This is a genomic window from Pseudomonas sp. 18-147 (assembly GCF_051048045.1).
GTDB lineage: Bacteria > Pseudomonadota > Gammaproteobacteria > Pseudomonadales > Pseudomonadaceae > Pseudomonas > Pseudomonas aeruginosa.
Map to the genome: position 1 here is coordinate 4,136,757 of NZ_CP182296.1, position 55,020 is coordinate 4,191,776.

56 protein-coding genes (2 of these 56 running past the window's edge) are annotated in these 55,020 nt (G+C 67.0%); 11 read left to right on the forward strand and 45 right to left on the reverse strand.

The window, feature by feature from the left end; translation table 11 throughout:
• From ccmH to ccmA, 8 genes are all read right to left on the reverse strand, one after another.
• On the reverse strand, positions 1 to 409 hold the 5' portion of the coding sequence (gene ccmH / locus ACM0M4_RS19555; RefSeq protein WP_003083144.1) for a cytochrome c maturation protein CcmH. It extends 59 nt beyond the left edge of the window; 409 of the gene's 468 nt are visible here — the first part of the coding sequence; its start codon is at positions 407 to 409; its stop codon lies beyond the left edge, outside the window.
• Positions 406 to 948: a thiol:disulfide interchange protein DsbE gene (gene dsbE, locus ACM0M4_RS19560; protein WP_003083138.1), complete on the reverse strand. Its 543-nt coding sequence runs from the start codon at positions 946 to 948 to the stop codon at positions 406 to 408. Before dsbE ends, ccmH begins: the two co-directional genes overlap by 4 nt.
• 3 nt (positions 949 to 951) lie before the next feature.
• Complete coding sequence (locus tag ACM0M4_RS19565; RefSeq protein ID WP_003107324.1) at positions 952 to 2,925, reverse strand: heme lyase CcmF/NrfE family subunit; 1,974 nt, start codon at positions 2,923 to 2,925, stop codon at positions 952 to 954.
• Positions 2,926 to 3,414: a cytochrome c maturation protein CcmE gene (gene ccmE / locus ACM0M4_RS19570; RefSeq protein ID WP_003083137.1), complete on the reverse strand. Its 489-nt coding sequence runs from the start codon at positions 3,412 to 3,414 to the stop codon at positions 2,926 to 2,928.
• Positions 3,411 to 3,587 (reverse strand): heme exporter protein CcmD, encoded by a 177-nt coding sequence (ccmD, locus tag ACM0M4_RS19575; protein WP_003083136.1) that lies wholly within the window; start codon positions 3,585 to 3,587, stop codon positions 3,411 to 3,413. Before ccmD ends, ccmE begins: the two co-directional genes overlap by 4 nt.
• Positions 3,584 to 4,342, reverse strand: a complete 759-nt coding sequence (locus ACM0M4_RS19580; protein WP_003083135.1) for a heme ABC transporter permease — start codon at positions 4,340 to 4,342, stop codon at positions 3,584 to 3,586. The genes ccmD and ACM0M4_RS19580 overlap by 4 nt, the downstream gene beginning before the upstream one ends.
• 122 nt (positions 4,343 to 4,464) lie before the next feature.
• Positions 4,465 to 5,136, reverse strand: a complete 672-nt coding sequence (ccmB, locus tag ACM0M4_RS19585; RefSeq protein WP_003083130.1) for a heme exporter protein CcmB — start codon at positions 5,134 to 5,136, stop codon at positions 4,465 to 4,467.
• Complete coding sequence (gene ccmA / locus ACM0M4_RS19590) at positions 5,133 to 5,834, reverse strand: cytochrome c biogenesis heme-transporting ATPase CcmA (RefSeq protein ID WP_003083126.1); 702 nt, start codon at positions 5,832 to 5,834, stop codon at positions 5,133 to 5,135. The genes ccmB and ccmA overlap by 4 nt, the downstream gene beginning before the upstream one ends.
• A 285-nt stretch (positions 5,835 to 6,119) precedes the next feature.
• Between ccmA and ACM0M4_RS19595 the strand changes: the two genes are divergently transcribed.
• The 4 genes from ACM0M4_RS19595 (at position 6,120) to ACM0M4_RS19610 (ending at position 9,058) form a co-directional block, all read left to right on the forward strand.
• Positions 6,120 to 7,598: a flagellar hook-length control protein FliK gene (locus ACM0M4_RS19595; RefSeq protein WP_078452261.1), complete on the forward strand. Its 1,479-nt coding sequence runs from the start codon at positions 6,120 to 6,122 to the stop codon at positions 7,596 to 7,598.
• On the forward strand, positions 7,595 to 7,930 hold the full coding sequence (locus ACM0M4_RS19600; RefSeq protein ID WP_003083121.1) for an EscU/YscU/HrcU family type III secretion system export apparatus switch protein: 336 nt from the start codon (positions 7,595 to 7,597) through the stop codon (positions 7,928 to 7,930). The genes ACM0M4_RS19595 and ACM0M4_RS19600 overlap by 4 nt, the downstream gene beginning before the upstream one ends.
• A gap of 100 nt (positions 7,931 to 8,030) precedes the next feature.
• Positions 8,031 to 8,585, forward strand: coding sequence for a GNAT family N-acetyltransferase (locus ACM0M4_RS19605; protein WP_003083119.1), 555 nt, complete (start codon positions 8,031 to 8,033; stop codon positions 8,583 to 8,585).
• 107 nt (positions 8,586 to 8,692) lie between these two features.
• Complete coding sequence (locus ACM0M4_RS19610; RefSeq protein ID WP_016561723.1) at positions 8,693 to 9,058, forward strand: hypothetical protein; 366 nt, start codon at positions 8,693 to 8,695, stop codon at positions 9,056 to 9,058.
• A gap of 65 nt (positions 9,059 to 9,123) precedes the next feature.
• Here ACM0M4_RS19610 and ACM0M4_RS19615 read toward each other — a convergent pair whose 3' ends face one another.
• The 4 genes from ACM0M4_RS19615 to ACM0M4_RS19630 all read right to left on the reverse strand — a co-directional run bounded on the left by ACM0M4_RS19615 (position 9,124) and on the right by ACM0M4_RS19630 (position 12,253).
• Entirely contained in the window at positions 9,124 to 9,861 is a 738-nt protein-coding gene (locus ACM0M4_RS19615) for an SDR family oxidoreductase (protein ID WP_003083112.1), read from the reverse strand.
• 133 nt (positions 9,862 to 9,994) lie between these two features.
• The gene (locus ACM0M4_RS19620) at positions 9,995 to 10,717 is read right to left on the reverse strand and encodes a polyphenol oxidase family protein (protein WP_003083110.1); all 723 of its coding nucleotides are present in this window, start codon (positions 10,715 to 10,717) and stop codon (positions 9,995 to 9,997) included.
• A gap of 57 nt (positions 10,718 to 10,774) precedes the next feature.
• Complete coding sequence (locus tag ACM0M4_RS19625; RefSeq protein WP_003083108.1) at positions 10,775 to 11,191, reverse strand: hypothetical protein; 417 nt, start codon at positions 11,189 to 11,191, stop codon at positions 10,775 to 10,777.
• Positions 11,192 to 11,281: 90 nt separating this feature from the next.
• Entirely contained in the window at positions 11,282 to 12,253 is a 972-nt protein-coding gene (locus ACM0M4_RS19630) for a helix-turn-helix transcriptional regulator (RefSeq protein WP_221345415.1), read from the reverse strand.
• A gap of 108 nt (positions 12,254 to 12,361) precedes the next feature.
• On the opposite strand from ACM0M4_RS19630, the gene ACM0M4_RS19635 reads away from it, so the two are divergent.
• On the forward strand, positions 12,362 to 13,048 hold the full coding sequence (locus ACM0M4_RS19635) for a glutathione S-transferase family protein (RefSeq protein ID WP_003083103.1): 687 nt from the start codon (positions 12,362 to 12,364) through the stop codon (positions 13,046 to 13,048).
• Positions 13,049 to 13,081: 33 nt separating this feature from the next.
• On the opposite strand, the gene ACM0M4_RS19640 is transcribed toward ACM0M4_RS19635, so the two are convergent.
• From ACM0M4_RS19640 to ACM0M4_RS19760, 25 genes are all read right to left on the reverse strand, one after another.
• Entirely contained in the window at positions 13,082 to 13,489 is a 408-nt protein-coding gene (locus ACM0M4_RS19640; protein WP_003083101.1) for a DUF2802 domain-containing protein, read from the reverse strand.
• 30 nt (positions 13,490 to 13,519) lie between these two features.
• Complete coding sequence (locus tag ACM0M4_RS19645; protein WP_003083098.1) at positions 13,520 to 13,999, reverse strand: chemotaxis protein CheW; 480 nt, start codon at positions 13,997 to 13,999, stop codon at positions 13,520 to 13,522.
• Positions 14,000 to 14,044: 45 nt separating this feature from the next.
• Positions 14,045 to 14,935, reverse strand: a complete 891-nt coding sequence (locus ACM0M4_RS19650) for a CheW domain-containing protein (RefSeq protein ID WP_010793989.1) — start codon at positions 14,933 to 14,935, stop codon at positions 14,045 to 14,047.
• A gap of 91 nt (positions 14,936 to 15,026) precedes the next feature.
• A complete protein-coding gene (locus ACM0M4_RS19655) occupies positions 15,027 to 15,815 on the reverse strand; it encodes a ParA family protein (protein WP_003083092.1) in 789 nt (262 codons plus the stop codon).
• Between the two features lie 94 nt (positions 15,816 to 15,909).
• Positions 15,910 to 16,800: a flagellar motor protein MotD gene (motD, locus tag ACM0M4_RS19660; protein ID WP_023088993.1), complete on the reverse strand. Its 891-nt coding sequence runs from the start codon at positions 16,798 to 16,800 to the stop codon at positions 15,910 to 15,912.
• A gap of 12 nt (positions 16,801 to 16,812) precedes the next feature.
• Positions 16,813 to 17,553, reverse strand: a complete 741-nt coding sequence (locus ACM0M4_RS19665; protein WP_003083089.1) for a flagellar motor protein — start codon at positions 17,551 to 17,553, stop codon at positions 16,813 to 16,815.
• Positions 17,554 to 17,641: 88 nt separating this feature from the next.
• A complete protein-coding gene (locus ACM0M4_RS19670; protein ID WP_023110191.1) occupies positions 17,642 to 18,748 on the reverse strand; it encodes a protein-glutamate methylesterase/protein-glutamine glutaminase in 1,107 nt (368 codons plus the stop codon).
• Between the two features lie 53 nt (positions 18,749 to 18,801).
• Positions 18,802 to 21,063, reverse strand: a complete 2,262-nt coding sequence (locus tag ACM0M4_RS19675; protein ID WP_283903171.1) for a chemotaxis protein CheA — start codon at positions 21,061 to 21,063, stop codon at positions 18,802 to 18,804.
• A gap of 200 nt (positions 21,064 to 21,263) precedes the next feature.
• A complete protein-coding gene (locus tag ACM0M4_RS19680; protein WP_003083075.1) occupies positions 21,264 to 22,052 on the reverse strand; it encodes a protein phosphatase CheZ in 789 nt (262 codons plus the stop codon).
• 19 nt (positions 22,053 to 22,071) lie between these two features.
• Positions 22,072 to 22,446, reverse strand: coding sequence for a chemotaxis response regulator CheY (locus tag ACM0M4_RS19685; protein ID WP_003083073.1), 375 nt, complete (start codon positions 22,444 to 22,446; stop codon positions 22,072 to 22,074).
• Positions 22,447 to 22,547: 101 nt separating this feature from the next.
• Positions 22,548 to 23,291, reverse strand: coding sequence for an RNA polymerase sigma factor FliA (gene fliA / locus ACM0M4_RS19690; RefSeq protein WP_003083070.1), 744 nt, complete (start codon positions 23,289 to 23,291; stop codon positions 22,548 to 22,550).
• Positions 23,288 to 24,130 carry a flagellar synthesis regulator FleN gene (gene fleN / locus ACM0M4_RS19695; protein WP_003083064.1) on the reverse strand — a complete coding sequence of 281 codons (843 nt, stop codon included), beginning with the start codon at positions 24,128 to 24,130 and terminating at the stop codon, positions 23,288 to 23,290. The genes fliA and fleN overlap by 4 nt, the downstream gene beginning before the upstream one ends.
• A 138-nt stretch (positions 24,131 to 24,268) precedes the next feature.
• Complete coding sequence (flhF, locus tag ACM0M4_RS19700; RefSeq protein ID WP_003083061.1) at positions 24,269 to 25,558, reverse strand: flagellar biosynthesis protein FlhF; 1,290 nt, start codon at positions 25,556 to 25,558, stop codon at positions 24,269 to 24,271.
• An 83-nt stretch (positions 25,559 to 25,641) separates the two neighbouring features.
• On the reverse strand, positions 25,642 to 27,765 hold the full coding sequence (flhA, locus tag ACM0M4_RS19705; RefSeq protein WP_003083059.1) for a flagellar biosynthesis protein FlhA: 2,124 nt from the start codon (positions 27,763 to 27,765) through the stop codon (positions 25,642 to 25,644).
• A gap of 138 nt (positions 27,766 to 27,903) precedes the next feature.
• The gene (locus ACM0M4_RS19710) at positions 27,904 to 29,217 is read right to left on the reverse strand and encodes a TPM domain-containing protein (RefSeq protein ID WP_023129013.1); all 1,314 of its coding nucleotides are present in this window, start codon (positions 29,215 to 29,217) and stop codon (positions 27,904 to 27,906) included.
• A 32-nt stretch (positions 29,218 to 29,249) separates the two neighbouring features.
• Positions 29,250 to 30,509, reverse strand: coding sequence for a TPM domain-containing protein (locus ACM0M4_RS19715; protein WP_003083057.1), 1,260 nt, complete (start codon positions 30,507 to 30,509; stop codon positions 29,250 to 29,252).
• Between the two features lie 72 nt (positions 30,510 to 30,581).
• Positions 30,582 to 31,718, reverse strand: coding sequence for a flagellar biosynthesis protein FlhB (flhB, locus tag ACM0M4_RS19720; RefSeq protein WP_003083056.1), 1,137 nt, complete (start codon positions 31,716 to 31,718; stop codon positions 30,582 to 30,584).
• Between the two features lie 2 nt (positions 31,719 to 31,720).
• Complete coding sequence (fliR, locus tag ACM0M4_RS19725; RefSeq protein WP_003083054.1) at positions 31,721 to 32,497, reverse strand: flagellar biosynthetic protein FliR; 777 nt, start codon at positions 32,495 to 32,497, stop codon at positions 31,721 to 31,723.
• Positions 32,497 to 32,766: a flagellar biosynthesis protein FliQ gene (gene fliQ / locus ACM0M4_RS19730; protein WP_003083053.1), complete on the reverse strand. Its 270-nt coding sequence runs from the start codon at positions 32,764 to 32,766 to the stop codon at positions 32,497 to 32,499. The genes fliR and fliQ overlap by 1 nt, the downstream gene beginning before the upstream one ends.
• 44 nt (positions 32,767 to 32,810) lie before the next feature.
• On the reverse strand, positions 32,811 to 33,578 hold the full coding sequence (gene fliP / locus ACM0M4_RS19735) for a flagellar type III secretion system pore protein FliP (RefSeq protein WP_003083052.1): 768 nt from the start codon (positions 33,576 to 33,578) through the stop codon (positions 32,811 to 32,813).
• Positions 33,575 to 34,027: a flagellar biosynthetic protein FliO gene (gene fliO / locus ACM0M4_RS19740; RefSeq protein ID WP_003083051.1), complete on the reverse strand. Its 453-nt coding sequence runs from the start codon at positions 34,025 to 34,027 to the stop codon at positions 33,575 to 33,577. Before fliO ends, fliP begins: the two co-directional genes overlap by 4 nt.
• A gap of 1 nt (position 34,028) precedes the next feature.
• Positions 34,029 to 34,502 carry a flagellar motor switch protein FliN gene (fliN, locus tag ACM0M4_RS19745; protein ID WP_003118680.1) on the reverse strand — a complete coding sequence of 158 codons (474 nt, stop codon included), beginning with the start codon at positions 34,500 to 34,502 and terminating at the stop codon, positions 34,029 to 34,031.
• A gap of 27 nt (positions 34,503 to 34,529) precedes the next feature.
• Positions 34,530 to 35,501, reverse strand: a complete 972-nt coding sequence (gene fliM / locus ACM0M4_RS19750; protein WP_003083045.1) for a flagellar motor switch protein FliM — start codon at positions 35,499 to 35,501, stop codon at positions 34,530 to 34,532.
• 7 nt (positions 35,502 to 35,508) lie between these two features.
• Positions 35,509 to 36,030 carry a flagellar basal body-associated protein FliL gene (gene fliL, locus ACM0M4_RS19755; protein ID WP_003083042.1) on the reverse strand — a complete coding sequence of 174 codons (522 nt, stop codon included), beginning with the start codon at positions 36,028 to 36,030 and terminating at the stop codon, positions 35,509 to 35,511.
• A gap of 243 nt (positions 36,031 to 36,273) precedes the next feature.
• Positions 36,274 to 37,557 carry a flagellar hook-length control protein FliK gene (locus ACM0M4_RS19760; protein WP_010793986.1) on the reverse strand — a complete coding sequence of 428 codons (1,284 nt, stop codon included), beginning with the start codon at positions 37,555 to 37,557 and terminating at the stop codon, positions 36,274 to 36,276.
• Positions 37,558 to 37,744: 187 nt separating this feature from the next.
• Here ACM0M4_RS19760 and ACM0M4_RS19765 point away from each other — a divergent pair, with 187 nt between their 5' ends.
• Entirely contained in the window at positions 37,745 to 38,332 is a 588-nt protein-coding gene (locus ACM0M4_RS19765) for a YecA family protein (RefSeq protein ID WP_003083037.1), read from the forward strand.
• A gap of 11 nt (positions 38,333 to 38,343) precedes the next feature.
• Entirely contained in the window at positions 38,344 to 38,751 is a 408-nt protein-coding gene (locus ACM0M4_RS19770; RefSeq protein ID WP_003087079.1) for a YbaN family protein, read from the forward strand.
• An 8-nt stretch (positions 38,752 to 38,759) separates the two neighbouring features.
• On the opposite strand, the gene ACM0M4_RS19775 is transcribed toward ACM0M4_RS19770, so the two are convergent.
• From ACM0M4_RS19775 to mexM, 4 genes are all read right to left on the reverse strand, one after another.
• Positions 38,760 to 40,205 carry a sensor histidine kinase gene (locus ACM0M4_RS19775; RefSeq protein ID WP_003122945.1) on the reverse strand — a complete coding sequence of 482 codons (1,446 nt, stop codon included), beginning with the start codon at positions 40,203 to 40,205 and terminating at the stop codon, positions 38,760 to 38,762.
• A complete protein-coding gene (locus tag ACM0M4_RS19780) occupies positions 40,183 to 40,872 on the reverse strand; it encodes a heavy metal response regulator transcription factor (RefSeq protein ID WP_003083028.1) in 690 nt (229 codons plus the stop codon). Before ACM0M4_RS19780 ends, ACM0M4_RS19775 begins: the two co-directional genes overlap by 23 nt.
• Positions 40,873 to 40,975: 103 nt before the next feature.
• Positions 40,976 to 44,086 carry a multidrug efflux RND transporter permease subunit MexN gene (gene mexN / locus ACM0M4_RS19785; protein ID WP_003124936.1) on the reverse strand — a complete coding sequence of 1,037 codons (3,111 nt, stop codon included), beginning with the start codon at positions 44,084 to 44,086 and terminating at the stop codon, positions 40,976 to 40,978.
• Positions 44,083 to 45,240, reverse strand: coding sequence for a multidrug efflux RND transporter periplasmic adaptor subunit MexM (gene mexM / locus ACM0M4_RS19790; protein ID WP_003083025.1), 1,158 nt, complete (start codon positions 45,238 to 45,240; stop codon positions 44,083 to 44,085). Before mexM ends, mexN begins: the two co-directional genes overlap by 4 nt.
• A 180-nt stretch (positions 45,241 to 45,420) precedes the next feature.
• Between mexM and lapG the strand changes: the two genes are divergently transcribed.
• Both lapG and lapD read left to right on the forward strand, forming a co-directional pair.
• Positions 45,421 to 46,134, forward strand: a complete 714-nt coding sequence (gene lapG / locus ACM0M4_RS19795; protein WP_003083022.1) for a cysteine protease LapG — start codon at positions 45,421 to 45,423, stop codon at positions 46,132 to 46,134.
• Positions 46,135 to 48,087 (forward strand): cyclic di-GMP receptor LapD, encoded by a 1,953-nt coding sequence (gene lapD / locus ACM0M4_RS19800; protein WP_003118676.1) that lies wholly within the window; start codon positions 46,135 to 46,137, stop codon positions 48,085 to 48,087. It abuts the gene before it with no gap.
• Between the two features lie 106 nt (positions 48,088 to 48,193).
• Here the strand turns inward: lapD and lasI are convergent, their stop codons facing one another.
• On the reverse strand, positions 48,194 to 48,799 hold the full coding sequence (lasI, locus tag ACM0M4_RS19805) for an acyl-homoserine-lactone synthase LasI (RefSeq protein WP_003083017.1): 606 nt from the start codon (positions 48,797 to 48,799) through the stop codon (positions 48,194 to 48,196).
• Positions 48,800 to 48,930: 131 nt separating this feature from the next.
• On the opposite strand from lasI, the gene rsaL reads away from it, so the two are divergent.
• Positions 48,931 to 49,173: a quorum-sensing transcriptional regulator RsaL gene (gene rsaL, locus ACM0M4_RS19810; protein ID WP_003083010.1), complete on the forward strand. Its 243-nt coding sequence runs from the start codon at positions 48,931 to 48,933 to the stop codon at positions 49,171 to 49,173.
• On the opposite strand, the gene lasR is transcribed toward rsaL, so the two are convergent.
• From lasR to ACM0M4_RS19825, 3 genes are all read right to left on the reverse strand, one after another.
• Positions 49,163 to 49,882, reverse strand: coding sequence for a transcriptional regulator LasR (gene lasR, locus ACM0M4_RS19815; RefSeq protein WP_221345416.1), 720 nt, complete (start codon positions 49,880 to 49,882; stop codon positions 49,163 to 49,165). The genes rsaL and lasR overlap by 11 nt on opposite strands.
• A gap of 450 nt (positions 49,883 to 50,332) precedes the next feature.
• Positions 50,333 to 53,041: a cation-transporting P-type ATPase gene (locus ACM0M4_RS19820; protein WP_003116553.1), complete on the reverse strand. Its 2,709-nt coding sequence runs from the start codon at positions 53,039 to 53,041 to the stop codon at positions 50,333 to 50,335.
• Positions 53,042 to 53,206: 165 nt separating this feature from the next.
• Positions 53,207 to 53,638, reverse strand: a complete 432-nt coding sequence (locus ACM0M4_RS19825) for an acetyltransferase (protein ID WP_003082981.1) — start codon at positions 53,636 to 53,638, stop codon at positions 53,207 to 53,209.
• A 259-nt stretch (positions 53,639 to 53,897) separates the two neighbouring features.
• Here ACM0M4_RS19825 and ACM0M4_RS19830 point away from each other — a divergent pair, with 259 nt between their 5' ends.
• Positions 53,898 to 55,020, forward strand: the 5' portion of a protein-coding gene (locus ACM0M4_RS19830; RefSeq protein WP_023104229.1) for a hypothetical protein. 467 nt of this gene lie beyond the right edge of the window; 1,123 of the gene's 1,590 nt are visible here — the first part of the coding sequence; the start codon lies at positions 53,898 to 53,900; the stop codon falls past the right edge of the window.

The following is a 55,020-nucleotide window of genomic DNA, read 5'->3' on the forward strand; positions in this document are numbered from 1 at the left end:
TTTGCACCTTGGCAGCGGTGCGCCGGCGGCGCAGGACGATCACGCCGATCACCAGCACGCCGAACAGCAGCAAGGCGCCCGGACCGAACCAGAGCAGCCAGGTACGCTCGTTGACCGGCGGCTTGTAGCGAACGAAATCACCGTAGCGGGCAACCATGTAGTCGACGATCTCGCCGTCGCTCTTGCCCTGCTGCAACTGGCCGTAGATCTGCTTGCGCAGGTCGGCGGCGATCGGTGCGTTGGAGTCGGCGATGTCCTGGTTCTGGCACTTCGGGCAGCGCAGTTCCTGGGTCAGGTTGCGGAAGCGTTCGCGCTCGGCGTCGCTGGCGAACTCGTAGGTGTCGATGGCGGCCCGGGCCACGCCGCAGAGGGCGAGACCGAGCATCGCGGTGGCGAGGAAACGCTTCATCGGGCCTCCGGCTCGTCCAGCAGTTGCTGGTACAGCGGCGCCAGTTGCTCGCGCCAGACTTTCTGGTCGACCACCCCGACGATCTTGTGGCGGATGATGCCCTGTTTGTCGATCAGGTAGGTTTCCGGCGCACCGTACACGCCCAGGTCCAGGCCCAGGGTGCCGTCGGCGTCGCTGATGCTCAGCAGGTAGGGATTGTGCAGCTCGTTCAGCCACTTGATGGCGGCGGCGTTGTCGTCCTTGTAGTTGATCCCGTAGATCACCACGCCCTGCTCGGCCAGTCGGGTCAGTTCCGGGTGCTCGACCCGGCACGACGGGCACCAGGTGCCCCAGACGTTGACCAGCGCCGGCTTGCCCTTGAGGTCGGCCTCGGTCAGGCGCCGGGCCGGGTCCTGCACGCTGGGCAGGTCGAAGGCCGGGAACGGCTTGCCGATCAGCGCCGAGGGCAGCTCGCTGGGGTCCAGCCAGAGGCCGCGGAAGAGGAACACCGCGACGATCAGGAAGATCCCCAGCGGCAGCAGCAGAATCGCTCGTTTCAAGACTCAGGCTCCCTGACCGGCGAGGCCCAGGGCCTCGCGCACACGTGTTTTCACCTTCACCCGGTAGCGCCGGTCGAGCGCCGCCAGGGCGCCGCCGAGGCCCATCAGCAGGCCACCGAACCAGATCCAGCGGACGAACGGCTTGACGTGCACGCGCACCGCCCAGGCACCGTTCTCCAGCGGCTCGCCGAGCGCCACGTAGAGGTCGCGGGTAAAGCCGGCATCGATCCCTGCCTCGGTCATCATCGAACTCTGCACGGTGTACAGGCGCTTCTCCGGATGCAGGGTGGCGATCTCCTTGCCGTCGCGGCTGACGTGGATGCTGCCCTTGTCCGAGGTGTAGTTCGGCCCTTCGTGGTGCTTCGCGCCGTCGAAGAGGAAGTGGTAGCCGCCCAGTTCGACGGTGTCGCCGGGCGACATGCGCAGGTCACGCTGGGCGCTGTACTGGCTGCTGAGGACGATGCCGATGGCGCACACGGCGATGCCCAGGTGCGCCAGTTGCATGCCCCAGTAGCTGCGGGTCAGGCTGCGGGCGCCGGCCAGCACGCCCTTGTGCCGGGTCTTGTCGAGGAAGTCGCGGAAACCGGCCAGGACCACCCAGGCGGACAGCAGGAACACCGCCAGCACCGCCCAGTTGAAATCGCCGAAGTACATCGAACCGGCCGCCGCCAGGACCGCGCTGGCCACCAGCACCGGGGTCAGCATGCCGAGCAGCCAGCGGCTCGGGGTGTCCTTCCAGCGCACCAGCACGCCGACCGCCAGGGCCGCCATCAGCGCCGCCATCAGCGGCAGGAACATGGCGTTGAAGTACGGCGGGCCGACCGACAGCTTGGCGCCGCTGAGGGCATCGAGCAGCAGCGGGTAGAGGGTCCCGAGGAGGATCATCGAGGCCGCCACCACCAGCACCAGGTTGTTCAGCAGCAGCAGGGTCTCGCGCGACCACAGGGCGAAGCCGACCTGGCTCTTGACCACCGGCGCGCGCAGGGCGAACAGGGTCAGCGAGCCGCCGACCACCAGCAGCAGGAAGGCGAGGATGAACACCCCGCGCTCCGGGTCGGAGGCGAAGGCGTGCACCGAGGTGAGCACGCCGGAGCGGACCAGGAAGGTGCCCAGCAGGCTCAGGGAGAAAGCGGCGATCGCCAGCAGCACGGTCCAGCTCTTGAACACGCCGCGCTTCTCGGTCACCGCCAGCGAGTGGATCAGTGCAGTGCCGACCAGCCAGGGCATGAAGGAGGCGTTTTCCACCGGATCCCAGAACCACCAGCCCCCCCAGCCCAGCTCGTAGTAGGCCCACCAGGAGCCGAGCACGATGCCGATACCGAGGAAGGCCCAGGCTACCAGGGTCCAGGGCCGCGACCAGCGCGCCCAGGCGGCGTCCAGGCGGCCGCCGAGCAGTGCGGCGATGGCGAAGGCGAAGGCCACCGAGAATCCGACGTAACCCATGTAGAGCATCGGCGGGTGGACGATCAGGCCGACGTCCTGCAACAGAGGGTTGAGGTCGTTGCCGTCCATCGGGGTCTGCGGCAGCAGGCGGCTGAACGGGTTGGAGGTGATGATCAGGAACAGCAGGAAGCCGGTGCTGATCATGCCCATCACCGCCAGCACGCGGGCCAGCATGACCTCCGGCAGTTGCCGGGAGAAGATCGACACGGCGAAGGTCCAGCCACCGAGGATCAGCGCCCAGAGCAGCAGCGAACCTTCGTGGGCGCCCCAAACGGCGCTGAACTTGTAGTACCAGGGCAGCGCGCTGTTGGAGTTGCCGGCCACGTAGGCCACCGAGAAGTCGTCGCGCAGGAAGGCCCAGGTCAGGCAACCGAAGGCGAAGGCGAGGAAGGCGAACTGCCCCCAGGCCGCCGGGCGCGCCAGGCTCATCCACTGGCGGTCGCCGCGCCAGGCGCCGACCAGCGGCAAGCTCGACTGCACCAGGGCCAGGCAGAGGGCGAGGATCAGGGCCAGGTGGCCGAGTTCGGGGATCATCTACTTGCCCTCCTGGTTGTACGAGGTCTCGCCGGCGGCCTTGCCGTTCTCGTAGTGCTTCAGTTGGCCGCTGTCCTTGAGCGCCTTGGTGACTTCCGGCGGCATGTAGTTCTCGTCGTGCTTGGCCAGCACTTCATCGGCCACCAGCACGCCGTCGCCGCCCAGCTTGCCGAGGGCGACGATGCCCTGCCCCTCGCGGAACAGGTCGGGAAGGATGCCATGGTAGGCGATGGTCACTTCCTTGGCGCCGTCGGTGACCACGAAACGCACGTTCAGCGAATCCTCGCTGCGTTGCAGAGAACCCTTTTCCACCAGGCCGCCGGCGCGTATGCGGGTGTCGGTCGGCGCTTCGCCGTTGGCGATCTGGGTCGGGGTGTAGAACAGGTTGATGTTCTGTTGCAGGGCCGACAGCGCCAGGCCCACCGCGGCGCCGACGCCCACCACGATGGCGAGGACGATGATCAGACGTTTCTTGCGGACCGGATTCACTGCTGGGCCTCCCGGCGCAGACGACGCGCCTCTTCTTGCAGGTAGCGGCGCCGGGCCAGCAGCGGCTCGGCGACATTGATCGCCAGCACCAGCAGGCTGATGCCGTAGGCCGACCAGACGTAGGGACCGTGATGGCCCATGGCGAGGAAGTCGCCGAACGATTCGAAGCTCATCGTGCCTTCTCCACCAGGGCCTTCACCTCGGCTTTCGCCCAGGCGGTGCGGGACTCGCGCTTGAGCACTTCCAGGCGCATGCGCACCAGCAGCATGGCCGCGAAGAAGCAATAGAAGCCGAGGACCATGATCAGCAACGGCAACCACATCTCCACCGGCATCGCCGGTTTCTCGGTGATGGTGAAGGTGGCCGGCTGGTGCAGGGTGTTCCACCACTCCACCGAGTACTTGATGATCGGGATGTTCACCACGCCGACGATGGCCAGTACGGCACAGGCCTTGGCCGCGCTGTCGCGGTTACTGATCGCCTGGCCGAGGGCGATGATGCCGAAATAGAGGAAAAGCAGGATCAGCATCGCCGTCAGGCGCGCGTCCCAGACCCACCAGGCGCCCCAGGTCGGCTTGCCCCAGACGGCCCCGGTAAGCAGCGCGACGAAGGTCATCCAGGCGCCGATGGGAGCGGCGCACTGCACCGCCACGTCGGCGATCTTCATCTTCCAGATCAGCCCGACGGCACCGGCCACGGCCAGCATGACGTAGCAGGACTGGGCGAGGAAGGCCGCCGGCACATGGATATAGATGATGCGGAAGCTATTGCCCTGCTGGTAGTCCGGCGGCGCGAAGGCCAGCCCCCAGACGCAGCCGGTGACGATCAGCAGCGCCGCCGCCACGGCGAACCAGGGCAGCCAGCGGCCGCTGATCTCGTAGAACCACTTGGGCGACCCAAGCTTGTGAAACCATGTCCAATTCATCATCAGGCTCTGTTTACAGGGCTCTTTGGAAATACCGGGCAGACCTTCCGCTGCCAGCCCGGGTCAAGCGTGGGCGGCACAGCCGCCCGGTACCGCACGCCCGCCGATGCCTTCGGCGGGCGGACTCACTCGCCTACGCTGATCTTCAGGCCGGCAGCGATGGCGAATGGCGTGAGTGTCAATGCTAGCGCCGTCAGGCTCGCCAGCCACAATAAATGTCCGCTGCTGGGCAGTCCCTGCAGCGAAGCCTGCAGCGCCCCGCTACCGAGAATCAGCACCGGGATGTACAGCGGCAGGATCAGCAGCGCCAGCAACAGGCCGCCGCGCTTGAGGCCCACGGTCAAGGCCGCGCCGACGGCGCCGAGCAGGCTCAGCACCGGCGTACCGAGCAACAAGGAAAGCAGCAGCACCGGTATGCAACGGGCCGGCAGGCCCAGCATCAGCGCGAACAGCGGCGACATCAGGACCAGGGCCAGCCCGGAAAACAGCCAGTGTGCCAGCACCTTGGCCAGCACCAGAAGAGCCAGGGGGTGCGGCGAAAGGACCCACTGCTCCAGAGAACCGTCCTCGAAATCGCTGCGGAACAGCCCTTCCAGCGAGAGCAGCACGGCCAATAGCGCCGCCACCCAGACCAGGCCGGGCGACAAGGTTTGTAGCAATTGGCTCTCCGGCCCGACCGCCAGGGGGAACAGGGCGATGACGATGGCGAAGAACACCAGCGGATTGGCCAGCTCCGCCGGTCGGCGGAACAGCAGGCGCGCCTCGCGCGCCAGGAGCAGGCTGAAGACGTTGCTCATGCCGGGTCGCCCAGCGCCGGCTCGACCGTCGCGCCGCTGGCCGCCTTGAGCGCACCGAGGTCCAGCTCGCGGTAGCCGGCGGGCATCTGCTGCAGGCTGTGGTGGGTGGTCAGCACCACCATCCCGCCGCGCTGGCAATGCCCGGCCAGGTGCGTTTCCAGTTGCGCCACCCCCTGTTTGTCGAGGGCGGTGAAGGGTTCATCGAGGATCCACAAGGGCGGTGCGTCCAGGTACAGGCGGGCCAGCGCCACGCGGCGTTGCTGGCCGGCGGAAAGGGTGTGGCAGGGAACGTCCTCGAAGCCACGCAGGCCGACGTCGGCCAGGGCCTGCCAGATCGCCTCGCGGCTGGCCGGCTGGTGCAGCGCGCAGAGCCAGGTGAGGTTCTCCTCGGCGCTGAGCAGGCCCTTGATTCCCGCGGCGTGGCCGATCCACAGCAGGCTGCGGGCCAGTTCGCCGCGCTGTTCGGCGAGCGGCCGGCCGTTCAGGCGGACTTCCCCGGCGGTCGGCTGCATCAGTCCGGACAGCAGGCGCAGCAGGCTGGTCTTGCCGCTGCCGTTGGGACCCACCACCTGCAACATCTCACCGGCGGCCAGGCGCAGGTCGAGGCGCTCGAACAGCATGCGCCAGTCGCGCTCGCAGGCGAGCCCGACGGTTTCCAGCAAGGGGCTGGCTGTGGGGACTTCAGCAGGATCGGACATCGAACAACATCGCCAAGCGTCTCTCCTCGTCGCGGCGCCGGAGGCCTTCACGGAACAGACCCTAAAGTCGGGATAAACACGGCCGCTATACTGGTGACGACGCGGCCAGCCTGTTTGACAGGCGCGGCATTATACACGCCCTTCCCCAGCCTCCGCAGGGTCGTTTAAGACAGGTTGTTACCCATGCCAGCCGAGATAGGCGCTTCCCCGCCACTACCCCCGGTCTCCGCCCCACGCCCGCTGCCGCCGGCGCAATCGCAGGGCAACGCCCAGGCCGACGCCGAGATGACCCTGAAGCTGGTGCAGACCCTGGCCGGCCTGCTGGGCGAAGGCGAGTCGGGCAAGGCCGAGGTGCTGGCGGTCAAGGAAGGCCTGGCGAACAATTTCCAGGTCCTGCTCAAGCTGACCCTGGCGAACAGCGGGCAGAGCCTGGTGGAAGTGCAGAGCAATCGGCCGCTGGTGCCGGGCAACCTGCTCAACGTCAGCGCCACCAGCAACACCAGCGTGGTTGCAACCCTGCTCGACAGCATGGCCGGCGCTGGCCCGCTGAGCAGCCTCGACCTGGAGCAACTGCCGCCCGGCACCCTGCTCCAGGGCAAGGTCCTGTCCAGCACCGCGCTGCCGGCGGACAAGGCCCAGCAGGTGGTCTACCGGGTCCTGCTGAACCTGCTCAACACGCCGCTCGCCGGCAGCAAGCTGAGCCTCGACTCGCCCCAGGCGCTGCCGGTCGGCAGCCTGCTCACGGCGCTGGTGAAAAACAGCCAGCAGATCGACTTCCTGCCGCTCAGCGGACGCCTCGACCAGCTTGCGCTGGGCCAGCAACTGGCCGGGCAGAGCGCCCGCCAGGCTTCCCTGGAAGGCCTGTTCGCCGCCCTGCAGAGGCTGAACGGCCGCAACGACCTGCCGGACAGCCTGCGCCAGGCCGTGGAGCGCCTCTTCGCCGGCCTGCCGGAGGCGCAGAAGATGGGCGATTCCAAGCTGCTCGGCCAGGCCCTGCAGCAGAGCGGCCTGTTCCTCGAGGCGCGCCTGATGCAGGGCGCCACCGATCATCTCGGCCAGGACCTGAAGGCCAACCTGTTGCGCCTGTTCGCCCAGCTGTCGCCGCTGCCGCCGACCGGCGCCCAGGCGCCGGGCATGTTCGCCGGCAACACGGCGAACCTGGCCCAGGCGCTGCCGGCCTTTGTCCGCAACGCCCTGGGCAACCTGGGACAGAGCGCCAACAAGACCCAGGCACTGAACTTTCCCCTGCCGAGCAAGGTTCTCCAACTGTTCGACGAGGACATGGAACTGGAGTCGCTGCTGCGCCTTGCCGCCGCGGCGATCTCCCGCCTGCAGACCCATCAGTTGTCGAGCCTGGCGCAGACCAGCACCCTGCCGGATGGCACCCAACTGGCGACCTGGCAGATGGAGGTGCCCATGCGCCATCAGCACTCGGTGGTACCGTTGCAGGTGAAGTTCCAGGAAGAACAGCGCAAGACCGGCGAAGAGGCCCGCGAAAGCCTCTGGCGCGTCGAACTGGCCTTCGACCTGGAGCCGCTGGGACCGCTGCACGCCCAGGCGACCCTGCTACGCGGCAGCCTGTCCAGCCAGCTTTGGGCCGAGCGAGACGCGACCGCACGGCTGGTCGAGCATGAACTCGGCCACCTGCGCCAACGCCTGCGCGACGCCGGCCTGACCGTTGGCGAGATCACCTGCCAACGCGGCCGCCCGCCCCAGGGCCCGCGAGCGACCATCGAACAACGCTGGGTAGACGAAACCGCATGAACAGAAAGCAGTCACCCGCCCCGCGCCAGGCCATCGCCCTGAGCTACGACGGCCAGGCCGCGCCGACCCTTTCCGCCAAGGGCGACGCCGAACTGGCCGAGGCGATCCTGGCCATCGCCCGCGACTACGAGGTACCGATCTACGAGAACGCCGAGCTGGTCCGCCTGCTCGCCCGCCTGGAACTCGGCGACGCCATTCCGGAAGCGCTGTATCGCACCATCGCCGAGATCATCGCCTTCGCCTGGCACCTGAAAGGCAAGTGTCCCGAGGGATTCGCGCCGGACGCCGCGGATGGCAACCAGATGCTGCTACTCGGCGGTCCCGGCGACTGAGCCAGCCCGCACGGCGAAACATCCGCACGCACATCAGCTCCAGGACCTCGCCGCTGCGCGCTAAGCTGCGCAGCCTCCGACCTCGGCAAAGGAGCGCCCGATGAACTTCGTCTTTCCCCACCCGTTGGACACCCCGCGCCTGCGGCTACGCACTTTCCGAGAGGAAGACGCCGCGCCGCTGTTCGCCATGATGTCCGACCCGGAAGTCATGCGTTACTGGAACACACCGCCGTGGACGACCCCTGCGCAGGCCCGCGAGGCGATCCTGCGGGACAGCCAGGCGCTCGTCGACGGCGAATACCTGAACCTGGCCATCGAGCGTCGAGAAGACGGCCAATTGCTCGGCAGTTGTATCCTCTTCCATTTCGAGAAAGGCTCGCGCCGCGCCGAACTCGGCTACTGCCTGGCACGTGCAGCCCAGGGCCGGGGTTACATGGGCGAGGCGCTGCGCAGGCTGCTGGCGTTCGCTTTCGATGAAATCGACCTGAACCGCCTGGAGGCGGAGATCGATCCGCGCAACCGGCCTTCGGCCGCCAGCCTGGAGCGCCTGGGCTTCCGCCAGGAGGGCCTGCTCGCACAACGCTGGATCGTTTCCGGAGAAGTCTCCGACTCGGCGCTCTACGGATTGCTCGCCGAGCACTGGCGCAACCGCTGAAGGAGGAACCACCGGCAGGGCCCGCCATCCGTCGCTTTCCACAGAACCTGTCGTTCGCGCAACGGTCTTTAGACGGCACACCACATGCCTGCGGAGGCATCCCTCAAATGAAAAAACATACCCTGTTCGCCGTAGCTGCTCTCGGCCTGCTGTTCGCGGGCAGCACCCTGCTGCCTGGCGAGCTTTCTCCTGTCGGCTCCGCCTATGCCAAGGGCGGAAATGGCGGCGGCAACGGTGGCGGTCATGGCGGCGGTCATGGCGGCGGTCATGGCGGCGGCAAGGGCGGCAGCCATGGCGGCAACCTCGGCGGCCACTCCAGCAAAGGCCATGGTTCAGCCACCTCCGGCATCGCCAGCTCCCGCGACAGCCGCGGGCTGTCGCAGGCCAGCGCGATCTCCGCCACCACCCCCGGCGATCACAACAGCAAGGGCTTGAGCAACGCCATCGGCTCCTCGACCAAGAACGACCGCTGACCGCCAGTGGCGACCACGAAAAAGCCGGCCTTCGCGCCGGCTTTTTCGTGCCCCGCCCACACGGCTCAGGCGAAACCGCCGTTGACCCGCAGCACCTGGGAATTGACCCAGGCCCCGTCCGGCCCGGCGAGGAAGGACACCGCCGCGGCGATCTCGTCCGGCTCGCCGAGACGCTCCAGCGGCGCCAGCCTGGCGATCTGGTCGATCTGTTCGGCGCTCTTGCCGTTGAAGAACAGCTCGGTGGCCACCGGGCCGGGCGCCACCGCGTTGACCCTGATGTCCTGGCCGCGCAACTCGTTGGCCAGCACGTGCACCAGCCCCTCGACCCCGGACTTGGACGCGATGTACGGACCGTAGCTGGGCAGCGCCCGGGCGATCACGCTGGTGGACAGGGCGATGATCCGTCCGCCGCGCTCGACATGCCGGGCAGCCAGGCCGAGCACGATGAAGGCGCCGCGCAGGTTGGTGCGGATCACCCGGTCGAAGCCCTCCAGGTCGCCGTCGGCGATCTTCAGGTAGGGCATCGTGCCGGCGCTGTTGACCACCACGTCGATGCGGCCGAAGGCGCCCCTGGTGGCTTCGAACAGCTTGTCCATGTCCTCCGGGCTGGCCACGTCGCCCTGTACGGCGATGGCCGTGCCGCCGGCGGCGACGATTTCGGCCACGACCTCGTCGGCCATGGTCTGGTTGCCGGCATAGTTGACCGCGACCGCGAAACCGTCGGCGGCCAACCGCCGGGCAATGGCGCGACCGATGCCGCGGGAGGCGCCGGTGACGATGGCGGCTTGGGTGATGTCAGGCATGCTGGGACTCTCCTGGAATGAGCGTGGCGACAGCCACGCATCGACAGGGAAAGTCTAGAAGCCGGGTATTGGCGGATAAACAGCAGACAACCGTCATGACTATCCAGGATTTCCGGACAATACCGATACGCGGTCACGGCTTGCGCGCGATCCAGGCGTACTGCTGACGCTTCTCCTCGCCCAGGCGCTGGCGTCGGCGATGACTGGCGAACGCATCGCCGGAACAGTAGGTGCAGACGGCGCTGGCTTCGATCTGCGCCGGCCCGACGCCGGCGGCCTGGAACAACTGGCGACAGAAGGCTACCAGGTCCAGCCAGGCGCCCTGCTCCGCCTGCCTTGGCTCGGGCGGAGCGAACCGGGGTGGCCGCTCGGGGAGCGGACGACGCTGGCTCCAGGGCGGCACCGCGCCCTCCCAGAGGCGGCCGTGGCCGACCTGCAACGCCTCGATGAACCCGGCACTCACCTCGTAGCAGCAGGCTTTGATCCCGGGACCGATGGCGACCCGGATGTCCGCGCTGGCGACGCCGCGCGCATTGAAGCGCGCCACCGCCGCGCCGACGATACCGGCGACGAGCCCCTGCCAGCCGCCGTGCAGGGCGGCCACCACCCGACCGTCGCGACTGCTCATGAGAATCGGCAGGCAGTCCGCGGTGACCACCGCGACCGCCAGCGGCCCTTCGCTGAAAACACCGTCGGCGGCATGCCGTCCCGATTCCGACAACGAGCGCGCGTCGACGATCTCGGCGCCATGCACCTGCCGGCAATGGAATATCCGTTCGGAGAGTGCCTGGCCGGCTTGCTGGAAGCCATGCTCGATGCCTTCGATCGCCTTGAGGATGTCGGCCTGGACGGTCATGCTGTCTCGCCATGGAAGGTTGGAAAACGACCTTACCTCATCTTCCCGGAAGCCGCCTCAGGCGATGCCGCGCAGGAGGTCGGGGCAGCCGCGATCACGCTTGATCAACGCAGCCAGGGCGACCTGGCCCAAAGGCCGGTCGGACACCGCGCCGATGCTCAGGCCATGGCCTCTGCTCCACTCGAACAACAGACGCTTCTCGCGGCAATCGAGTTCGCCCACCAGCAGGAAGCGCCGGATGCTGCCGCTGCGTCCCAGCATCGCCAGCGTGCCCTTGCAGCCCTGGTCCAGGCGGAATCCGTCGTAGAGGCAATAGTCGTACGGGTAACCCTGGTCCAGGGAGCGCCGCAGCTCCCGTCGGTCCAGGCACAAGCTCAGGTGGAAGTAGCCGCAGCGGTTGAACAGCGCTCCGTACCTGAGCAGACGGCCGGGGTTGGCGCACAGCACCATGGCGCGCAGGGGTATTGCAGGCATCCTTGTGGCCTCCTGGAAACGTGCGGGTTGACCAGGACCGATTCTAGAAAGCGACAGCCGCGCAATTAATAGGACTTTTCCTCTAAATGCCTACCTGTGATCCGAAGCTTCCTCCTGGCCCAGGTTACGCAGGACACGCTCGGCCTGGCGCCTCAACGGCTCGCGCAACTCCAGCGGCTGCCTGACCTCGAAGTCGAACGGCAGGCCGCACAGGCGCCGGGCGAACCAGTCCAGGTCGTCGGTGCTGGCGCGCAACAGCGTACCGCCATCGACCTCGGCGAGCAGACCGAGGGGCTCGCCGAGCACCGCGACCACCTGCTCCCTCGCCGCCCGCATCAGGATTTCCACCGGGTAGGCGCGCGGCATCCGGGCGAAGCTCTCCCGCAGGTGGCGGAGGGTATCGAAATCCGCCGGTCGCTCGAAGCGCTCCGCCAGCATGCGCGGCGCGTCCAGGCGATCGAGACGGAACGAGCGCAACGCCTGGCGCAGGTGGCAGAAACCGCTGACGTACCAGCAGCCGTTGCGATAGGCCAGGCCGTAGGGATCGAGTTGGCGGAGGGTTTCGGCGCCCTGCGGGTCGCGATAGCGGAACTCGACCCGCGCACGGACCTGGGCGGCTTCGGCGAGGGTCGCCAGCGCCGCCACACTGGTTCCCGCCCGGGCGCGGGCCAGGTCCAGGCTGGCGGTCTCGCGGAGCGCCACGAGGCGCCGCCGCAGCGCAACGGGCATCACCCTGCTCAGCTTGGCCTGCGCACTTTCCAGGGCCAGCTCGCTTTCGCCCAGGCCGAGACTGCGCACCGCCAGCAGGCCGAGGGACACGGCCAGGGTTTCCTCCGCGCTGAACATCAGCGGCGGGAGCTTGAAACCGGCCACCAGGTGGTAACCGCCATGGCGTCCGCGCTCCGCCGAGATGGGTATGCCCAGCTCCTCGAGGGCGACGATATAGCGACGCAGCGTCCGTCCATCCACCTCCAGGCGCCTGGCCAGCTCGCTACCGCTGAGCTGGCCGTGGCTCTGCAGCAGTTCGAGCAGGGCGAGCACGCGCACCGTGGGCTTGGACATTTTTCGATCCACCGGAAAAATCAGGACCGAATATAGCCTATATCCCCCCTACCCTGCGTTCAGCCCGGTTGCGATGCGCAACGTGCGTTACCTGAACGGAGATGGAAAATGGAACCTGTACTGTTTTATGGCGTACCCCACGGCTGTTCCTTCGGCTCGATCGTGGCCCTCGAGTGGCTCGGCCGCCCCTATCGCCTGTGTCGGATCGAGATGCCGCTGGAGACCGGCGAGCGCACCTACGTGCGCCTGAACCCGGCTCGCCAGACGCCCACCCTGCTCCTGGAGGACGGCCGCGCGCTCAGCGAAAGCCTGGCCATTCTCCAGCACCTGGCGGCGCGCGACCTGTGCAGGAAGCTCGGTTATCCGCAGGGCAGCGCCGAGTTCGACGAACTGAACTTCGCCCTCGCCCTCCTGCATACCGAATGCCATTCGGCCTGGGGAGCCCTGTTCTATCTGGAGGACGCCGACGCAACCACGACGGCAAGGGCGCTGACGCGCGCGGCGCGAGCCTATGGCCGGATCGACAAGCTGCTCGGCGACCGCAAGTGGCTGGCCGGCGAAGGGCCGAGCGTGGCCGACGCCTACCTCGCGGGTACCGCTCGCTGGGGACGGGAGCTGGGCTACTTCGACCTGCAACACGACTTTCCGCGCCTGCATCGACACCTGGAGAAGCTGGAGCAGGACCCGGCGGTGCGCTTCGCCCATGCCATCGAGGATCGCCTGCCGGCGCAGAGCTGCGGGGAGTTCAGGGGAGAGGTGACACTGGCAGAAGTGGCGAGCCGCCTGCTCGCCTGAAAAGCGCCAGCGCCAGCGCCGGGCCGGCGACCGTCACTTGCCCTTGGCTTCGTGCAGGCGCGCCACCAGCTCGGCCTCGGCCTGCGACAGACCGCAGGCCTGGGTCAGGTCTTCGGCGCTGGCGCCGAGCCCGACCAGGCGTGCGGCCTGGCTGAACGACAGCGTGGTCGGATCGCGCTGCTCCAGGCGCGCGACCCGGTCGGGAAGCGGCGCGAGTTGCTTGCCGAGGTCCTGCAAGGCCTCGCCCATGCGCACGTTGACCTGCTGGTAGGACTCGATGCGCTTGCTCAGCTCCTTGAGCCGGCGCTCGCGCGCGGCGCCCTCCTCCGCCTGCTGCGCCAGCGCAGCTTGCAGGCGGCGCAATTCACGGCGCAGCCACAGGCACGCCGCCGCCAGGCCGAGGCAGGCGGCGAGCGCCAGTGCCAGCGCGACGACCTCCATCTCAGCAGGCCCTCGTGTCGGTAGAACGCATCAGATGCTGCCCAGCTCCGACCATTCTTCCTCGGTCATCATCTTGTCCAGCTCGACCAGGATCAGCAGCTCGCCGTTCTTGTTGCAGACACCCTGGATGAACTTGGCCGACTCTTCGTTGCCGACGTTCGGCGCGGTCTCGATTTCCGACTGCTTCAGGTAGACCACCTCGGCGACGCTGTCGACCAGGATGCCGACCACCTGCTTGTCCGCCTCGATAATGACGATCCGCGTGTTGTCGCTGACCGGCGCAGGGTCCAGGCCGAAGCGCTGGCGGGTGTCGATCACCGTGACCACGTTGCCGCGCAGGTTGATGATGCCCAGCACGTAGCTCGGCGCGCCCGGCACCGGGGCGATCTCGGTGTAGCGCAGCACCTCCTGGACCTGCATCACATTGATGCCGTAGCTCTCGTTGTCCAGGCGGAAGGTGACCCACTGCAGGATCGGATCTTCGGCGCTTTGCGCGGTGGCTTTGCTCATTCCCCTAACCTCTCGAAAACCGCCGCAAGTGGCGGAAGCTGTCTATCAATGGTCGCCGTGCAGGCGCTTGACGGCGCCGCTGGCGATCAGTTCGGCGAGCGCCGCCACATCCAGCAGCGCACACATGTGTTCGATGACCGTGCCGGCCAGCCAGGGCCGCTGGCTACGCTGGCTGCGCCATTTCACCTCGGCCGGGTCGAGGCGGATCGAGCGGCTCACCTGGTGCACCGCCAGCCCCCACTCGTAGCCCTGGACCGAGATCACGTACTTGAGGCCGTCGCGATAGTCGTCGCGGTAGCGTTCGGGCATCACCCAGCGTGCGGTGTCCAACACCTTCAGGTTGCCCGCCTGCGACGGCAGGATGCCGAGGAACCAGTCGGGCTGGCCGAACAACGGGGTCAGTTCCTGGTTCTCCAGCGGATAGATCGAGCCGAGGCACACCAGCGGCACCGCCAGGGTCAGCCCGGCGACGTCGAACAGCAGGCACTCGAAGGGCTCCGCCGCCCAGGCCGGACGACCGTCGTCGAGCAGCGGCAGGTCGAGCAGCGGCGGCTCGCCGACGCTCGCCGGGGCGCTCGGCACGCGCAACTCGATGACTTCGTGGGGCCGTGGCTCGACCGGCAGCTCGCGCAACGTCGTCGGTTCGTCGAGCAGGGCCGCCGGCGCCGGCGGAACCAGGCGCGCATCGCGGACCTGCTCCTCGAGCACCGCGGCCTCGAACTCGTCGAACCCGGGGTCGACCGGCAGCGTTTCCAGCGCCGGGGCCGGTGTCGCCACTTCGGCGACCGCCAGCGCGACAGGCTTCAACGGCGCGGGCGCAGGCGCTGGCGGCGTCTCGACGAGAGGTTCCAGGTCCTCGAAAGTGGCCTCCTGGAGCAACGCATCCAGGTAGGACTGCAAGGCCAGTTGCGAACGGGTGGCGGTGGCGGCGCTCATGTGGGTATTCCGCGACAGGGGTCTACAACGGTTATCGGCCGCACTCCGGTGCGGCTTGAATGCGCCTGTCGGCGCGGCGACCGGCGCGCCATCAGGCCACCCGGGTGGCCGGCTGCTGCGCCAGCAGATGCTTGAGCAAGGCGCGGTAGGCGATCACCCCGCGACTCTTGCCGTCGTGCTGCGACGGCGTGACCCCGGCCCGGCTGGCATCGCGCAGGCGGGTATCGATGGGAATGAACGCCTGCCACAGGTTGTCCGGGTAGTTCTCGTTGAGAATCCGCAGCGTGCTCAGCGAAGCCTGGGTCCGCCGGTCGAACAGCGTAGGTACGATGGTATAGGGCAACGCCTGTTTGCGCGACCGGTTGATCATCGCCAGGGTGTTGACCATCCGCTCCAGCCCTTTCACCGCGAGGAACTCGGTCTGCACCGGGATCACCAGGTGCTGGCTGGCGGCCAGGGCGTTGACCATCAGCACGCCGAGCAGCGGCGGGCTGTCGATGATCGCATGGTCGAAATCCTGCCAGAGCTGCGCCAGGCTCTTCGAGACCACCAGGCCGAGACCGCTCTTGCCCGGCGACTGGCGCTCCAGGGTGGCCAGCGCGGTACTCGACGGCAGCAGGGAAATGCGTTCGTTGCTGGTGCTGCGCAGCAGCGAGGCCGGCAGCCCCTCGGGGACGTTGCCCTGGTGCAGGAACAGGTCGAAGGCGCTGTGCTCGAGGGTGTCCGGGTCATAGCCGAAATAGCTGGTCATCGAGCCGTGGGGGTCCAGGTCGACCACGACCACGCGCTTGCCGGCATCCGCCAACAGGCCGGCCAGGGCGATGGACGAGGTGGTCTTGCCGACCCCTCCTTTCTGATTGGCGACTGCCCAGACTTTCATTGCTCTACTCTTCCTGGCATGGGTCTACCCGGTTGGGGCCGCGCTAATGGCCAGTTCGGCCCCGGCGCCCGTACGCAAACCATGGTTCGCGCGCTCATGGCGAAGGCGACGGGGAATTGACGGTTGCCGACGCGGGCGCCGGCGTACCGCCAGTATCTGCAGCTTGCGTGCCAGCTGCCGAGCCTGCGTGGCGGAGCGCCGAATCCGGTTGCGCCTTGCCGCTGCCGACCCCGCTGACGCTGCGTCGCACCTCCAGGTTGCGCGAGATCACCAGCACCACCCGGCGATTCTTCGCCCGCCCCTCGGCGCTGGCATTGTCCGCCACCGGCTGAAATTCACCATAGCCCACCGCAGCCATCCGCGACGGCTCGACCCCATCGTTGCCGAGCAGGCGGACGATGCTCGCCGCCCGCGCCGCCGACAGTTCCCAGTTGGTGGGATAGCGCGGGCTATGGATCGGCACGTCGTCGGTGAAGCCCTCGACATGGATCGGGTTCTTGTAGGGCGCCAGGATCTTGGCGACCTTCTCGACGATATCGAAGGCGGCATCGTTGGGCAGCGCATCGCCGCTGGGAAACAGCAGGCTGGAATTGAGAGTGATCTCGATCCACAGCTCGTTACCGCGCACGCTCAACTGGTCGGAGGCGATCAAGTCGCCGAAGGCATCGCGCACGCTGTCGGCGATCCGCTCCAGCGAGTCGGCGCTGGCCGCGTTGTCGCTGGGCTGCTCCTCGACGCTGGTGCGCTCCGGCTCGGTGGTGCGCGGCCGCTCGTCGCCGATGGGAATCGGCTTCAACGAGCGGTCGGGCTGGTTGAACACGCCGGTGAGGGTCTCCGAGAGGATCTTGTACTTGCCCTCGTTGATCGAGGAAATCGAATACATCACCACGAAGAAGGCGAACAGCAGGGTGATGAAGTCGGCATAGGAAACCAGCCAGCGTTCGTGGTTCTCGTGTTCCTCCTGGTGGCGACGGCGGCGCTGCATGCTCGGCTCCGGTCAGTCCATGAAGCCTTGCAGCTTCAACTCGATGGAACGCGGGTTCTCGCCCTCGGCGATGGACAGCAGGCCCTCCAGGAGCATCTCGCGGTAGCGCGACTGGCGCAGTACCAGGGTTTTCAGCTTGTTGCCGATCGGCAGCAGGAGCAGGTTGGCGAAGCCGACGCCATAGATGGTGGCGACGAAGGCCACGGCGATGCCGCTGCCGAGCTGCGCCGGGTTGGCCAGGTTGCCCATCACATGGATCAAGCCCATTACCGCGCCGATGATGCCGATGGTCGGCGCATAGCCGCCCATGCTCTCGAACACCTTGGCGGCCTGCAGGTCGCGACTTTCCTGGGTGAACAGGTCGACCTCGAGGATGCTGCGGATGACTTCCGGCTCGGCGCCGTCCACCAGCAGTTGCAGGCCCTTGCGCGCATAGGGATCGGGCTCCGCATCGGCGATGCTCTCCAGGCCGAGCAGGCCTTCCTTGCGCGCGGTCATGCTCCAGGAGACGATCCGGTCGATTCCCCCGGAAAGATCCTCGCGCGGCGGGAAGAACACCCAGCCGAGCATGCCCAGGCCGCGCTTGAGCACGTTCACCGGAGTCTGCAACAGCGCCGCGGCCAGGGTGCCGCCGATCACGATCAGCGCCGCCGGACCGTTGAGCAGGGCTCCGGCGTGGCCGCCCTCGAGAAAGTTGCCGCCGACGATGGCGACGAACGCCAGGATGATCCCGACCAGGCTGAGCACATCCATCAGCGCGTCCCCTCGGCTTGGCGAAGGCGCGCGCAGGTCGTCACGTGGGTGGCCATCGAAGGCAGTCTCCTCATTCCTGCACGCACGCTTACTGGCACGCCTCGACCAGGTGCCGGCCGATGTCGTCGAGCCCGTACACCGCGTCCGCCAGGTTGGCCTTGACCACGGCCATCGGCATCCCGTAGATCACGCAACTGGCCTCGTCCTGCGCCCACACCTGGCTGCCGCCCTGCTTGAGCAGGCGCGCACCCTCGCGTCCGTCGGCGCCCATGCCGGTGAGGACCACCGCCAGGACCTTGTCGTTGTAGGCCTTGGCCGCCGAGCCGAAGGTCACGTCGACGCAGGGCTTGTAGTTCAGGCGTTCGTCGCCGGGGAGGATGCGCACCGTGCCGCGGCCGTCGACCATCATCTGCTTGCCGCCCGGCGCCAGCAGCGCCAGGCCGGGACGCAGGATGTCGCCGTCCTCTGCTTCCTTGACGCTGATCCGGCACAGCTTGTCGAGGCGCTCGGCGAAGGCCTTGGTGAAGGCCGCCGGCATGTGCTGGATCAGTACCAGCGGCGCCGGGAAGTTGGCCGGCAACTGGGTCAGCACCCGCTGCAAGGCAACCGGTCCACCGGTGGAGGTACCGATCGCGACCAGCCGGTAGGCCTTGCGCTTCGGCGCCGCCGAGGTCGACGCCGGGGCCGGCGACGCGCCGGCACCAACACGCGCGCTCGCGCCGACGCTGGAGGACGACGCCGGCGCATGGCTGGACGAGGTGGCCGAAGGCAGCGGCGGCAGGCTGATCGAGCGACGATTGCTACGGGCGATGGTCAGGACCTTCTCGCAGAGCAACTGGCGGACCTTGTCCGGGTTGCGCGAGATGTCCTCGAAATTCTTCGGCAGGTAGTCGACCGCTCCAGCGTCCAGTGCATCCAGGGTCACCCGCGCGCCCTCGTGGGTCAGCGAGGAGAACATCAGGACCGGGGTCGGGCAACGCTGCATGATGTTGCGTACCGCGGTGATGCCGTCCATCAGCGGCATCTCGTAATCCATGGTGATCACATCGGGTCTCAGGGCCAGCGCCTGCTCGATGGCCTCGCGGCCATTGGTGGCGGTGCCGACCACCTGGATCTGTCCATCGGCGGAGAGAATCTCCGAGACACGGCGGCGGAAGAACCCCGAATCGTCCACCACCAGGACTTTGACTGCCATAGCTACTCCTCAGAGGGCGACGCTCCTGCGCCGCCGGAAACCCATACGCGGCGTCAGATGCGCCGTGCGTAACGCTTGAGCATGCTCGGCACATCGAGGATCAGGGCGATGCGCCCGTCCCCGGTGATGGTGGCGCCCGCCATGCCGGGGGTGCCCTGCAACATCTTGCCGAGTGGCTTGATCACCACTTCTTCTTGTCCCACCAACTGGTCGACGACGAAACCGATGCGCTGGGTGCCGACCGACAGGATCACCACGTGCCCCTCGCCCTGCTCCTCGTGGGCCGCGCTCGGCACCAGCCAGCGCTTGAGGTAGAACAGCGGCAAAGCCTTGTCGCGGACGATCACCACTTCCTGGCCATCCACGACATTGGTGCGCGACAGGTCAAGATGGAAGATTTCGTTGACGTTGACCAGCGGGAAGGCGAACGCCTGGCTGCCCAGCATCACCATAAGGGTAGGCATGATCGCCAGGGTCAGCGGCACCTTGATGACGATCTTCGAGCCGGACCCCTTCTGCGAGAACACGTTGACCGTGCCGTTGAGCTGGGAAATCTTGGTCTTCACCACGTCCATGCCGACGCCGCGGCCGGACACGTCGGAAATCTCGGTCTTGGTCGAGAAACCCGGGGCGAAGATCAGGTTGTAGCACTCCAGGTCGGTCAGGCGGTCCGCCGCGTCGCGCTCCAGCAGGCCTTTCTCCACCGCCTTGTTGCGCAGCACCTCGGCGTCCATGCCCTTGCCGTCGTCGGTGATCATCAGGAGGATGTGGTCGCCCTCCTGCTCCGCCGACAGCACCACCTGGCCGACCCGCGGCTTGCCGGCGGCCTCGCGCTCCTCCGGACTCTCGATGCCGTGGTCGACGGCGTTGCGCACCAGGTGCACCAGCGGATCGGCGAGGGCCTCGACCAGGTTCTTGTCGAGGTCGGTCTCTTCGCCCACCAGCTCCAGGTTGATCTCTTTCTTCATGTTCCGCGCCAGGTCGCGAACCAGGCGCGGGAAGCGGTCGAAGACCTTCTTGATCGGCTGCATGCGGGTCTTCATCACCGACATCTGCAGGTCGCCGGTGACCACGTCGAGGTTGGCCACGGCCTTGGCCATGGCCTCGTCGCCACTGTTCAGGCCCAGGCGCACCAGGCGGTTACGCACCAGCACCAGCTCGCCGACCATGTTCATGATCTCGTCGAGACGCGCCGTATCCACCCGCACGGTGGTCTCCGCCTCGCTTGCCGCGGGCCTGTCGGGCGCCGCCGGACGCGCGGCGGCGGCCTTGGCCGGAGCGACCGGTTTCGCCGCGGGACTCTTCGCCGCGATGTTCTTGGCTACCGCCGCGGCGGCCGCCACGGCCTCGGAGGCGCCGTTGAACTTGCCCTTGCCGTGCAGTTCGTCGAGCAGCGACTCGAACTCGTCGTCGCTGATCTCATCGCCGCCCGCGGCGGCCGGCGCCTTGCCCTGCTCCGCCGGCGCAGCCGCTGGAGCCGCGGCAGCCGGTGCGGCGGGTGTGCCGGCGGCTTCCGGGACATCGCCGAACTTGCCCTTGCCGTGCAGTTCGTCGAGCAGCGCCTCGAACTCGTCGTCGCTGATATCGTCACCAGCGGCAGCCGCGGCCGGCTCGACCGCCTCGGCGGGGACTTGCGCAGGCTCGGCCGAGACCGCCGGCGGGACGAACTTGCCCTTGCCGTGCAACTGGTCGAGCAACGCCTCGAACTCGGCGTCGCTGATCTCGTCGCCAGCGGGAGCCGCGGGCGCTTCTGCAACGGCGGAAGCCGGCGCTTCGTCGCCCTGGAGAGCATCCAGCAACTGCTCGAACTCGTCGTCGGTGATATCGCTGGAGACACTCTGCGCGGGCGCTTCCGGCGGCGCCGCAGGCTCGGCTGGCGGAACGGCCGCCGGCGGCGCTTGCACAGGTTCCGCAGGCGCGGCGCCCTCAGGCTCGGCCAGGCGGGCAAGGGCCGCCAGCAGCTCGGGCGTCGCCGGGGTCGGTTCGGACTGCTCGCGCACCTGGTCGAACATCGCGTTGACCGTATCCAGCGCCTGCAGCACCACATCCATCAGTTCGGAGCTGACGCGCCGCTCGCCCTTGCGCAGGATATCGAAGACGTTTTCCGCAATGTGGCAGCATTCCACCAGCGCGTTCAGCTGGAGGAAGCCGGCACCGCCCTTGACCGTATGGAACCCACGGAAAATGGCATTGAGCAGGTCCATGTCGTCCGGCCGGCTCTCCAGCTCGACCAGTTGCTCGGACAATTGCTCGAGAATCTCGCCGGCCTCAACCAGGAAGTCCTGGAGGATTTCTTCATCGGCGTCGAAGCTCATTCGGCTGCTCCCAGAGACGTGTTACTCGAAAGGATCGGCAGGACCGCTGTCCTGCCGGAAATACCGGCCCGGCTTTCCGGACCGACTTCAGCCCGCCCGCCGGGATCACCGGCATGACGAAGGCTGTGCCAGCAGCCCGCGGATGCCAGCGTTCAATGCTTACTTAACGGCAGCGATGCCGCAGTCTTGAGCCGGGCGGGTCAGAAACCCAGGCTGGACAGCAGATCGTCCACGTCATCCTGCCCGGACACCACATCCTCTCGTTTTTCCGCGGCGACCTGCGGCCCCTCGCCCTTGGCCGAACGCTCCAGCGCGGCCTGGTGGCGCATGCTCACGTGGTCGTGCTCGATTCCGGCGTAACGGTCCACCTGGCCGGCCATCCAGACCAGCTTCACGAGGTTGCTCTCGACCTCGGTGACCAGCTTGGTGACACGCTTGATCACCTGGCCGGTCAGGTCCTGGTAATCCTGCGCCAGCAGGATGTCATTGAGCTGCGAGGACAACTGGCCGGCGTTCTCGCCGCTGCGCACGAGGAACTGTTCGATGCGCTTGGCCAGCTCGCGGAAGCCGTCAGCGTCGATTTCCCGGCGCATGAAGCGTTGCCACTCCTGGTGCAGCTCCCGCGAATCGTCGCCCAGTTGGTTGACCAGCGGGGCGCTCTGCTCCACCAGGTCCATGGTCCGGTTGGCGGCCTTCTCGGTCATTTCCACCACGTAGGAAAGACGATCGGTGGCATCGGCGATCTGCGACATTTCCTGCGCGTGGGGGGAATGCGGGTCGATCTGGAAATCGACGATGGCGTTGTGCAGTTCGCGGGTCAGCTTGCCCACTTCCTGGTAGAGGCCACGGTCCCTGGCCTGGCTGAGCTCCTGGATCAATTGCACCGCCTGCTGGAAGTGCCCCCGTTCGAGACAGTCCACCAGTTCGCGCGCGTGTTTTTTCAGGGTCGATTCGAATTCGTCGCCCGTGGAATCGTTACCAAGCACCATGACACCCTCTTGGCCGGCTTCAGCCGTTGACCCGCTCGAAAATCTTCTCGATCTTTTCCTTCAGGACCTGAGCGGTGAAGGGTTTGACCACATAGCCGTTGACCCCGGCCTGGGCCGCTTCGATGATCTGGTCGCGCTTGGCCTCGGCGGTGACCATCAGCACCGGCAGGTGCTTGAGGCGCTCGTCGGCGCGAACCGCGCGCAGCAGATCGATGCCGGTCATGCCCGGCATGTTCCAGTCGGTGACGAGAAAGTCGAAATTGCCGCTGTGCAGCATCGGCAGCGCCGTGGTGCCGTCGTCGGCCTCGGCGGTATTGGTGAAGCCCAAGTCCCGCAAGAGGTTCTTGATGATGCGTCTCATCGTGGAAAAGTCGTCCACGATGAGAATTTTCATGTTCTTGTCCAAGTAAACCTCCGTACAGACCAGAGCGCGCCCCAGGGGACGCGCCACACATTCTTTTGCGTTAACGGTTACAAGCTGCGGTCGAGGCCGGTTCAGGCCGACCGCCAATCGGCCAGGCGCGCGCGCAAACGCGCGGCGCACTGGCTGTGCAACTGGCTGACCCGCGATTCGCTGACGCCCAGTACCTCGCCGATCTCCTTGAGGTTGAGTTCCTCGTCGTAATACAACGCCAGCACCAGGCGCTCGCGCTCCGGCAACTTGGCGATGGCATCCGCCAGGGCCGCCTGGAAACGTTCGTCGAGCAGGCCGTGGATCGGTTCGTTGTGACTGAGGCTGGTGTCTTCCGGCAATCCATGTTCGCCGTCCTGCAACAGGTCGTCGAAGCTGTACAGGCGGCTGCCCTGCGTGTCGCTGAGGATGCCGTAGTAATCTTCGAGGCTCAATTGGAGTTCGGCAGCAACTTCGTGATCTTTAGCGTCGCGTCCGGTTCTCGCCTCGATCGCGCGGATCGCGTCGGTCACCATGCGCGTGTTGCGGTGCACCGAACGCGGCGCCCAGTCGCCCTTGCGGACCTCGTCGAGCATGGCCCCGCGGATACGGATGCCGGCATAGGTCTCGAAGCTGGCGCCCTTGCCGGCGTCGTATTTCTTCGCGGCCTCGAGCAGGCCGATCATGCCGGCCTGCATCAGGTCCTCCACCTGCACGCTGGCCGGCAGGCGGCCGAGCAGGTGATAGGCGATGCGCTTGACCAGTGGTGCGTAACGCTGGATCAGTTGCTCCTGGGAGTTCTGCGCTTGCGCCTTGCTATACATACGCACTCCAGAGGCCGCTGTCATACGGCCGAACCTGTCGCGGGGTGTTGGACCAGTCGTTCGACGAAGAACTCCAGGTGCCCGCGCGGGTTGGCCGGCAGCGGCCAGCTATCGACCTTCTGCGCGACCGCCTTGAAGGCCAGGGACGCCTTCGAGCGGGGGAATGCCTCGTATACGGCTCGCTGTTTCTGCACGGCCTTGCGTACCGACTCGTCGTAAGGGATGACACCTACATACTGTAGTGCGACGTCGAGGAAACGGTCAGTGACCTTGGTCAGTTTGGCGAACAGGTTGCGTCCTTCCTGCGGGCTGTGGGCCATGTTGGCCAGGACCCGGAAGCGGGTCATGCCGTGGTCGCGGTTGAGCAGTTTGATCAGGGCGTAGGCATCGGTGATCGAGGTCGGCTCGTCGCAGACGACCAGCAGCACCTCCTGCGCGGCGCGGACGAAACTGACCACCGAATCGCCGATTCCGGCGGCAGTGTCGACGACCAGGACATCGAGGTTGTCGCTGATATCGCTGAACGCCTGGATCAGCCCCGCATGCTGCATGGGCGAGAGGTGCACCATGCTCTGCGTGCCGGAGGCCGCGGGAACGATGCGCACGCCACCGGGACCGAGGAGGAGGACATCGCGCAGTTCGCAGCGTCCCTCGATCACGTCGGCCAGGGTGCGCTTGGGCGTGAGTCCCAGCAGGACGTCGACGTTGGCCAGGCCGAGGTCGGCATCCAGCAGCATGACGCGACGGCCGAGATCGGCCAGAGCCAGTGCCAGGTTCACCGACACATTGGTCTTGCCGACGCCGCCCTTGCCGCCAGTTACTGCGATCACCTGTACGGGATGCATGCTACCCATCTGCTTCATACCTTGTGTTGTCGTCTTCCCGGAACGCCCCTTCCAGCGCTCTCCGGTTTTGGCGGGAACGATGCGCCATCGCTCCCGGCCCGGCGGAAGCCACCTTCGCTTCCGTCACCCGCGCCACGCGCGGTTCTTCCCACGTCCTCAGCCGGCACGCCGCGCCGGTTGCTGGTAGAGCCCGGCGAACATCTCGGCCATGGCGTCCTCGCTGGGCTCTTCCGGTGCCTGCAGGCTCACCGCCCGGCTGACCAGTTGGTGACTGCGCGCCACCTGCAGGTCGTCCGGAATCCGCGGCCCATCCGCCAGATAGGCTACCGGGAGACGCTGGGCGATAGCCAGCGCCATCGATTCACCGAGGCTGCCCGCCTCGTCCAGCTTAGTCAGGATGCAACCCGCCAGCCCGCAGTGCCGATAGGTCTGGTAGGCCGACTTGAGCACCTGGCTCTGGCTGGTGGTGGCCATCACCAGGTAATTCTTCACGTTCAGGCTCGGCGACGCCAGTGCCTCGAGCTGCATGCGCAATGCCGGGTCGCTGGCCGGCAGGCCGGCGGTATCGATCAGCACCATGCGCTTGCGCGCCAGCGGCGCCAGGGCCTGGATCAGCGACTGGCCGGGATCGACCAGGGTCACCGGTACGTTGAGGATCCGACCGAGGGTCTTGATCTGCTCCTGGGCGCCGATCCGGTAGCTGTCCATGCTCACCAGCGCCAGGCTCTGGGCGCCGTACTTGAGGACGTAGCGCGCGGCCATCTTCGCCAGGGTGGTGGTCTTGCCGGCACCTGCCGGGCCGACCAGGGCCAGTACGCCGCCCGCGTCGAGCGGGTCCTGCTCGGGGGTCTGCACGGCACGCGACAGGTGCGCCAACAGCATGCGCCAGGCCTGGCGCGTATCGCCCACCGCGGCGACCCGCTCCAGCAACGGCTTGCTCAGCTCCGCCGGCAAGCCCATGCGCTGCAGGCGCCGCCAGAGATTGGCCTGCTGCGGACGCTGGTGCTGCAACTGGCCCCAGGCGATGGAACCCAGTTGTACCTCGATCAGCTCGCGCAGGCCGTTCAGTTCGAAACGCATTGCCTCGAGGGTCTGGCCGCCCGCCTGGGGCTTGGCCTGCGCCGCCGTCATGGACTCGGCCAGGGACGGACGCGCCGGCTTCTCCTCGGCGAACAATTGACGGTCCTTGCGCTGGGTTTCCGCCGGACGCGCCGTCAACTCGGCGCGCGCCTCTGCGATCCGCGCCTGGGTCTTGCGCAGCTCCACTTCCAGCGCCGGGTTGGGCTTGCTCGGCGCCGGCGGGGCCTGGTAATCCAGCGCCGCGGTCAGCTCGATGCCGCCGGCGACCCGGCGGTTGCCGAGAATCGCGGCGTCCGGACCCAGTTCGTCGCGGACCAGTTTCATGGCCTGGCGCATATCGGCGGCGAAGAAGCGTTTGACTTGCATTGCCCGAACCCCTCAGTTCAGTAGTCTTGCCGGCAACCTCAGGTTGCCCGGTGTGCCGGCCCTGGAGCCGGCGCAGCCCTCGTTCAGTTCTGTCCCACCGTCGCGACGATGGTGACTTGCTTGTTGTCCGGGATTTCCTGGTAGGCCAGCACATGCATGCTGGGCACCGCCATCCGCGCGAAGCGCGACATCATCGAGCGGATCGGTCCGGCAACCAGCAGGATCGCCGGCTTACCGAGCATCTCCTGGCGTTGTGCGCTCTCGATCAGCGAGCGTTGCAGCTTCTCGGCCATCCCCGGCTCCAGCAACATGCCGTCCTCGGAGCCTTGTCCGGCCTTCTGCATGCTGTTCAGCAAAATCTGTTCCAACCTCGGCTCGAGCGTGATCACAGGCAGCTCCGGCTCAAGCCCGACAATGCTTTGCACGATTGCGCGGGACAACGCGACGCGAACCGCGGCGACCATCGCGCCGGGATCTTGACTCCGTGGAGCGACGTTGGCGATGGCCTCGGCGATGGTACGGATGTCGCGCACCGGCACCTGCTCCTGGAGCAGCGCCTGCAGGACCTTGAGCAGGGTGGACAGGGAAATCAGCCCCGGCACCAGCTCTTCCGCCAGCTTCGGCGAGCTGCGCGCGAGCAATTGCAGGAGCTGTTGCACTTCTTCATGGCCCAGCAGCTCGTGGGCGTGCTTGTGCAGCACCTGGTTCAGGTGAGTGGCGACCACGGTGCTCGCATCCACCACGGTGTAGCCCAGCGACTGCGCCTGGTCGCGCTGGCCGGGCTCGATCCATACCGCCTCCAGGCCGAAGGCCGGGTCCTTGCCGGCGATGCCGTTGAGGCTGCCGAATACCTGGCCGGGGTTGATCGCCAGCTCGCGATCGGGATAGATCTCCGCTTCGGCCACGCTGACCCCCATCAGGGTCAGACGGTAGGCGTTGGGCAGCAGGTCGAGGTTGTCGCGGATGTGCACCGAGGGCATCAGGAAGCCCAGCTCCTGGGACAGCTTCTTGCGTACGCCCTTGATCCGCGCCAGCAGTTGCCCGCCCTGGTTGCGGTCGACCAGCGGGATCAACCGGTAGCCGACTTCCAGGCCGACCATGTCCACCGGGGTGACGTCGTCCCAACCCAGTTCCTTGACCTCCTGGGCGCGCTGCGCCGGCAGCAGCTCCTGCTGGCGCTGCACCTCCTGCTCGGCGACCTGCTTGGCCTTGTTCTGCCGGTGCCAGATCCAGTAGGCGGCAGCACCGGCCAGGGCGCCGAGGCCGATGAAGGAAACGTGCGGCATGCCCGGCACGGCGCCCATGGCGATCAGGATCGCCGCGGAGATCGCCAGCGCCTTGGGCGAGGCGAACATCTGCCGGTTGACCTGCTGGCCCATGTCCTCGGAACTGGAGACCCGCGTCACCATGATCGCCGCCGCGGTCGACAGCAGCAGCGACGGCAGTTGTGCCACCAGGCCGTCACCGATGGTCAGCAGGGCGTAGACCTTGCCGGCATCGCCGAAGGACATCGAATGCTGGATCATGCCGATGGCGACGCCGCCGATCAGGTTGATGAAGAGAATCAGCAGGCCGGCGATGGCGTCGCCGCGGACGAACTTGCTGGCACCGTCCATCGAACCGTAGAAGTCGGCCTCCTGGGCCACCTCGCTGCGGCGCTTCTTGGCTTCCTCCTGCTCGATCAGGCCGGCGTTGAGGTCGGCGTCGATGGCCATCTGCTTGCCGGGCATGGCATCCAGGGTGAAGCGCGCGCTGACTTCGGAAATCCGCCCGGCGCCCTTGGTCACCACCACGAAGTTGATGATCATGAGGATCGCGAACACCACCACCCCGACCACGTAGTTGCCGCCGATCACCACTTCGCCGAAGGCCTGGATCACCTTGCCTGCGGCGCCATGGCCGTCGTGGCCGTGGAGCAGCACCACGCGGGTCGAGGCAACGTTCAGCGCCAGGCGCAACAGGGTCGCCACCAGCAGGATGGTCGGGAACACGGCGAAGTCCAGCGGCCGCAGGGCGTACACGCAGACCAGCAGGACGACGATGGACAGGGCGATGTTGAAGGTGAACAGCACGTCCAGCAGGAATGGCGGGATCGGCAGGGTCATCATCGCCAGCATGGCCAGCAGCAGGACCGGCACGCCGAGGCTGCCGCGCCCCAGTCCCGCCAGGTTGCTGCGCACATTGCTGATCAGTTGCGTGCGATCCACTCTCGACTCCCCTGCCCTGCGTATGGCGCCCGTGGGTGGGCGCCGAACAAACTTTTGACGCCGGAATGCGCGTCGGGCGGGTCATTGCAGGAACCGTTCCAACTTTTCAATTCATTGATTGAAAAGGGTTTTCGCCAATCACCAACTACCGGAGGCGCCACCGCCGCCACTCGAGCCTCCGCCGCCGGAGAACGAGTCCGAAGACGAACTGGACGAACTCGACGACGAGGAACCCGATGAGCTAGCGTAATCGCCGCCGCGTCGACGCCCTCCCCCCGAGCCGCCGGCGCTGAAATTGCAACCGATGAGCAGCGGCAGGCAAGCGGCGGGCAGGATGATCAGCGCCTCGATGCTGTTCAGCGGGTCGTCCACCAGCAACAGCAGGCACTCCAGGGCCAGGGTCAGCAGCAGGCCGAGCAGGCCCGGCAGGTAGGCCCAGCGCCGTCCTCTGCGCAGCCCCTGCCAGGCACCGGCCAGCATCAGCAGGGTCAGTCCCAGCGAAAGCGGCACGGCCAATCCGTAATGGAGCACCGGCAGGCCATAACGGCGGTAGGCCCAGAACAGCCCCAGCGCATAGAGCACAAGAATGGCGAAGAACCAGCGGGCACCGCGCGAATACTTGAGCAACGCGCCGAAGCCGACGCCCAGGACCGCCACCATCTCCGCCAGCGCCACCATCGCCCCTGCCGGCCAGTGCCGCCCCAGTGCCAGCGCCGCAGCGAGCGCCACTACCGCCCCCAGGGTCCAGTACCAGGCGCGCGGACGTACCAGCAGCGCCACCCCGCCGAGAGCGCCGAGCAGGAATGCGATAGCCAGGGTCTGCCGTACCGCGCCGGGCTCCAGCGGGTCGCGCGGCGGCGGCGGCAACGCCTCGCCGTCGATCAGTCGTACCAGGCGCTGCGCCGCCGCTTCCAGGCCGCCGGCGTAGTCTTGCTGACGGAACGCAGGGGTCATGTATTCGCGGATGATCCGCCCGGCATCGATGTCGGTGATCGTTCCTTCCAGGCCATAACCGACTTCGATGCGCATGCGCCGGTCGTCCTTCGCCACCAGCACCAGGACGCCGTCATCGATCCCCTTGCGCCCCAGCTTCCACGCCTCGAAGACCCGCGTCGCATAGGCCTCGATGCTGTCCGGATAGGTGCTGGGCACCATCAGGATCGCTACCTGGGCACCCTTCCGGGCCTCCAGCGCGGCCAGCGAAGCTTCCAGGCGGGCACGCCCGGCGGCGTCGAGGGTCGCGGTAAGGTCGGTCACCCGCCGCGCCAGCGCTGGAACCTCCGCGGACTCGTAGCCCGCATCGCGCGCTGCCTCGGCCTCCTCCTCGACATCGGACGCTGCCACCGCGACGGTGACCGGCACCGTCGCGGTGGCAACGGAGGGAATCGCGGCGGCGCAGAGCAGCATGCCGAACAGGCGAAGCATGGCGAGATAACGCGTGATTGCAGACATCCTTGTCTCCGAATGAAATGAACGGGAACCCATTACCAACTGCCCGAGGCACCGCCTCCGCCGCTGGAACCACCGCCCCCGGAAAAGCCGCCGGACGACGAGGAGGAAGAGGAGGAGGAACCGCCGCCGGAGCTTCCCGACGAGCCTCCACCACCCCCACTCAGGCGTACCTGGCCGAACACCAGCAGCCCGAGCATGAGCTGGAACGGTAGCAGGGCCAGCCAGACCAGCGGTGCGTCCAGGCCACCGGACAGCAATCCGAGCAGCAGGTAGGCCGCCAGCAACGCCCATAGTCGGCGGTGGAAACTTTTCCGCCGCTCGCGCCACAGCGAGCGCATCAGGCGGTAGTTCGACCAGCAGAGAACCGCCAGCATCAGCACCCCGGCCGGCCACAGCAGGCCGTAGATGAAGGACACCGCGCTGAACCAATGCGCCGCCAGCCCGAGCAGGGCTACATAGACCAGTACGCCGATCACTAGGTAGAAGGCCGGGCGCACCGTCCACAGCGCGCCGAAGGTCGCGCCGCCGACCAGCATGCACAGCGGAGCGACCAGCAGCACGCTCATCCATTCGCCGGAAGCGCCGGCCAGCGTGCCCAACAGCCAGCAGAGCAGCGCCCCGCCGAGCAGCCAGGGCCAGCGCAGCGCCCGGGCACTCAACAGCACTCCGGCCAACGATCCGTAGATGAAGGCGACCAGCAGCGCCCAGGCTTCCGCCGGCAATTGCCCCAGCGAGACTTTCGGCGCACCCGACGACGCGGCCGCCGGCAGCGTTTCGCCGTCGACCAGGCGGATCAGCTCGTCCACCGCGGCCTCGATCCCGCCGGCGTAGTCACCCTCGCGAAATGCCGGAGCCATCCGCTCGCGAATGATCCGTCCGGCGACCACATCGGGCACCGCACCCTCCAGGCCGTAGCCGACCTCGATGCGCATGCGCCGGTCATCCTTGGCCACCACCAGCAGCAGACCGTCGTCGACCGCCTTGCGGCCGAGCTTCCAGGCCTGGAACAACTTGTCGGAGAAGGCTTCGATATCGAGGGTACCGGTAGTCGGCAGCATCACCACCGCGATCTGCGCACCGCGTCGCCGCTCCAGCGCCTCGAGCTTCTCCACCAGGCGTTGGCGCGTCGCCTCGTCCAGCGTGTGGGTGGCATCCACCACCCGCTCCGACAGGGGCAAGGCGACCCATTCCGCCGGCGCTTCGGCGTGCGCAGGCATCCAGGGCAGCAGCCAGGCCAGGGCGAGCAACAGGAGGACAGGCGGGAAAATACGATCAGACAAGGTTCGATCCATGAACGGCAAAGCTCTCATCCCGAGCGGGTATCGGCCAAGGCTGCCACAGCGCGGCGCGTAGCTCCAGCCAGGTCACTCGTCGCGACGCAGGTCCGGCGGGATCGGCAGGTCCTTCAACGGGCTCGGCCGCTTGCCCTTGCCGGCCTGGTACTGCTTGAGCTGGTAGACATAGGCCAGCACCTGGGCCACGGCGAGATAGAGCCCGGCGGGAATCTCCTGGTCCAGCTCGGTGGAGTAGTACACCGCTCGCGCCAGCGCCGGCGACTCCATGACCATCACCTTGTGCTCCTGGGCCACCTCGCGGATCTTCAGGGCCAGGAAATCGTTGCCTTTGGCCAGCAGCAGCGGCGCCCCGCCGCCCGCCGGGTCGTACTTCAGGGCTACGGCGAAGTGGGTCGGGTTGGTGATCACCACGTCGGCCTCCGGCACCGCCGCCATCATCCGTCTCTGCGCCATCTCGCGCTGCATCTGGCGGATCTTCGACTTGACCTCGGGCTTGCCCTCGGAGTCCTTGTATTCGTCGCGGACTTCCTGCTTGGTCATCAGCAGCTTCTGGCGGTTGTCCCAGATCTGGTAGGGCACGTCCACCGCGGCGATCAGCAGCAGGCTGCAGGCCATCCAGAAGGCGCTCCAGCCGACCACCCGCACGCTGTGCAGGATCGCCTGCTCGAGCGGCTGGTGCGCCAGCGCCAGGAGGGCGTCGCGGTCGGCGGAGAGCACCAGCAGGGCCACCGCCAGCACCACCAGGAACTTGATCAGCGCCTTGCTCAGTTCGAGCAGCGACTTGGCGGAAAACATCCGCTTCAGCCCCGACAGCGGGTTGAGCCGGCTGAACTTGGGTTGCAGGGCGTCCATCGAGAACAGCCAGCCGCCGAGGGCGATCGGCCCGACGATCGCCGCCACCAGCAGCATCAGCAGGATCGGCCAGAGCCCCTGGGCAGCCAGGTAGGCCGAAGCGCCGAGCAATTGCAGCATGCTCTCGGTATTCATCGCGGTTTCCCGGGACAGCTCGAAATTGCTGCGCATCAGGCGCAACAGGGCGCCCGCCAGGTCGGCGCCGTAGATCAGCAGGCCGCCGGCGCCGGCCATGAGGATGGCCAGGGTGTTCAGCTCCCGCGAACGCGGCAACTGCCCTTTCTCGCGCGCCTCGCGGCGGCGTTTCTCCGTGGGTTCCTCTGTCTTGTCCTGCCCGCTTTCGCTCTCGGCCATGGCTATTTCGCCCGCACCAGTTCACGGAGGAATTGCAGGGCCTCGCCGGCCAGCACCTGGTACTGGCTGAGCAGGTCGGCGGTGCCGATCCAGAGGATCACCAGGCCCAGCACCAGGGTCAACGGAAAGCCGATGGAGAAGATGTTCAGTTGCGGCGCCGCGCGGGTCATGGCGCCGAAGGCGAGGTTCACCACCAGCAGCGCGGTGATCGCCGGCAGCGCCAGCAGCAGTGCCGCGCCCATCACCCAGCCGAGCTTGCCGGCGATGATCCAGAAATGGTTGCCGCTCAGGCCCTCGCCCACCGGCAGGGTGACGAAGCTCTCGGCGATTACCTCGAACACTACCAGGTGTCCGTTCATCGCCAGGAACAGCAGCGTCACCAGCATGGTGAAGAACTGGCCGAGCACCGGCACCGAGACGCCGTTGGCCGGGTCGACCATGGAAGCGAAGCCCAGGCCCATCTGCATCGAGATGATCTGCCCGGCGATCACGAAGGCGTGGAACAGCAACTGCAGGGAAAAGCCGAGCAAGGCGCCGACCAGGATCTGCTCGCCGATCAGCAGCATGGCCTTCATGCTCAGCGCGTCCACCTGCGGCATCGGCGGCAGGTTCGGCACCAGCACCACGCAGACGCCCAGCGCCAGGTACAGTCGCACCCGCACCGGCACCAGCTGGGTGCCGATCACCGGCATGGTCATCAGCAGCGCCGCGACCCGGAACAGCGGCAGCACGAAGCTGGCGATCCAGCCGCCGATCTGCGCGTTGGTCAGCTCCAGCATCAGCCGATCAGCAGCGGGATGTTGCCGATCAGCGTCTGGGTGTATTCCATCAGCTGCCGCAGCAGCCAGGGACCCAGCACGATCAGGGTGAGCAGGATCACCATCAGGCGCGGCAGGAAGCTCAGGGTCTGTTCGTTGATCTGGGTGGCGGCCTGGAACATCGCCACCACGAGACCGACCAGCAGGCTCGGAACCACCAGCACGCCGACGATCATCGCCGTCAGCCACAACGCCTCGCGGAACAGGTCGAGTGCCACCTCAGGGGTCATGTCTCTCTCCAGCGCGCCAGCGGCGCGTCAAGCCGGCGGCACCGCTAGACGGTGCCGAAACTGCCCGCCAGCGTCCCGATGATCAGCGCCCAGCCATCCACCAGGACGAACAGCATGATCTTGAACGGCAGGGAAATGATCAGCGGCGACAGCATCATCATGCCCATCGCCATCAGCACGCTGGACACCACCAGGTCGATGATCAGGAACGGGATGAAGATCATGAAGCCGATCTGGAACGCGGTCTTCAGCTCGGACGTGACGAAGGCCGGGACCAGGATGGTCAGCGGCGTCGCCTCCGGGCTGCCGATGTCGGTGCGCTTGGACAGGCGGACGAACAGCTCCAGGTCGGAGGTGCGAGTCTGCGCCAGCATGAACGCCTTCAGCGGTACCTCGGCCTTTTGCAGGGCTTCCTGGGCGGGAATCTGCTCGTTCAGGTAGGGCTGCAGGGCCTGGCTGTTGATCTTGTCGAACACCGGGGCCATGACGAACATGGTCAGGAACAGCGCCAGCCCCACCAGCACCTGGTTCGACGGCGTCGATTGCAGGCCCAGCGCCTGGCGCAGGATGGAGAAGACGATGATGATCCGGGTGAAGCTGGTCATCAGCATGACGAACGCCGGGATGAAGCTCAGCGCGGTCATGATCAGCAGGATCTGCAGGCTGACCGAATACTCCTGCTGGCCCTGGCCGTTGGTGGTCACGGTGATCGCCGAGATCGATGTCGGGTCGGCGGCCAGCGCCGGCCACGGCGCCAGCAGCAGAAGGCAGAGCGCGGCGAGCGCGCCGGCCAGGGAGATGCGCGGAGTCATGGCTTGCCCTTGGGGTCCTTGTTCAGCAGCTCCAGCAGGCGCTGGGCGAATTCCGGCGTGGCCGGCTCGCCGTCCGGCAGGTGTACCGGCTCCTTGAGCACGTGCAACGGCGTGATCCGGCCGGGCGTCAGGCCGAGCAGGATCTGCTCCTCACCGACCTGCACCAGCACCAGCCGGTCGCGCGGACCCAGCGGCTGGCTGGCAAGGGTGCGGATCAAGCGGTTGCCGCGCGGACCGGCCTGTTGCACCCGGCGCACCAGCCAGGCGAGCAGGAAGATCAGGCCGATCACCAGGCCCAGGCCGAGCACCAGTTGGGCCAGTTGCGCGGCGGCGCCGGAAGCGGCGCCCACCGTCGGCGCGGCGGCACCCGTCGTCCCCTCGGCGGCGCACAGCGGCGCGCTCAGCGAGGCGAGTGCCGGCAGGAAGCCGGCGAACAGGTAGCGACGCATGTCAGCGCAGCTTCTTGATGCGTTCGCTGGGACTGATCACGTCGGTCAGGCGGATGCCGAACTTCTCGTTCACTACCACCACCTCGCCGTGGGCGATCAGGGTGCCGTTGACCAGTACGTCCAGCGGCTCGCCGGCCAGGCGATCGAGTTCGATCACCGACCCCTGGTTGAGCTGCAGCAGGTTGCGGATGCTGATGTCGGTATGCCCGACCTCCATGGAAATGGTCACCGGGATGTCCAGGATCACATCCAGGTTGGGCCCCTCCAGGCCGGAAATGGTCGGTGCCTTCGGCGAAGCGCCGAACTCTTCCATCGGCGCCCGCGGGGTACTCGACTCCGCCACGGGAGTCGCGCCGCCCTGGGCCATCAGCGCATCGATGTCGTCCTGGCTGGCGTCGCCCGCCTCGGCCAGCGCCGCCGCCCACTCGTCGGCCAGTGCCTGTTCCTCGGTGGTCACTTTTTCTTCGTCTGCCATGGTTCGTCTTTCCTCCGGGGGAAGCGGTCAGCGCGAGCGCTCGACCGCTTCGAGAATCTGTAGCGCCAGGTTGCCCTTGTGGGCGCCCAGCTTGACCTTGAAGGCGGGCACGCCGTTGGCGCGCATCACCATGTGTTCCGGCATCTCCACCGGGATCACGTCGCCCGGCTGCATGTGCAGGATGTCGCGCAGCTTGAGCTGGCGGCGGACCACGGTGGCGCCGAGCGGTACCTGGACGTCCAGCACGTCCTCGCGCAGGGCCTTGATCCAGCGCTCGTCCTGGTCGTCGTGGTCGGACTGGAAACCGGCGTCGAGCATCTCGCGGATCGGCTCGATCATCGAATAGGGCATGGTGATGTGCAGGTCGCCGCCACCGCCGTCCAGTTCGATGTGGAAGGTGGAGACCACCACCACCTCGCTGGGACTGACGATGTTGGCCATGGCCGGGTTGACCTCCGAGTTGACGTACTCGAAGTTCATCTCCAGCACCGCCTGCCAGGCTTCCTTCAGATCGACGAAGGCCTGCTCCAGCACCATCCGCACCACCCGCAGTTCGGTCGGGGTGAACTCGCGGCCCTCGATCTTGGCGTGGCGGCCGTCGCCGCCGAAGAAGTTGTCCACCAGCTTGAACACCAGCTTGGCGTCGAGGATGAACAGCGCGGTGCCGCGCAGCGGCTTCATCTTCACCAGGTTGAGGCTGGTGGGAACGTACAGCGAGTGCACGTACTCGCCGAACTTCATCACCTGCACGCCGCCGACCGCGACGTCGGCCGAACGGCGCAGCAGGTTGAACATGCTGATGCGGGTGTAGCGGGCGAAACGCTCATTGATCATCTCCAGGGTCGGCATGCGGCCCCGGACGATGCGGTCCTGGCTGGTCAGGTCATAGGACTTGACCGATCCCGGCGTCGCCTCGACTTCGGTTTCCACCAGGCCATCGTCGACGCCGTGCAACAGCGCGTCGATTTCATCCTGGGAAAGCAGATCTTGCACGGCCATGGGATACCTACTGCAGCACGAAATTGGTGAACAACACTTGTTCGATAGCCAGTTGGCCGGTTTCCTTCTTGGCCAGTTCCTGCAATCCGGCGGTCGCCTGCTGGCGGAGCATTTCCTTGCCCACCGGAGTCACCAGCGAGTCGAAACTCTGACTCGAGAACAGCATCACCAGTTTATTGCGAACCAGCGGCATGTGCTCGCGCAATGCGTCCATCTGCGCCTTGTCGCGCCCCATCAACGCGACGCCGACCTGCATGTAGCGCTGCCGGCCGTTCTGGTTGAAGTTGACGACGAAGGCCGGCGCCAGGATCTCGTAGAGCGCCGGCTGCTTGCCCGGCTTCGCCGCCTCGCTGGCGACTTCCTCGGTCTTCTCGGCCTTCAGCGACTTGCTGAGGAAGAACCAGGTGCCGCCCACCGACAGGCCGATCGCCAGCAGCAGGCCGACCACGATCAGCAGGATCAGCTTCAGCTTGCTCTTGCCGCCGCTCGGAGCCCCCGCGTCGGCGGGTGTCGCCTCTTTCTTAGCCATGCCAAAAATCCGTCGCTATAGCGTCAAATGAAGGGTTTCACAGGGGCAGAGCAAGGGTTGTGCCATTTCTGCAACGCCGCCCCGCCTCCTGGGACCAGCCCCGGAGGGCTGTCCGAGATGATAGACGGCGCGGATATTACAGCCTGGCCACAGGAAATCATCCCCGTCTTTTGCGAAATTGCCCGCTCCGGAAAAAGAAAGGCCTCCCGCAGGAGGCCCAAAGGGGAAATGCAGTCGTTCGCCTCAGGCGTAGTAGTCGACCAGACCGCGCGCCGCCGACGCACCCGGCCGGCTGCGGATCTCGCTGAATCCGGCGAGGGTTTCCTCATCGCCCGAGGCCTCGCCGGCCAAGCCGCGTCCGCGCGCCGATCCGCCCTCGCCCTGCTGCTGGCCCTGCCAGCCCCGCGCCAGCGACTGATCGGAGACGTTCACGTCGAGCTGGTTCATGCCCTGCTGGCTGAACATGTCGCGCAGCCGGTGCATCTGGCTTTCCAGGGCGTCGCGAACGCCGGCGTTGGGACTGGCGAAGGTCACCTGGGTCTGGTCGGCGGTCATGTGGATGCGCACGTCCAGGCGTCCCAGCTCGGCGGGGTCGAGCTGGATCTCCGCCGACTTCAGGTTCTGGCTGGACATCCACATCACCCGGTCCACCACCGCCTCGCTCCAGCCGTTCTGCTGCATCGCCACCGGCTGGCCGGGCACCGTGCCGTTCACCGGACGGTTGGTCAGGGCCTGTTGCGCCATGGCCTGAGTCAGCCCGTTGAGCTTGGCCGCGAAAGGTTCACCGCGGGGTTCCGCCTTGCTCTCCAGCAGGCTCTCGGAGGCGGCGCTGGCGACGGCCGGCTCGGCGGTCTGCTGCAACTGGGCCTCGAGCGCCTTGCCGTCGACGGCCTTGGTCAAGGAATCCGAGGTCAGGCCGGCAAGGGCATCGCCGAGGTTCGCCTGGCGGGGATCGGCGCTCTTCGCCGGCCCGCCTTTCGCCGTCTGCGCGGCGTCCTGGGCGCCCTGCTCCAGGGCCATGTTCACCGCCGGCACGCCGTTGAGCTTGACCAGGGTCGGGTCGCTGCTGGCTTCGGTAAGGCTGGCCGGAGCACTGCTGGCCGTCGGCACGGCCGGTGGCAGCAAAGTCGCCTGGGTATTCTCGTCGAGCAACGGTACGGCACCGCCGAGGCCGAGCAATTGCAGCGGATCGACCGGCGTTTCGACTTTATCTTCGCCGTCGGCCTTGGCCTGGCCGTCGGCCGGCAAAGGCTTGCCGTCTTCGGCAACGGCCGGCTGCCTGGCGGCATCCGTCGGCTGCGCTTCGACGGCGTCCTTGCCGGCGTCCCGTGGCTTGTCCCGCGAACCCTTCGCGGGACCGTCAGCGCGCTCGGCGGGCTTCTTCGCGGTCTCCTTGGCATACATGTCGGAGAAGCTGGAAGTCTTGTCGTTACTGGGCTCAGGCGTTTTCTGCTGGCTCTTCGGCGCAGCGGCCTTGGGCTTTACATCAGGCGTCGGCGGCAACAACACACCAGGGGCGACGGCCATGGGAATTCTCCATTTGCGAAGGGATTGCATCGTGGCTTGCGCAAGGGATGGAGCAAGGTCCGGGCCAACTTCGCCGAGAGCGTCCGCGAAACGCTCGCCAGGGCGCCGCAGCAGGCACGCTCGCTTTGCCCGCAGGTCCCGTCTGGACTACAATCCAGAGCCGCATCCCTCCCGAGGTAGTACCCTGATGTCCTTCGCCGAAAAACTGTCCCGTCTGCAAGCCTTCCTCGATGCCGATGACCTGCACGAAGAAGCGCTGGACTACGTGGCGACCCACGGCTACCTGACCGCCCTCTCCATCTGCCCGGAGCAGGTGCCGGAGCGGGAGTGGATCGACGCCCTGTTCGCCGAACCGCCGCACTACCGCAGCGATGAGGAGCGCCAGGAGATCGAGACTTCCCTCGAGCAGCTCAAGGCGCACATCACCCGCGTGCTGGCCAGCGACGAAGACCTCGAGCTGCCCTGCGACCTCGACCTCGGCGACGAGCCGGACGACTCCGACCTGCGCGGCTGGTGCATCGGCTTCATGGAAGGCGTGTTCCTTCGCGAGGAAGTCTGGTTCGAGCAGGCCGAGGAGGAAGTCAGCGAGCTGCTGCTGCCTATCATGGTCGGCTCCGGCCTGTTCGACGAGCAGCCCGAGTTCGACGAGATCGCCCGCGACCGCCACCTGGTGGACGACATGGTCGCGCAGATTCCCGACCTGCTGACCAACCTGTTCCTGCTCTGCCAGGCGCCGGAAGAAAAGCCCGCCCTGCTCAAGCCGCGCACGCACTAAGGAGCGCCGCGGTGGCGCAGCGGGAAATTCGCCCGAGCGCTCGCGCCTGGGTGCGCTATAGCCTCCAGGCCGTGGGTTTCCTAAGCGTAGCCCTGGGCGTGATCGGCATCTTCCTGCCGGTGCTGCCGACCACGCCTTTCCTGCTCCTCGCGGCGGCCTGCTTCATGCGCAGCTCGCCGCGCTTCTACCACTGGCTGGTCGGCCATCCACGGCTCGGCCCGTGGATCCGCGACTATCTCGACGGCGAAGGCATCCCGCTCAAGGGCAAGGTCTACGCCATCGGCCTGATGTGGGCCAGCATCGCCCTTTCCTGCTACCTGGTCCGACGCCCCTGGGCCCAGGGCTTCATGCTGACCAGCGCGGTACTGGTCAGCATCTATATCCTCCGCCAGAAGACCCGCCCGCCGCACGACGCCTGATGGCCCGCTCAGGACAGCGCCGGATCGCCCTCGCCCAGCGGCAAGCGGTCGCCGGACCCGCGCCGCTCGGGGCTCAGCACGGTGAAGCCGAAGGTGTTCCAGCCGTCCGCGCTGTCGACGAACACCGAACCGCCGTGCATGCTCGCCACCGCCTTGACGATGGACAGGCCGAGGCCGTGGTTGGCCTCGCTGTTGCTGCGCGCCGCGTCGACCCGATAGAAGCGTTCGAACAGGTGCCTGCGGTGCTCGTCGGCGATCGGCACGCCGGGGTTGCTCACCGCCACCCGCACTTCGTCGCCGCGCCGCTCGACGCCGACCCGCAGCGTGCCGCCGGCGGCGGTGTGCTGGGCGGCGTTGTACAGCAGGTTGGTCACCGCCCGCTGGAACAGGGCGCGCTCGACCAGCGCGCGGGCCTCGCCACGCACCTCGATACCGACCCCGGCCTCGTCGAAGATCACCTCGAGGAAATCCACCGTGGTGGCGATCTCGCCGGCCAGCGAGGTTTCCTCGCGCTCGCAGGCCAGGCGTCCCTGGTCGGCGCGGGCGAGGAACAGCATGTCGTTGACGATCGCCCGCAGCCGCTCCAGCTCCTCCAGGTTGGATTGCAGGACCTCTTCGTAATGTTCGCCGCTGCGTTCGCGGGACAACGCCACCTGGGTCTGGCCGATCAGGTTGGTCAATGGCGTGCGCAGCTCGTGGGCGACGTCGGCATTGAACGACTCCAGGCGCACGTAGGCCTGCTCCAGGCGGTCCAGGGCGCCGTTGAACGCTCCCACCAGCTCGCGCAGCTCGGCCGGCAGCGGCGAGAGCTGCAAGCGCTGCGACAACTGCCGCGGGCTGATCCGCCGGGCCTCCTCGGACAGCCGATGCACCGGCCACAGGCCCAGGCGGGCGATCCAGTGGCCAAGCAACGAGGCCAGCAGCACACCGAGGGCGGACAGGCCGAGCAGCCATTTCAGGGTGGAGGTCCGCGCCTCATGGAACGCCGCGCTGTCGATGGCGGTGACGTAGGTCAGCCGCGGCCGCCCCTCGCGCGCCGGCAACACGCCGACCCGCGCAGTCAGCGCGTACCGGTGCTCCGGCAACTCCAATTCGTAGCGGCCGGCGCCATCGGCGATCAGCCGCTGCACCGGTTCGCTGAAGCGCCCGTAGTGATAGCGCGGGTCGTCGCTGTCGATCCAGAAACGGATCAGCTCGTACTCCTGGCTCAGGTTGTCCAGCTTGCCCTGCAGGTGCGGCCAGCGCTCGGCCAGGTCGGGATGGTCGAGCATCCGCGAGACCATGTTGAAGCGCACGTCCACCTCGCCCTGCTGCAGGCGCTCGGTCTGGCGGTCGAGGATGCAATAGAGCATGGTGCCGATGAGGGCGAAGATCACCACCGCGGCGCCGGCGAACATTCCCGCCAGGCGGGTCGACAAGGACATGCCCACCTCAGCCCGACTCCGCCAGCGCACGGTTCTCCAGGACGTAGCCCATGCCCCGGATGGTATGCAGCAGCTTGTTCTCGAACGGACCGTCGAGCTTGGCGCGCAGGCGCTTGATCGCCACCTCCACGACATTGGTGTCGGTATCGAAGTTGATGTCCCAGACCAGTTCGGCGATCGCCGTCTTCGACAGGATCTCGCCGCTGCGCTGGGCCAGCACGCAGAGCAGCGCGTACTCCTTGGCAGTCAGCTCCAGACGGGTGTTGCCACGGAAGACCTTGCGGCTGAGCAGGTCGATGGACAGGTCGGCGATGCGCATCTGCGAATGGCTTTCATGGTTGCCGCCGCGCCGGGTCAGGGCCTGCAGGCGGGCGACCAGTTCGAGGAAGGAGAACGGCTTGATCAGGTAGTCGTCGGCGCCCTCGCGCAGCCCGCGCACCCGGTCTTCCACGCGCTCGCGCGCGGTGAGCATGATCACCGGGGTCTGCCGCCGCTCGCGCAACGCCCGCAGAACGCCGTAGCCGTCGACGCCCGGCAGCATCACGTCGAGCACGATCACGTCGTACTCGCCATGGAGCGCCAGGTGGCGACCGTCGATGCCGTTGTCCGCCAGGTCCACGGTGAACCCCTGTTCGCTGAGGCCACGGTTCAGGTAGTCCGCCGTCTTCGCCTCGTCCTCGACAATCAGTACCCGCATCTATCGCCCGATCCTCTGTTCGCCTTCGCATCCCGGGCGGGACGCATGCCTGCCTGCATCCTAGCCACGCGCCGCCGTCCAGGAAAGCCGCGTCCGTTACGCCTCATGTCGCCGTCGCCCCAGCGGTTCCGCCGTCCGAGGTCGTCGTCCCGCGCCGGTGGAACAGCCGCTCCAGGGCCAGGTATACCACCGGCGTGCTGAACAGGGTCAGCACCTGGCTCACCAGCAGCCCGCCGACCACCGCGATGCCCAGAGGCTGGCGCAGCTCGGAACCGGTGCCGAAGCCGATCATCAGGGGTATCGCGCCCAGCAGCGCGGCCAGGGTGGTCATCATGATCGGCCGGAAACGGGTCAGGCAGGCCTGGTAGATCGCCTGCTCCGCGCTCATGCCCTGCTCGCGCTGGGCGACGATGGCGAAGTCGACCATGAGGATGCCGTTCTTCTTGACGATGCCGATCAGCAGCACGATGCCGATCAGCGCCATGATCGAGAAGTCCTGGCCCCAGGCCCAGAGCAGGAACACCGCGCCGATCCCCGCCGAGGGCAGGGTCGAGAGGATCGTCAGCGGATGTACGAAACTCTCGTAGAGCACGCCGAGGATGATGTACACCGCGATCAGCGCGGCGAGGATCAGCAGCGGTTGCGAGGCCAGCGAGCTCTGGAAGGCCTGCGCCGCGCCCTGGAACACGCCGATAATGGTCGAGGGCATGCCGATCTCCTCCTGGGCGCGCTGCACCGCCTGCACCGCCTCGCCGAGGGACACCCCGGCAGCCAGGTTGAAGGACAGGTTGACCGCCGGGAACATGCCGTTGTGGTTGATCTGCAGCGGCCCGGAGCGCGGCGCCGCGACCTTGGCGATGGCCGACAGCGGGACCATCTCGCCGCTCAGCGGCGAGCGCAGGTAGAACCAGTCCAGGCTTTCCGCGCGGCCGCGCTGGCGCGCATCGAGTTCGAGGACCACCTTGTACTGGTTGACCTCGGTCTGGTACTCGCCGACCTGGCGCTGGCCGAAGGCGTCGTAGAGGGTCTGGCTGACATCCTCGGCGCTGAGGCCGAAACGCGCCGCGGCCACCCGGTCGATGTCCAGCGCGGTGACGCTGGCGCCGACCTGCAGGTCGTTGGACACATCCATCAGCCCCGGCACCTGCTTCAGGCGCTCGGTGAGGCGTTGCGCCCAGAGCGCCAGCTGGGTGCTGTCGCTGCTGCGCAGGGCGTACTGGTACTGGGTCCGCGAGGGTCCGGAACTGAGGTTGATGTCCTGCGCCGCGCGCAGGTAGAGCATGATTCCCGGCACCTTCGCCAGTTGCGGGCGCAGCCGGTCGATGAACTCGCCGACCGAGACATCGCGCTCGCCACGGTCCTTGAGGACGATCCAGAAACGTCCGTTGGCCAGGCTCTGGCTACCGCCGGTGACGCCCACCGCATGGTTGTAGCTCTGCACCGCCGGGTCGCTGGCGATGATCTCGGCCAGTTGCCGGTGCTTGGCGACCATGTCGTCGTAGGAGATATCCTCGGCAGCCTGGCTCGTGCCGAAGACGAAGGCGGTGTCCTGCAAGGGGAAGAAACCCTTGGGAATCCCGACGTAGCCGGCCACCGCCACCAGCACGGTAAAGGCGAAGCCGACCAGCATCAGCCGCTGGTGCCCGAGCGCCCAGCGCAGGCCGCGCTCGTATCCGCCGGTCAGCCATTCGGCGAAGCCCTTTCTCGGCGCGTCGGCATGCCGCAATGCCGGCATGAAGCGCGAAGCCAGCATCGGCGCCAGGGTCAGCGAAGCGAGCACCGAGATCAGGATCGCCACCGTCACGCTGACCGCGAATTCGCGGAACAGCCGGCCGACGATCCCGCCCATGAACAGCAGGGGAATGAACGCGGCGATCAGCGAGAAGCTGATGGAAATCACGGTAAAGCCGATCTCCGCCGCGCCCTTGAGCGCCGCCTCGACCTTCGAGGCGCCCGCTTCCAGGTGTCGGTGGATGTTCTCCACGACCACGATGGCGTCGTCGACGATGAAGCCGACGGCGATGATCAGCGCCACCAGGGTCAGGTTGTTGAGGGTGAAGCCGAGCACGTACATCGCCGCGAAGCTGGCGCTCAGGGACACCGCCAGCACCGTGGCGACGATCAGGGTCGCCGACAGCTGGCGGAGGAACAGGCCCATCACCAGCACCACCAGGCCAATGGTCAGCAGCAGGGTCAGTTCGACCTCGTGCAGCGACGAGCGGATGGTCCGGGTACGATCGTTGAGCACGTCTACCTCGATGGTCGCCGGGAGCATCTCGCGCAGGCGCGGCAATGCGGCCTGGATCGCGTCGGCGGTATCGACGATGTTCGCCCCAGGCTGGCGGAGGATCACCAGTGCCACCCCGGGCACACCGTTCGGCCAGGCCTGCACGTAGTCGTCCTCGGGCGCCGAGACGATCCGCGCCACGTCCTTGAGGAACACCGGCGCGCCCTGGCGGTAGGCGACCACCAGGTCGTCATAGTCGCTGGCGTTGAACAACTGGTCGTTGGCCGCAAGGGTCGACACCCGCCCCTCGCCGTAGAGCGCGCCCTTGGCCAGGTTGACGCTGGCCGACTGCAACGACTGGCGCAGGTCGGCCAGGGTCAGCTGGTAGGCGGCGAGCTTCTCCGGCTGGGCCTGGATGCGGATCGCCGGGCGCTGCTGGCCGACCACGAAGATCTGCCCCACGCCGTTCACCTGGCTGAGCTGGCGGGCGAGGATGGTCTCGGCGTAATCGCTGAGTTCGATCAGCGGCATCATCTCCGAGTTGACCCGCAGGATCATGATCGGGCTGTCCGCCGGGTTGACCTTGCGCCAGGTCGGCAGGTTCGGCATGTCCACCGGCAGCCGCCCGGCCGCGGCGTTGATCGCCGCCTGGACCTCCTGGGCGGCGACGTCGATGCTCTTGTCGAGGCTGAACTGCAGGGTCAGGGTGGTGGTGCCCAGGGCGCTGCTGGAAGTCATCTCGGTGATCCCGGGAATCGCGCTGAACTGCACTTCCAAGGGGGTGGCCACCGACGAGGCCATGGTTTCCGGGCTACCGCCGGGCAGCAAGGCGTTGATCTGGATGGTCGGGAAGTCCGCCTCCGGCAACGGCGCCACACCGAGCCGGAGGAACGCCAGCAGCCCCAGCAGCAGCGAGGCCAGGGTCAGCAGCGCGGTGGCGATCGGGTGCCGTATGCACCAGCCGGAAATCCCGGCGCGCGGCGTCACGGCTGCCGCTCCGCCGCCTGAGCCAGGCTCGGGCGCGGCTCCTGGATATCGACCAGGGCGCCGGGCATCAGCCGCGAGTGGCCGTCCACCACCACCTGGTCACCGCTGGCCAGGCCTTCCACCACACTGAGGCCGTCGATGTCCTGGAGCACCCGCACTGGCACCGCCTCGACCCGGTCGGCGGCGACCCGGTAGACGAAATTGCCCTCCAGGCCGCGGCGCACCGCTTTGCTCGACAGCACCAACTGGTCGCGCCGGACCCCGGTGTGCAGGCTCACCGCGACGAACTGCCCGGGCCAGAGCCGGGCCTGGCGGTTATCGAAGGAGGCGCGCACGCGGATGGTACCGGTGGAACTGTCGATCTGGTTGTCGATGGTCAGCAACCGGCCCTCGCCCAGCGCGCTCCCGCCGTCGCGGCTGTAGGCGCGCACCGCCGCCTCGCCGCCGAGCAGCGCCTGCAACTGGGGCAACTGTTCCTGTTGCAGGGAGAAGACTACGGAGATCGGTGCGATCTGGGTCACGCTGAACAGGCCGAGACTGTCGCCGACCCGCACCAGGTTGCCGACATCGACGTTGCGGATACCGACCTTGCCGGATACCGGCGAGGTGATCCGGGTGTAGGACAGGCGCACCCGCTCGGCGTTGATGGTGGCATCGTTGGCCTTCAGGGTCGCGCGCAACTGGTCGACCGTCGCCTGCTGCTGGTCCAGCAGTTGGCGCGACACCGCACGCTCGGCATACAGGCTGCGGTAGCGTTGCAGGTCCTGCTCGGCGGATTTCAGCTGGGCCTGGTTGCTCGCCCTGGAGGCCTGAGCCTGCTCCAGCGCGGCGACGACGGCGCGGTCATCGATGGTCGCCAGCAACTCGCCCGCCTCGACCATCTGCCCTTCGCTCACCAGCAGGCGGGTCAACTGGCCGTCGATCTGGGTGCGGATCACCACGTTGTGCAACGAAGTCACCGTGCCGATGCCGCTGACCTGTTGCTCGACGTCGCGCCGCTCCACCCGCGCCACGTTCACCGGGACCCTGGCCGGCGCGGGCGCCGCCTTCGCCCCGGCGTCGCCGCCGAGCCATGCCCAACCGCCGAAGGCGACCAGGCCCGCCGCCAGCACGCCCACCAGGACCCGTCCCCCACCACTGCGCAACGCCTGCATCTGTCCACCTTTCCCAGTGGCCGGCCTCGCGCGGCCGACTTCGTTCTTCTTTATAAGCAGCGCAGCGGGACCCCACCCTGACCCCTGAATGACAATCCTGTCAGTTTCGCCGGACACCCCGCGCTGGCAGGCCGCCCGGCGCTCTCGTAGACTTCGCTGAGTCCTTCCGGAGCCCGCTCGATGTCCCCAACCCCCGGCGCCCGCCGGCCCTGCCCCAGGGCCTACGCCCCCTGGCTGCTGTCGCTGGCGGCGACATTGCTGCTGGCAGTCGGCGCGGCGCTGGCGCAGTGGGACCTGGAGTCGATACTGAGCCGTGCCGAGCAGCGCTACGGCGAGCTGGGCGCGGCGAAATCACGCCTGGGCGACTGGGGCCGCCTGCTCGAACAGGGCGGCACGCTCGACGAAGCGGCCAAGCTGCGCGCGGTCAACGACTTCTTCAACCGGTCGCTGCGTTTCACCGACGACATCGAGATCTGGCAACAGGAAGACTATTGGGCGACTCCGGTCGAGGCGCTGGTCAAGGGCGCCGCCGACTGCGAGGACTACGCCATCGCCAAGTACGTGACCCTGCGTCGCCTCGGCGTCGCCAGCGACAAGCTGCGCATCACCTACGTCAAGGCCCTGCGCCTGAACCAGGCGCACATGGTGCTGACCTGGTACGCCAGCCCGGGCGCCGACCCACTGGTGCTGGACAACCTGATCGGCGAGATCCGCCCCGCTTCGCAACGTGACGACCTGTTGCCGGTGTACGCCTTCAATGCCGAGGGCCTCTGGCTGCCCGGCGCCGACGGCGGACGCCGGACCGGCGACAGCAAGAAGCTGTCGCGCTGGCAGGACCTGCTGACCAAGATGCGCGCCGAAGGCCTCGACCTCGACGCACCCAAGGAGGATTGAATGTCACTGCTCAAGCAATTGTTCCTCGCCATCTGCCTGTTCCTCGTCGTCGCCTTCAGCGGCAGCTTCGTCAGCAGCGTGGAGAACTCCCGCGAGCAGTTGCGCGGCCAGTTGCGCTCCCACGCCCAGGACGCCGCCACCGCCCTCGGCCTGTCCCTGACGCCACACGTGGACGACCCGGCGATGGTGCAACTGATGGTCAGCTCGATCTTCGACAGCGGCTACTTCGCCAGCATCCGGGTGATCGACATCAAGAGCGGCAAGCCGCTGGTCGAGCGCGTGCAGGCGCATGCCGAGCGTACGGTGCCCGGCTGGTTCGAACGCCTGGTGGATCTCCAGCCCCAGGGTGGCGACGCGCTGATCATGCGCGGCTGGGAACAGGCGGCGCGGGTCGAGGTGGTCAGCCATCCGCAATTCGCCCTGGCGCGCCTGTGGGACAGCGCCCTGGGCAGCCTCTACTGGTTGCTGGCCTGCGGCGCGGCGAGCCTGCTGCTTGGCGGCTGGCTGCTGCGCCGCCAACTGCGCCCGCTCGACCAGATGGTGCGCCAGGCCCATGCCATCAGCCGGCGGGAATTCCTCAGCCTGCCCAGGCTGCCGCGCACGCCGGAGCTGCGCCGCGTGGTGCAGGCGATGAACCAGATGGTGGAGAAACTTCGCACGCTGTTCGCCGAGGAGGCTGCGCGTAGCGACAAGCTACGCGCCCAGGCCTACCAGGACAGTCTCACCGGCCTGCCCAACCGGCGCCTGTTCGACGCCCGCCTCAACGAACAGCTGGGTGCCGGCGAGCACGAGCATGCCGGGCAGCTCCTGCTGGTGCGCCTGAACGACCTGAACGGGCTGAACCAGCGTCTCGGCGGGCAACGCACGGATGAATTGATCCAGGCGGTCGCCCGCTTGCTGGTCGACTCCTGCGGCCAGCAAGGGCGCGCCGACTGGCTGCTGGCCCGCAGCCGCGGCGGCGAGTTCGCCGTGCTGGCTCCCGGTTGCTCCCGCGAGCAGGCCGAACGCCTGGCCGAGGAACTCTGCGAAGGCCTGGAGAACCTTGCCCGCACCGGTGCCAGCGATCTCACGCCGGTCGCCTATCTCGGTATCAGCGCGTTCGCCGAAGGCGACTCGCCCGCGGATCTCCTGGCCCGTGCCGACCAGGCCCTGGCCCAGGCCGAAAGCCAGCCCGCCCAGCCCTGGGCGAGCCAGGACGGCACCGCGCTCGCGGCGCTCAACGATAGCCAGGACTGGCACGACTGGATCGACCAGGCCCTGACGGAGCGCCGCCTGCTGCTCTATTTCCAGCCGGTGGTGGACTGCCTGGACACCCAGCGCGTCCTCCACCACAAGGTCCTCGCGCGTCTGCTCGACCCGCAGGCCACGGCCATCGCCGCCGGGCGCTTCCTGCCCTGGATAGAACGTTTCGGCTGGGCCGCGCGCCTGGACCTGGCGATGCTCGAACAGAGCCTGGAGCACCTGCGGCGCCATCCACGGCCGCTGGCGCTGAGCCTGTCGGCCGCCAGTGTCCGCAATGCGCAGACGTTTGCCCCGCTACTGGCCCTGCTCAAGGCGCATCCGCAGGAGGCGCGCCAGCTGACCCTGGAACTGGACGAGCGGCACCTGCCAGCCGCGGCCGAACTGGAACGCCTCAGCCAGGTCCTGCGCGAACTGGGCTGCGGTCTCGGCCTGCAGCATTTCGGCGGCCGCTTCAGCCTGATCGGCAACCTTACCCATCTGGGGTTGGCCTACCTCAAGCTGGACGGCTGCTACCTGCACGCCGTCGACCGGGAAGGCGACAAGCGGTTGTTCATCGAAGCGGTCTATCGCACCACCCACAGCATCGATCTACCGTTGATCGCGGAACAGGTGGAAACCCTCGGTGAACTCGAAGTACTGCGGGAAATGGGTTTGCGTGGCGCCATGGGACGCCTGTTCGGCAGCCCGGCGCCCTGGTCCGGGGATGCCTGATAGCGAGTCCGGAGCGGGTCGGACTCGCTTTACAGCGGATTCGGCATCGACGCCAGGCGCTCCCTCTCCGACAGAGAACGCGCCGGCGCGAGCCGACAGGTCCCCGTCATGAAACCGCCAGTCGCTGTTCCACCAGCACTCCCCCGTAAAGCGCGATCTGGGTCTTGGCATTGAGTTCGATGCGCAAGGCCACCGCGCGCTCGATGCCGATCTTCAGGTGCGGACCGAAGCGCGATACGTCCAGGCCGGCACGGATCATCATCTTCTCCACGCCTACGGTGGTTACCGTCACCAGCGTCTGGATGTCGTTCTGCAGGCTGTAGCGGGCCAGCGCGCGCATCGCCTCCAGCGTACAGTCGGAAAAGCCCAGCGAGCCTTTCTGTCCAGAGTTGATGGCGAAACGGCTGAGTTCCCAGATGTGCGGCGAGCAAGGCGCTTCCTTGCCGTGCAGAAGCTCCGGGAAGGTGTTCTTCAGCATGTAGGGGCCAGTGGTATCGAGAATTCGCCAGCAACCGAAAACCTGGGCTTCAGGAGTATCTTCCTGGATCAACATGTAATAAGGACTGAGTGCGTCATAACCATCGATTTCCATCTCGTCGATGACACTAACGTCCCAGCCTTTGCGCTCCTTGAACACTTGAGCACGCAACTTGTGCATCTCGCCCAGCAGTTTTTTATCGAACTCTTCGCGCCGACCAATTTGTACGATCATCTTCACTTCCTCCAAATAGGAAGCTGAAGAATTTATGCAAATTTCATAATTTTATAACTAGCAAATGAGATAGATTTCGGTGAACCCGGACCCTTGCTAGGCTCGAAGAAACGTCCGAAAAGATCAGAGCAATGGCTTCACACGAGAGAACACAGCCCCAAAACATGGCCTTCCGGGCAAAGGCCACCCGCACCGCCCGACGGGAAAGCCAGGAAACTTTCTGGAGCCGCTTCGGGATAAGCCAATCCTGCGGCAGTCGTTTCGAGAATGGCGAGAACCTGCCCTTCCCTATATATCTGCTTTTGCATTTCTATATAGAAGGGCAAATTACCGATCGCCAGCTCGCCGACCTGAGAGGCAAGATCAGAGAGTAATAAGACCCAAATTAACGGCCATAATGGCCGCTACGCGGCGGGAGGTCACACCGAACTTCCGCCGAATATTTCCCATATGGAAGTTCACATTGGCTTCCGAGCAGTTGCAGATAACCGATATCTCCCGCCTGGTCTTGCCGATGGCGCACCACTGCAACACTTCCTTCTCCCGGCTGGTCAGAACCACCGGTTTGCTGACCGGATGTTCGAAGGCCAGTCCGGCACCGCTCTGCAGTGCGTAGTCCTTGAGCATCCACAGGGTCGGCAGGACCGACTCCATGAAACGGTTGGCCTCGGCCCGGTTTTCCGCTTCCACGCTGAGGCTCAGCGCGCCGAGTTCGCCGCGAGCACCATGCAGCGGCATGGTCAGCCCATACACCAGGCCGGCGGCCGAGGCTTCCTCGAAGAACTCGTGCTGCTTTCGCGTCTGGTAGATGGACGGTTCCCAGAAAATCGGCAGTACGCTCTGGGTACAGTGACTGACCGTCGGGTCGACCCGCGCGTAGCCAGCCCGGTCGTAATGCTCGCGCCAGGCGGCCGGGTAGTTGCCGACGATGAAGGCGTTCTCGTAGTCCTGGCTGTCCTTAGGCAACAGGCCGAACAGGATCTTCGAGAATCCAAGGTCGCTCGCCATCTTCTGCAGGATGGCGCTCCACTCCAATTTTCCACTTGAGCGTTCCAGCTCAAGAAAACCGTCAACCAAGGCCATAGCGCTACGTTCTTCTTAAACTATTAACCAATCAGCCAAATATGGATTCGGCACCCGATATCCGGCACGTTGTACGGCAGTCCGAGAATCCCGGCTTCCTGCCGAGGCGCATGCGCCCGTGCCCGACGACCCCTGAAGATGTCCAGTCAGCCCACTCTATAGAGTTGGCGTTGTGCCGGAAAGGCACATTTCAGTCCCACTTAACAATAGACCGCAGCGTTTGATGCACCTAGTACGATACCCGTCCTAGAGGGTAAGCAAACGTTTAAATGTGATATAGATCACATTTTATGCGAACTGAATACCCAGTCACACCTGGTCCCCGGGTTCACTGTCGGCCCATCGCCACGCGTGCGACCGCTCTCGGCCGGGCGATCCGAGGCGCAGACGTCTGTGCGCGGCGCACGCGCAAAGGCACAGCGCCGCGGCCAAGGGGGCGACCTCGCGGCGTCAGGCCTGCCGGGCACGGACCCGGCGACATAGCCACTTTTCCAGTTCGGCGACGCAGAACAGGCCGAGCCCGGCCAGCAGCACCCGCGCCCACTCGCCCGGGGCCAGGCCGACCGAGCCGAACAGCGCCTGCAACGGCGGCGCGTAGGTATAGAGCAGTTGCAGCACCACGCAGGCGGCGATCGCCAGCAAGACCTGGCGGTTGCCGAACAGGCCCTCGCGGCTGAGCACCGAATCGTAGATATGCCGGCTGTTGAGCAGGTAGAACATCTCGCACACCACCACGCTGTTCACCGCCATGGTCCGCGCGCTCTCCAGCCCGGTGCCATGCTCCAGCTCCCAGAGGAACAGGCCCAGGGCGCCCGCCATCATCAGCAGCGAGACCAGCAGCACCCGCCAGACGAAGAACAGCGACAACAGGGGCTCCGCCGGCGGACGCGGCGGACGCTGCATCAGGCCGCGCTCGGCCGGATCGAAGGCCAGCGCCAGGCCCAGGGTGCTGGAGGTGACCATGTTGATCCAGAGGATCTGCGCCGGCGTCATCGGCAGGGTCAACTGGAACAGGATCGCGGCGATCACGATCAGCGCCTCGCCACCGTTGGTCGGCAGCATGAAGAGGATGAATTTCTTCAGGTTGTCGTAGACCGCCCTTCCCTCGCGCACGGCATTGGCGATGGTGGCGAAATTGTCGTCGGCGAGGACCACCTCGGCCGCCTCCTTGGCCGCCTCGGTGCCCTTGTTGCCCATCGCTACGCCGACGTCGGCGCGCTTCAGCGCCGGCGCATCGTTGACCCCGTCGCCGGTCATCGCCACCACCTCGCCGCTGGCCTGCAGGGCCTGCACCAGGCGCAGCTTGTGCTCAGGGCTGGCGCGGGCGAACACATCGACGCCCGGCAGCACTTCGCGCAGGCGCTGGTCGTCGAGCAACTCGATCTCCGCGCCGGTCAGCGCCGGCCGGTCGATGCCGATCCCGAGCATGGCGCCGATCGCCCGCGCGGTGTCGACGTGGTCGCCGGTGATCATCTTCACCGCGATACCCGCCGCCTGGCATTCGGCGACCGCGGCCACGGCTTCCTCGCGCGGAGGGTCGATGATGCCCACCAGGGCCAGCAGGGTGAAGCCATGTTCCACGTCGGCGAAATCCAGCGTGCGCTGCTCCGCCGGCATCGCCCGTCGGGCGATGGCCAGCAGGCGCAGGCCGCGAGCGGCGGTGTCGGTGGCCAGGCGCCGCCAGTAGTCCGGGTCCAGCGGCCGCACCGAGTCGCCCACCCGTTCAGCCTCGCACATGTCGAGGATGCGCTCCGGCGCGCCCTTCAGGTAGACCATCGCCTGGCCTGCGTGGTCGTGGTGCAGGGTGGCCATGAAGCGATGCTCGGACTCGAACGGAATCGCATCGCTGCGTGGCCGTTCCGCCGCCAGCGCCTGCGGATCGAGGCCCAGCTTGAGGCCGAGGCTGAGCAGCGCGCCTTCGGTGGGGTCGCCCTCCAGTTGCCATGCCTCGCCCTCCTGGTGCAGGCGCGCCTCGTTGCACAACAGCGCCGCGCGACCGATCTCCTGCAGATCGTCGCGTCCGGCGGGATCGAGGCCTTCGCCGTTGTGGCTGAAACCACCCAGGGGGGCGTAACCGGCGCCGCTGACCTCGATTACCTGGTCGGCGGTGACGATACGCTGCACGGTCATCTCGTTGCGGGTCAGGGTGCCGGTCTTGTCCGAGCAGATCACCGTCACCGAACCCAGCGTCTCCACCGCCGGCAGGCGGCTGACGATGGCGTTGCGCCGGGCCATGCGCTGTACGCCGAGGGCGAGGATCACCGTCATGATCGCCGGCAGTCCCTCGGGAATCGCCGAGGCGGTCAGCGCCACCACCAGCATGAACATGTCCACCATCGGCTGGCCCTGCCAGAGGGTGCCGAGGACGAAAGTGGCGCCGGCCAGCAGCAGGATCGCCAGGGCCAGCCAGCGACTGAAGCTGGCGATCTGTCGCAGCAGCGGAGTGGCCAGGGTGCGGACTTCGCGCAACAGCGTACCGATCCGGCCCAGTTCGGTATCCCCGGCGGTGGCGACCACCACTCCGCGCGCCTGGCCGCTGGTCACCAGGGTGCCGGAATAGGCCATGCAACGGCGGTCGCCGAGCAGCGCGTCGATGGCCACCGCGACGCAGCCCTTCTCCACCGGCACCGACTCACCGGTCAGGGCCGACTCGTCGACATGGAAGTTCTTCGTTTCGAACAGCCGCAGGTCGGCCGGCACCCGGTCGCCGGAGGCCAGCAGCACCACGTCGCCCGGTACCAGGCGTTCGGCGTCCAGCGCCTGGCGCTGGCCGTCGCGCAGGACCAGGGCATGCAGCGAAAGCATGTCGCGGATGGCGTCCAGCGCGTTGGCCGCCTTGCCCTCCTGGACGAAACCGATCAGCGCGTTGACCACCACCGCCAGGAGGATTACCGCACTGTCCACCCAGAAGCCGAGCAGCGCGGTGACCAGCGAGGCGAACAGCATCATGTACAGCAGGACGTTGTGGAACTGCCGCAGCAAGCGCAGCAGCGGCCCCTGGCGTTTCGGCGCGGGCAATCGGTTGTAGCCGTGCGCCGCCAGGCGGCGGGCGGCTTCGTCCGCGTCCAGACCGGCGGCGGAGCTGTGCAATCGTTCCAGCACCCGTTGCGGCGGGCTGGCATGGGCGTCGCGGGAAGACAGGGGTGGGATGCCGTTCATGGGATTCCTGCGCCTCGTTCTGATGAACAGAACTATCGGGCAGGCCTGCGCCGCAACGTTTGACCTGTCTCAAACGGATGCTTGCAGTTGAAAGCATCTGGCCGGGGAAAACTTTTCCGGATGTTGCGCGGCACCTCGCTCCACAGGGCGAGGTGCCGCGTCCTCCTACAGGCTCATGTGCAGCAGCGGGAACGGCCGCCCCGCCGAGTCGGTCGCGGAGCGGCCGGTCTGGCGGAACCCATAGTGTCGATAGAAGCCGCAGGCCTGCGGGTTCTGCTCGTTGACATCGACGCTCAGGCGCGGCCAGGTCGCCCGCGCATGATCGAGCAGGCGTCGGCCGATACCCCGGCCGCGCAGCCCGGGTTCGACGAAGAGCATCTCGACATGCGCCTGGTTCAGGCCGATGAAGCCCTGGGCCACGCCGTCGTCGTCGACCAGCACCCAGACCTCGACGGCCGGCAGGTACAGGTCGCGGACCTGTGGGTAAAGCTCGACGATGTCCGCTTCACTGAGAAAATCGTGGGTCGCGCGGACGGAACGTTCCCACAGGTCGACCAATGCCGTGTTGTCGGCGTCGACGCGCTTGCGAATGTGCATGCTGGATTCCTTTATCCGAAAGATTCTAGGTAGAACGAAAGGCAGCCGCGACCGCCAGGCCGGGCGCCACGCTGAGGTTCGTCGCCTGGATGCCCGTGGCGCGAATCAACGCATGGACGGTGCACAGCGGCGGCGACGAGGGAGGAAGGGAGCGCCATCCTAGAAGAAAACGACCGGTCGGAACAGCCGCTCTTCCCATGCTTTTCCCGAAACGACGAATGAACGACACTGCGCCCGACTCTTTTTCCCGGTATCGCCCATGCCCAACTCCCCGCTTCCTTCCGGCCGCAGGCTGCCCGCTTGCGCCTTCGCCGACATCGGCGAGCCCTACGCCGTGTTCCAGGCTCCCGGCGGCGCGCTCCTTGCGGTGGCCAGCGCCTTTCATGGGCAACACCCGGGCCGACAGCTCGACGTCTACGAACAGAGCCTGCGCCTGTACCGCAGCGGCGACCTCGAATGCATCGCCGTCCTGCCGGACCTGGGCTTTCCGCTCAACGCCATCGCCTGGCACCCGAGCCGGCCCGTACTGGTGATCGGCGGCGGACGCTACGACGGCGGCGCCTTCTTCGAAGGCGGTCTGCTGGCCTGGGACTACGCGAGCGGCAAGACCCAATCGCTGCTCGCCGACAACCGCGAAGTGCTCGCCTGCGACTTCGAGGACGACGGCCGGCGCCTGACCTTCACCGTCGCCCCCAGCGACGACCTGGAGGACCGACCGTTGTTCCGCCAGCGCCATTCGCTAGCCTTTCCGGTCGACGCCCCACTGGTGCTGGACGACCTGCCCGGCACCCGCCTGCCCTTCGACTGGGCCCTCTACCCTGCCTCGACACAACGCGAAGCAGCGCTGCCGATCCTGGAAAACCTAGCCCTGGGCAAAGATCGGCGGTTCCTGCATCGTCCACCGGTGTGGGACCTGTGCTTTCTCGACGGCCAACGCCTGGCCATCGCCCGCGCCAACCCCCGGCTCGAGCTCTGGAATCTGGCCGACGACAGCCTGCGCAGCTTCGAACTGGCCGAACGGGGCCAGTGCCTGCAGGTCTTCCATAACGCCACGGACGACAGCCTGCTGGTCAATCTGCAACTCGGGTATGCCGCCCAGCGACTGTTCAAGGTGCCGCTGACACCGGGACAACCGCTGCTCCTGAGCGACTGCCGCCATCTGCTGGCGCAATCCGCCCAAGGCGGTTTTCTCGCCCGCCAGATCGCCCTCGAGGGCAAAGACCTGGAAGACCTCGTGCTCGACCCGGCCGGCCGGATCATCCACAGGCGCCGTCTCGGACACTACGACCTGTTCAACCACCATCTGCGCATCGACCGTGACGAAGCCTTCTTCTACCTGGCCGGCAATCCGCCGGAGCAGCACCAGGACAAGGGCCTGTTCC

What these genes read in the sequence shown, in the direction of transcription:
- fliA (WP_003083070.1), bottom strand. Translation starts at nt 23,291, where the DNA reads ATGACAGCGGCCTCTGGAGTGCGTATGTATAGCAAGGCGCAAGCGCAG.
- ACM0M4_RS19650 (WP_010793989.1), bottom strand. Translation starts at nt 14,935, where the DNA reads ATGAGCGCCGCCACCGCCACCCGTTCGCAACTGGCCTTGCAGTCCTAC.
- ACM0M4_RS19765 (WP_003083037.1), top strand. Translation starts at nt 37,745, where the DNA reads ATGTCCTTCGCCGAAAAACTGTCCCGTCTGCAAGCCTTCCTCGATGCC.
- ACM0M4_RS19630 (WP_221345415.1), bottom strand. Translation starts at nt 12,253, where the DNA reads ATGTCCAAGCCCACGGTGCGCGTGCTCGCCCTGCTCGAACTGCTGCAG.
- rsaL (WP_003083010.1), top strand. Translation starts at nt 48,931, where the DNA reads ATGGCTTCACACGAGAGAACACAGCCCCAAAACATGGCCTTCCGGGCA.
- ccmB (WP_003083130.1), bottom strand. Translation starts at nt 5,136, where the DNA reads ATGAGCAACGTCTTCAGCCTGCTCCTGGCGCGCGAGGCGCGCCTGCTG.
- ACM0M4_RS19600 (WP_003083121.1), top strand. Translation starts at nt 7,595, where the DNA reads ATGAACAGAAAGCAGTCACCCGCCCCGCGCCAGGCCATCGCCCTGAGC.
- flhB (WP_003083056.1), bottom strand. Translation starts at nt 31,718, where the DNA reads ATGGCCGAGAGCGAAAGCGGGCAGGACAAGACAGAGGAACCCACGGAG.
- fliL (WP_003083042.1), bottom strand. Translation starts at nt 36,030, where the DNA reads ATGGCTAAGAAAGAGGCGACACCCGCCGACGCGGGGGCTCCGAGCGGC.
- ACM0M4_RS19615 (WP_003083112.1), bottom strand. Translation starts at nt 9,861, where the DNA reads ATGCCTGACATCACCCAAGCCGCCATCGTCACCGGCGCCTCCCGCGGC.
- fliO (WP_003083051.1), bottom strand. Translation starts at nt 34,027, where the DNA reads ATGCGTCGCTACCTGTTCGCCGGCTTCCTGCCGGCACTCGCCTCGCTG.
- lapG (WP_003083022.1), top strand. Translation starts at nt 45,421, where the DNA reads ATGTCCCCAACCCCCGGCGCCCGCCGGCCCTGCCCCAGGGCCTACGCC.
- ACM0M4_RS19565 (WP_003107324.1), bottom strand. Translation starts at nt 2,925, where the DNA reads ATGATCCCCGAACTCGGCCACCTGGCCCTGATCCTCGCCCTCTGCCTG.
- ACM0M4_RS19635 (WP_003083103.1), top strand. Translation starts at nt 12,362, where the DNA reads ATGGAACCTGTACTGTTTTATGGCGTACCCCACGGCTGTTCCTTCGGC.
- fliP (WP_003083052.1), bottom strand. Translation starts at nt 33,578, where the DNA reads ATGACTCCGCGCATCTCCCTGGCCGGCGCGCTCGCCGCGCTCTGCCTT.
- ACM0M4_RS19780 (WP_003083028.1), bottom strand. Translation starts at nt 40,872, where the DNA reads ATGCGGGTACTGATTGTCGAGGACGAGGCGAAGACGGCGGACTACCTG.
- ACM0M4_RS19620 (WP_003083110.1), bottom strand. Translation starts at nt 10,717, where the DNA reads ATGACCGTCCAGGCCGACATCCTCAAGGCGATCGAAGGCATCGAGCAT.
- lapD (WP_003118676.1), top strand. Translation starts at nt 46,135, where the DNA reads ATGTCACTGCTCAAGCAATTGTTCCTCGCCATCTGCCTGTTCCTCGTC.
- fliQ (WP_003083053.1), bottom strand. Translation starts at nt 32,766, where the DNA reads ATGACCCCTGAGGTGGCACTCGACCTGTTCCGCGAGGCGTTGTGGCTG.
- ACM0M4_RS19640 (WP_003083101.1), bottom strand. Translation starts at nt 13,489, where the DNA reads ATGGAGGTCGTCGCGCTGGCACTGGCGCTCGCCGCCTGCCTCGGCCTG.
- ACM0M4_RS19715 (WP_003083057.1), bottom strand. Translation starts at nt 30,509, where the DNA reads ATGGATCGAACCTTGTCTGATCGTATTTTCCCGCCTGTCCTCCTGTTG.
- flhF (WP_003083061.1), bottom strand. Translation starts at nt 25,558, where the DNA reads ATGCAAGTCAAACGCTTCTTCGCCGCCGATATGCGCCAGGCCATGAAA.
- ACM0M4_RS19665 (WP_003083089.1), bottom strand. Translation starts at nt 17,553, where the DNA reads ATGGATGTGCTCAGCCTGGTCGGGATCATCCTGGCGTTCGTCGCCATC.
- fliN (WP_003118680.1), bottom strand. Translation starts at nt 34,502, where the DNA reads ATGGCAGACGAAGAAAAAGTGACCACCGAGGAACAGGCACTGGCCGAC.
- ACM0M4_RS19625 (WP_003083108.1), bottom strand. Translation starts at nt 11,191, where the DNA reads ATGCCTGCAATACCCCTGCGCGCCATGGTGCTGTGCGCCAACCCCGGC.
- ACM0M4_RS19825 (WP_003082981.1), bottom strand. Translation starts at nt 53,638, where the DNA reads ATGCACATTCGCAAGCGCGTCGACGCCGACAACACGGCATTGGTCGAC.
- mexM (WP_003083025.1), bottom strand. Translation starts at nt 45,240, where the DNA reads ATGCAGGCGTTGCGCAGTGGTGGGGGACGGGTCCTGGTGGGCGTGCTG.
- ACM0M4_RS19680 (WP_003083075.1), bottom strand. Translation starts at nt 22,052, where the DNA reads ATGGTGCTTGGTAACGATTCCACGGGCGACGAATTCGAATCGACCCTG.
- fliR (WP_003083054.1), bottom strand. Translation starts at nt 32,497, where the DNA reads ATGCTGGAGCTGACCAACGCGCAGATCGGCGGCTGGATCGCCAGCTTC.
- ACM0M4_RS19820 (WP_003116553.1), bottom strand. Translation starts at nt 53,041, where the DNA reads ATGAACGGCATCCCACCCCTGTCTTCCCGCGACGCCCATGCCAGCCCG.
- ACM0M4_RS19580 (WP_003083135.1), bottom strand. Translation starts at nt 4,342, where the DNA reads ATGATGAATTGGACATGGTTTCACAAGCTTGGGTCGCCCAAGTGGTTC.
- ACM0M4_RS19595 (WP_078452261.1), top strand. Translation starts at nt 6,120, where the DNA reads ATGACCCTGAAGCTGGTGCAGACCCTGGCCGGCCTGCTGGGCGAAGGC.
- lasR (WP_221345416.1), bottom strand. Translation starts at nt 49,882, where the DNA reads ATGGCCTTGGTTGACGGTTTTCTTGAGCTGGAACGCTCAAGTGGAAAA.
- ccmA (WP_003083126.1), bottom strand. Translation starts at nt 5,834, where the DNA reads ATGTCCGATCCTGCTGAAGTCCCCACAGCCAGCCCCTTGCTGGAAACC.
- fliM (WP_003083045.1), bottom strand. Translation starts at nt 35,501, where the DNA reads ATGGCCGTGCAAGATCTGCTTTCCCAGGATGAAATCGACGCGCTGTTG.
- ACM0M4_RS19760 (WP_010793986.1), bottom strand. Translation starts at nt 37,557, where the DNA reads ATGGCCGTCGCCCCTGGTGTGTTGTTGCCGCCGACGCCTGATGTAAAG.
- ACM0M4_RS19645 (WP_003083098.1), bottom strand. Translation starts at nt 13,999, where the DNA reads ATGAGCAAAGCCACCGCGCAAAGCGCCGAAGATCCGATCCTGCAGTGG.
- ACM0M4_RS19610 (WP_016561723.1), top strand. Translation starts at nt 8,693, where the DNA reads ATGAAAAAACATACCCTGTTCGCCGTAGCTGCTCTCGGCCTGCTGTTC.
- ACM0M4_RS19655 (WP_003083092.1), bottom strand. Translation starts at nt 15,815, where the DNA reads ATGAAAGTCTGGGCAGTCGCCAATCAGAAAGGAGGGGTCGGCAAGACC.
- ACM0M4_RS19670 (WP_023110191.1), bottom strand. Translation starts at nt 18,748, where the DNA reads ATGGCAGTCAAAGTCCTGGTGGTGGACGATTCGGGGTTCTTCCGCCGC.
- ACM0M4_RS19675 (WP_283903171.1), bottom strand. Translation starts at nt 21,063, where the DNA reads ATGAGCTTCGACGCCGATGAAGAAATCCTCCAGGACTTCCTGGTTGAG.
- ACM0M4_RS19685 (WP_003083073.1), bottom strand. Translation starts at nt 22,446, where the DNA reads ATGAAAATTCTCATCGTGGACGACTTTTCCACGATGAGACGCATCATC.
- ACM0M4_RS19710 (WP_023129013.1), bottom strand. Translation starts at nt 29,217, where the DNA reads ATGTCTGCAATCACGCGTTATCTCGCCATGCTTCGCCTGTTCGGCATG.
- motD (WP_023088993.1), bottom strand. Translation starts at nt 16,800, where the DNA reads ATGCAGCGCCGCCGTCGCCACCAGGAGGAACACGAGAACCACGAACGC.
- ACM0M4_RS19605 (WP_003083119.1), top strand. Translation starts at nt 8,031, where the DNA reads ATGAACTTCGTCTTTCCCCACCCGTTGGACACCCCGCGCCTGCGGCTA.
- ccmD (WP_003083136.1), bottom strand. Translation starts at nt 3,587, where the DNA reads ATGAGCTTCGAATCGTTCGGCGACTTCCTCGCCATGGGCCATCACGGT.
- fleN (WP_003083064.1), bottom strand. Translation starts at nt 24,130, where the DNA reads ATGAAGCAGATGGGTAGCATGCATCCCGTACAGGTGATCGCAGTAACT.
- lasI (WP_003083017.1), bottom strand. Translation starts at nt 48,799, where the DNA reads ATGATCGTACAAATTGGTCGGCGCGAAGAGTTCGATAAAAAACTGCTG.